Below are 41,058 nucleotides of genomic sequence, written 5' to 3'. Positions count from 1 at the left end.
ATTCTGTAAATATTTTAGTTGGTGTTATGTATCCATTTCTTTTTATATATGCTCCTCCCATCCCAAAATCACCTAGCTCATACTCATTACTCAACCACCATAAATCAGCCAAATGCATTAAATTTCTCTTCTTTATTTCAAAAGCGATGTTTAAAATATATTCAAAGGCAGCCCCTTGACAAGTTGCCATTGGATGACCTGTGCCTACTACAAAAGTTTGTTTTTCCCCTTTTTCCATTTTAGTAAGAGATTTCTGAAATTTACTCCAAGCTTCTGCTGCATGGTCATAAGTACAAACAGACTGTGTGAATTTATGAGGACCTAGACCTTCTGTAGCATCAAAATTTAACTTTGGTCCTGTGGCATTAATTAAATAATCATAAGATACTATTTCTTCTTTACTGTTTTCTTTTTCTGAAACGTATTTAATTTTCACAAATCCTTTAGCATTTTCTAAATCTCCTTCTGGATGAATAGAAAGTGCCATTGCTTGTTTGTAATCAACGCCTAATTTTTTATAAACAGGAGCTAATTTAAATTTAACTTGGTCTATTGTCATTAAACCAACACCTACCCAAATATTTGACGGTAACCATTGAAAGTTGCTATTTGGGGATATCATAACCACTTCATGATTTTTTTTAAGACTCTTACTTAAATAAGACACTGCAGTATGCCCAGATATTCCTGCTCCTAATACAACTACTTTCGCCATTTATTTTTCAATTTTATTATTACTTCTAACCCAATTTATGATTCCTCCTTGTAATTCGTAAACATCTTTAAATCCTAATTGAATCATTTTTTTTACAGCAATTCCAGATCGGTGTCCTGACTTACAATATACATAAATTGGTTCATTTTTATTGTAAGAAGCTATTTCATTCAAAAAATCTTTATCAAAAAAATTAATATTTTTAGATCCTTTAATATAGCCTTGGCTATATTCAAATGGTGTTCTAACATCAATAATGGGATTATTTTGTGCTTTTTCTTTAAATTCAGCAGGAGTTAATACTGAAATTTTACCTGTAATTTGTTGTGTTGTTTGTGAAGCAGAAGAATTAATAGCTATTTTGTTTTTGTTAGCATTGTTGTTTTTACAACTTAGACTAATTAAACTAACTACTAAAACAAAACAAACTAATTTAATAGATTTATTCATTTTATTATGTTTTTGATTTTTTACAAAAGTATATATTTCCTTAAATTTAAGCAGTAACCTAAGTTACTTTAAATAGTAAAAAGGAGTTAAAACTTCCTTCTAAATTAAATAATATATTTTAATTTACTCGTTGTGCATTTTGATTCTTTAAACATACTATTACGTCAATTCGAGCCTGTCTGACGGCAAGGCAGGTAATTTTTTATCAAAAATTGTATCGAGAACGGCTGTTTTTAACTAAAAAACCTATTCTCGATACTAATTTTAAGCCTAAAAAGGCTAAAATTAACTCGAATTGACGAAATTTTATCATAATGCACAACGGGTTTTAATTTATAATAATGTAGTTGGGCAAACATAATCTGTAAGTTCAACTCCACTATCTTTAATATCATTAAAACCTCCTCTAATATCGGTAACATTTTTTACTCCATTTGCCTGAAAAATAGAAGCTGCTATTAGTGATCTATAACCACTTTCACAATGTAAAAAGTATTCTTTATTTGCATTTATTTCTGCAAAATTAGCATTGATAAAGTCTAATGGGAAATTTTCAACGCCTACAACGTGTTCAGATAGATATTCAGTTTCTTTTCTAACATCTAACGGAGCTTCCATAGAACCTTCTTTTAATTTATTTGCAAATTGAATTGCTGATATAGAACCAATTTTTGAAATTGTATGACCTGCAGCTTTCCATGAGTGAATTCCTCCTCTTAAAAACCCTAAAATATTATCATATCCAACACGAGAAAAACGTGTTACAACTTCCTGTTCTCTATCTCCTTCTGCTATAAAAATTATTTTTTGATTAATATTCTTAATTAAAGTACCAACCCAAGGAGCAAAACTTCCATCTACTCCAATATACCAAGCTCCTGGAACTGTTCCTTCTTCAGAATATTCTTCTTTAGAACGTGTATCAATTACTAAAATATCATCTTGCTCACTCATTTCTTTGAATGAATCGGCATCAATTGGGGTTGTACCTCGTTGTAAAACTTCATCAATACTAGTATTGATACCTTTATTCATTCTAACATTATTCCCAAAATACTGTGGTGGTGGTTTTAAACCTGTAGTAACTTCATCAATAAATTCTTCTTTTGTCATATCAGCTCTCAAAGCATAATTTGTTTTCTTTTGATTTCCTAAGGTATCAAACGTTTCAGAACTCATATTTTTACCACAGGCCGAACCTGCACCATGATTTGGATATACGATGATATCATCTGGCAACGGCATTATTTTATTTCGTAATGAATCAAACAAATGGCCTGCCAAATCAGCTTGTGTTAAGTCAGATTTTACTGCTAAATCAGGTCTTCCAACATCACCAATAAATAAACAATCGCCTGTAAATACATACGGTGTATTCCCATTTTTATCGATTAATAAATAAGATGATGATTCCATAGTGTGACCTGGAGTATGCAATAATTTAAGTTTTAAATCTCCTATTTTAAATTCTTCTCCATCTTTTCCTTCATGAATATCATAACTTGGATTAGCACTCGGACCAAAGACAATAGTTGCCCCTGTTTTTTTAGCTAAATCAACCTGACCTGAAACAAAATCGGCATGAAAATGAGTTAAAAACACATATTTAATTTTAACATTATCAGCTTCAGCCATTTTTAAATAAGGCTCTGTTTCTCGTAAAGGATCAATAATTGCAGCTTCTCCATTTGAGTGAATATAGTAAGCCATTTCTGCTAGGCAACCCGTAAATAATTGTTCTACTTTCATGTTCTGATTTTTTAATAGTTAATTAAAGTCCTCCAAAATAATAATTTACAGATTACTTTTTGTGATATACATCACCTTATCAAGAATTTCTTTGCTGTATATATACCTTATTATCAGTAGTGTCAGTTTTATTATGATAATAATCTATAGCTTCTTGAATGCTCATAAAGCAATGTTCTTGTCCAATATTTTGAATAATATTTGATTTATAAATAGTATCTCGTACAGGTCCTTTTAAACCTGTAAAATAAAGTTCAATATTTTTTTCTTTAAAATATTTTAAAATTTCCTCCAAAGCATAAACACCACTGCTATCTAAATTATTTAAACTTTCACCATCTATAACAATTATTTTTAAATCCTTCCCTTTTTTATAGGCTTCATTATAAATAGTATCTTTAAAATAAGTAGTATTTGCAAAGTGAAGTTGTGCATCAAAACGAATTATTAAAACATCTTTTAAAACAATTAATTGGTCGAACCGTTTTATATTTCTATACAAATAACTATTTGGAACATTACCCAAAACAGCTACATGTGGTTTTGTAGATTTATAAATTAACATGACTAGAGATAAAATAACCCCAGTAATAATACCTTCCTTAATTCCAACAGTAGCCGTTACCAATAAAGTAACATTTAATATAATTAAGTCGCGTTTAGTATATTTCCATAGTTGATATGGTACTTTAAAATCTAATAAACTAAAAACTGCTACTAAAATAATTGCTCCTAAAACTGCCTTTGGTAAATAATAAAATAGTGGCGTTAAAAACAATAAGGTCAGTGCTACTACAGAAGCAGAAATTATTGCGGCAAATGGTGTATTTGCTCCACTTTGATTATTAACCGCTGTTCTACCAAATCCTCCTGTAGAAGGATAGCTTTGAAATAGTGAACCAACAATATTTCCAAGTCCTAACGCTATTAATTCTTTATTTGCCTTTACTTTATAATTCATATGTTTAGATTCAATAGCTTTAGCAACAGAAATTGCTTCCATAAAGGCTATTAGAGCAAGTGTTATAGCAAGTGGACCAAGTTCTTTTATAGTTTCTAAACTAAATTGCGGAATTTTAAAATAAGGTAAACCTTTTGGAATATTTCCAACTATTTTAACTCCGTATTGGTGTAAATTAAATAACTTAACAACCACAATTCCTAATATAACAACAACCAAAGCAGCTGGAATTTTTTTAAAATAACGCTTTAAAAACACCAAAATTAAAATAGAAAATAACCCAATTAAAAAGGTAGCCCAATTAATATATTTAATATGGTTTACAGCATCAATAACCAAATTTTGTAAGTGATTATTACGCTGCATATCAACACCTAATAAATGCTTTAATTGATTTAAACCAATTATTAATGCCGCTGCAGATGTAAAACCACTAATTACGGGTTTTGATAAAAAATTAACTAAAAATCCTAATCTAAATAAGCCAAAAGCAAGTTGAATAACACCAATAAATAAAGCTAATAAAATAGCTAATAAAATAAAATTTTCTGAGCCTAATGTAGCTATCGCCCCAATACCCGAAGCTACAATTAAAGAATCCATAGCTGATGGACCAACGGCTAATTGCCTAGATGTTCCAAAAAAAGCATAAACAACTTGTGGAATCATTGCCGTGTACAAACCATAAATTGGAGGTAAACCTGCAATCATAGCATAAGCAATACCTTGTGGTATTAGCATAACTCCTACCGTTAATCCAGCAGTAATATCACCTTTTAACCATGACTTTTTATAACTAGACAACCACTCTAAAAATGGAAATACATTTACTAACTTCATTTGTACTAAAAGTTAATTTTGAATATTAATATTATTTTTTTTGACACTCCAAAAAGGCTTTCACCTCACAAGTTTCACAAACCTTTTTATCTAGCTTTTGATAAATCGACTTAATTGCTATTTTTTTATTTTTATAGAAATGTTCTCTTCCAATTTCATCGAAAAAACCACCTTTAATAAGTACATTTTGACCAACTAATTTCATTCCACTAAAATAAATAACACGGTTAGTAGTTTCCCATTTTTTTACTTCGTGCATCAACCATTCAGCCCCAGCTAAATCAATAAAATTGATGCCTTCAGCTATAACCAATAAATGTTTCCCATCATTATTTTCATACAAATCTGAAAAATAATTAGCAATAGATTCTACCGACCCAAAATATAAAGAACCATCTACTCTAATAATATTTAATTGTGGACATTCCTTAGCATTTTTATCTCTAATAATATTTATAAATCGATTAGTATTATCTAATCCTAAAACGGCAATATTAGGTTTTGAGGTTCTTTCTAAATAGAAAAACAAGGAAAAAAATATACCAATTACCAATGCTTGTTGTAAATCTAAAAATAAAGTTCCTAAAAAAGTAGCACTAAAAACGATAACCTCACGTTTACTACTTTTAAAAATCACCTTAATATGTTTAAAATCTATTAAATTATATCCAACTAATAAAATAATTCCACCCATTGCCGCCTTTGGTAAAAAGGATGCGTATTTAGCAAAAAATAACATCACCAACATTAATCCAAATGATGAAACAAATGCTGAAAAACGTGTTTTTGCTCCAGATTGATAATTGATGCTTGATCTAGTAAAAGAACTTGAACTTGTATAGCACGAGAAAAAACTGGATACCACATTAGATATCCCTTGAGAAACAAATTCTTGATTAAGATTTACTTTTTGGTGTGTATGTAGGGAAATAGATCTTGAGATTGCTGCTACCTCTACCAAACCTAAAGTAGCCAAAATAATAGCTCCTGAATTTAACATTCGCATATTTTCATAATTAAAATCAGGTAATTTAAATGGTGGTAAATTAGAAGGAATACTACCTACAGTTTCAATACCATGTAAACTTCCGCCTAACCAAATTGCTAAAAAACTACCAAACATCATGGCAAATAACATATATAACTTTGATATTTTTTTTATTTTTCTAATTATTAATGCAAGCAATAACGTTCCCATAGCAACGGCAAACACATACCAATTTATTTCGGATAAATGAAACGTAATAAATTCAATAATATGAGAAAAAGAGCTTCCTTGTGGAACTTTTATTCCGAAAATATGTTTGAGTTGTTTAAATGCAATCAAAACACCTGCACCTGCTGAAAACCCAATAATTACAGAGTTTGAAACAAAGTTTACCAATTTAGCCATTCGAGCAATTCCCATTATAAGTTTGATAACACCAGCCATAAATGAAAGTAATACTGCTAATGAAACAAATGCTTGAATATCTGTTGTAGGATTTACATATTTACTAATTATGGAATATAAAACAATGGAACTTGTAGTGGTTGGACCAGACACTAAATGATATGAAGATCCAAATAGGGCTGCAATTACTGGAGTTAACATAGCCGTATAAAAACCATAAACCGGAGGCATACCCGCAATCATGGCAAAGGCAACAGCCTGCGGAATTACAATTATGGTTCCTGTTAATCCTGCAATTAAATCATCCTTCCAAGTTTGCCGAACCATTGGCAACCAAGTTAAAAAAGGAAAAACTTGTTTTAAAGTCATTTTATATTTTAGTAGTAATATTTAAAACAAAAGTACTACGAACATTTATTTGTATTGTGATGTTAATCACTTAGCCTAAAATAGTTCGTTTTGCGAATTATGTTTTGTTTTACCCAAATGTTTATACGCTAATTCGGTAACCTCTCTACCTCTAGGAGTTCTCATAATAAAACCTTCTTGAATTAAAAAAGGTTCATAAACTTCTTCAATAGCTTCTGTGTTTTCACCAACAGCTGTTGCAATAGTAGTAATTCCAACAGGTCCACCTTTAAATTTATCAATTATGGTAGTTAAAATTTTGTTATCCATTTCGTCTAAACCATGTGCATCAACATTTAAGGCGTTTAACGCATATTTTGCAATTTTTATAGTAATATTACCATCTCCTTTTATTTGAGCAAAATCTCTGACTCTGCGTAATAAAGCATTGGCAATACGAGGTGTGCCTCTACTTCTACCAGCAATTTCAATAGCAGATTCCATAGAAATTGGGACTTTTAATATATGAGCACTTCTTTGAACTATGGTAGTCAACAATTCGGCATTATAATATTGTAATCGGCTACTAATTCCAAAACGAGCTCTCATTGGAGCCGTTAACAATCCTGAACGTGTAGTTGCCCCAATTAAAGTAAAAGGCTCTAAATCAATTTGTACCGTGCGTGCATTTGGACCAGATTCAATCATAATATCAATACGATAATCTTCCATAGCCGAATACAAATATTCTTCAACAATTGGACTTAATCGATGAATTTCATCAATAAATAATACATCTCGCTCACTTAAACTAGTTAAAAGTCCAGCTAAATCACCTGGTTTATCAATTACAGGACCTGAAGTAATTTTTAGTCCAACGTTTAATTCATTAGAAAGAATATGTGCCAAGGTAGTTTTACCTAACCCGGGAGGGCCGTGAAACAACGTATGATCTAGGGCTTCATCTCTTTGGTTTGCAGCTTGAACAAATATTTTTAAATTTTCAATAATTTGATCCTGTCCTGTAAAATCATCAAAAGTTAAAGGTCTTAATTTTTTTTCTACTTCTAATTCTTCAGAAGTAAAATTATTTTTTTCAGGATCTAAATTCTCATTCATAAAAACAAAGATAGCAGAAATAAAAAACCTTTCTAAATTTAGAAAGGTTTTAATTAAATTTTTATGATTAAGATTCTTCTTCGCCTTCAAAAAGTGGTGTGTCTTGTGTAACATAGTCTTCAGGCAATCCTGGTTTACTATAATCATACGACCAACGGTGTACCGCTGGAATTTCTCCTGACCAATTCCCATGAATATGTTCAACTGGTGTTGTCCATTCAAGCGTATTAGCGTGCCAAGGATTTTGAGGTGCTTTTTTACCTTTATAAATACTAATAAAGAAATTAGCTAAAAATATTAATTGAGCAGCTCCACCTAAAATAGCAAACATGGTTATTACTTTGTTTATATCAGATAAATCGTCAAATAAAGGAAAAGCCGTATTTGAATAATATCTTCTAGGTAATCCTGCTAAACCAAGGAAATGCATTGGAAAAAACACACCATAAGCTGCAACCACAGTAATCCAAAAATGCCAATAGCCTAATGTTTTATTCATCATTCTACCATACATTTTAGGGAACCAATGATAAATACCTGCAAACATTCCATATATAGCAGAAACACCCATTACCAAATGGAAGTGTGCAATTACAAAATAAGTGTCATGCACGTTAATATCCAAAGCACTATCTCCTAATACAATTCCTGTAAGGCCTCCAGTAATAAACGTAGAAACAAATCCGATGGAAAATAGCATTGCTGGATTCATTTGTAAATTTCCTTTCCAAAGGGTTGTTATCCAGTTAAAAGCTTTTACTGCAGATGGAATAGCAATAAGTAATGTTGTAAATGTAAATACCGAACCTAAAAATGGATTCATTCCCGAAACAAACATATGATGTCCCCAAACTATAGTAGATAAAAATGCAATGGCTATAATGGAGCCAATCATTGCTCTATAACCAAAAATTGGTTTACGAGAATTACACGCCATAACTTCAGATACAATTCCCATAGCTGGCAAAATAACAATATAAACTTCCGGATGTCCTAAAAACCAAAATAAGTGTTCAAATAAAACTGGTGAACCTCCTTGGTAATGTAAAACCTCTCCTTGAATAAATATATCTGATAAATAAAAAGATGTACCAAAACTTCTATCAAAAATCAATAATAAAGCTGCAGATAATAATACTGGAAACGAAACTACTCCAATAATAGCGGTAATAAAAAATGCCCAAATAGTTAATGGTAATCTTGTCATTTTCATACCAACCGTTCTTAAATTTAAAACAGTAACAATATAATTTAAAGCTCCTAATAATGAAGATGCAATAAATATTGCCATAGATATTAACCAAAGTGTCATACCCATTCCTGATCCAGGGATTGCCTGTGGCAAAGCACTTAAAGGAGGGTAAATAGTCCATCCTGCGGATGCTGGACCTGCTTCCAAAAACAAAGAACTAATCATAATAACACTAGATATAAAAAATAACCAATAGGATATCATATTTATTAACCCTGAAGCCATATCACGTGCTCCTATTTGCAATGGAATTAATAAATTACTAAATGTTCCACTTAAACCAGCAGTTAGCACAAAAAATACCATAATAGTACCGTGAATGGTAACTAAAGCTAAATAGATATCTGGAGACATAACTCCTCCATCTTGATGGTGACCTAAAAATGCTTTAAAAATTCCAAATGAATCTTCTGGCCATGCAATTTGTAAACGGAATAACATAGACATCATTACTCCAATAACTCCCATAAAAATTCCTGTTATTAAAAACTGCTTGGAAATCATTTTATGATCAGTACTAAAAACGTATTTGGTTATAAATGTTTGTTTATGATGATTTGACATATTTTATTTTTTTAGTAGTGTAGTAAATTAATTAATGATTTGGCTCATTGTTTTTTGTTTTTGTAGCCATACATTAAATTTAGCAGGTTCTTCTACTACAATTTTCATTTGCATATTGTAATGAGAAGCACCACAAATTTTATTACATAGCAATAGATAATCAAACTCATAAGAATCTTCTCCTTTTTCCTTTCTTATTTTATTAATACCATCAACCTTTGCAATTGTCTTTTTATTCAACCTCATTTCTTTTGTAGTAATTTTTGGAGTAAAAGAAAATTGAGTTACCATACCTGGAACACAGTTCATCTGGGCTCTAAAATGAGGCATATATGCAGAGTGTAATACGTCTTGAGATCTAAATTTAAAAATAATTTTTCTTCCTTTAGGCAAATGTAATTCCCTTGTAGGAATATCATCTTGAGCGTTTTTATCTGTCATATCAACACCCATTGTATTAATGCCTTTTATATTTCGAACATTTGCACGCCCTAATTCATTATCAGCTCCTGCATAACGAGCTTCCCATTGAAATTGTTTTGCATAAACTTCAACTATTAAAGGATTCTTTGCATCAGAGGAGTCCATAACTTCTTGCCAAACTGAAAGGCCATATAATACTAATCCTGATAAAACTACAGCTGGTATAATAGTCCAAATAGCTTCCAATTTAGAACTATCTGCATAAAATAAAGCTTTACGTCCTTTTATTCCTCTATATTTAAATGAAAAGTAGAACAGTAAAAATTGGGTAATTGCTTGAACTACTAGGATTAATATCATAGTAATTGCATACAAAATATCATAATTTTCACCTTCAACTGAAGCTGATTCTGGTAATAATACTACTGAATATTTAGCAAATGAAAATATCATTAGTCCATAGAAAAATACACCAAACAGAGCAAAAAGAATTCCTTGAGTATTGTTATCTTTTTCTGTGGCTATTGTGCCTCTCAGATTAAAAATAATTATAATTTGCCATATAGCAATACATATTACTATGGCTAATAAAACATAAAGTAATGCTGTCATTTTTTTTAGTTAGTTTTGATAGTAGTGCCAAATATAAAAAAAATCCTGAATAATTAGTATTCAGGATTGATTTTATGTGTGTAATTTTATTTTCTAATAATGATAATGCTCGCTTTCTTTTAAGAAAGGATTATTTTTTACTTCCAATGATTGTTTAGCAAGTGCTGAAAACACAACATATATAAATAATCCTAAAAAGAATAAAACCGATGCAATTTCTGGAATACCAATTATCCAATGATTACCGACAGTTGCAGGTGAAATTATAACAAAAACATCAACATAATGTCCTAATAAAATAATAATACCAGTTGTAATTATAAACCAAGGAATACGCTTGTAATCACTATTCATTAACACTAAAATTGGAAATATAAAATTTGGAATCAACATTCCTATAAATAATAATTGGTAAGTACCCAACAATCTTGGCATAAAATATGCTGTTTCTTCTGGCATGTTTGCATACCAAATAAGCATAAATTGAGAAAACCATAAATAGGTCCAAAATATACTAAACCCAAACATAAATTTTGCTAAATCATGTAAATGGCTATCATTTACTTTTGGTAAAAATCCTTTAGCTCTTAAGTAAATAGTTACCATAGCAATTACGGTAATACCAGAAACAAACATAGTTGAAAAAACATACCAACCAAATAGTGAACTTTGCCAATGTGGAGTTAAAGACATTAACCAATCCCAAGACATCAAAGATTCAGTAACTATAAAGAAGATTAAAAAGAATACAGAGGCTTTAAAATTTCTTTTATAAGGAGCTAAATCAGTTGCAGTATCTTGTGCTAATGAATTTTTTTTAGAATAATAGCGATAAAAATTCCATCCTAATAAATAAATAAAAGTTCTTATCATCCAAAACGGAACATTCAACCACCAACTTTTACCCATTAATATTTTGTCATAATGCTCACTATGAATATTATATAAATCTGGATTCATCCAAACATAGTAATAATGTCCATTAGCAGCCATTAAGATTAAAAATGCTAAAATAAATAAAGACCCTGGTAATAAATAAGCCGTAATTCCTTCCATGACTCTAAACAGCACAATAGACCAACCTGCCTGAGAAGCATATTGAATAGCATAAAAGGCTAAAGTTCCTAAAGCTAACATGAAAAAGAAGAACATGGCTATAAATACAGCTGCATAAGGACGATTTTGTAAGGAGTGAAATGCATGAATAAAATGAGCATCTTCAGTAGCAGTTTCATTTGATTCTGCATTTTCATGATTTTCAACATTTGAACCTTCTACATGTGTATTTTCAGCAACAGAATGATTTTCATGAGTGTTTTCATGCTGCATCATTTCTTTTACTTGATCAACATTACTTGGTGTAGTTAAAAACCCATAACCAATACCTAATGCACCCAAAACCATAAATATGATTGCACTAATTTTTAATTTGTTTGAAAAAGTATACATATTTTATTTTCTTTCTTTTGGTAACTATATTTTACTTTAATGCGTCTTCTCTTAATTTTTGAACGTACTGCACTATTTGCCAACGTTCAGTATTTGTTAATTGTGATGCATGGGAGCCCATCATATTTCTTCCATACATAATTACATGATAAATACTTCCTTCTGTAATTTCTCTGTCTTTATAATTAGGTACTCCTAAAAACTTTTCACGCTTAACTAAAATTCCTTGGCCATCACCTTTTGCACCATGGCAAACAGCACAATAAATTGTGTACATTGCTTTACCATTTTTTAAATTTTTATCATTTACTTCAAGTGGTGATTCTAAAGTTTTTTTTGCAAGTTCATATCCTTCATTAGTATTAGGAATTTCATAAGGAACTTCTCCTCTAAAAATGGTTCCTTCAACAGGTTTTTGAGCTTCAATTCCGTTTTTAAAAAAAGGATTTGCTGCATAAGCTTCGTAACCAACAGGTCTGTACATATCAACATCTGCCATATATTGCAACTTTGGTTTACGGTTATTACTACAAGAAGTTATGCTAATAACTATTAACAATACTGCTATTAAGTTAAGTATTCGTTTCATTATTTTGCTAAGCTTTTAATTTTATTTCTTTAGCTCCATTATTTTTAAGGAACTCTTCTAATTTTTCAACATTATCTTCAGTAGAAACCTCAACCATAAAATGGTCATCGGTTGTTCTAACATCTGGATTTTCAGCTTTTTTAAATGGCCATAATTTACTACGCATATAAAAAGTAATTACCATTAAATGTGCAGCAAAAAACACCGTCAACTCAAACATTATTGGTACAAAAGCTGGCATATTTTCGCGAAAACTAAAACTTGGTTTGCCACCAATGTTTTGAGGCCAATCTACAACCATCATATAATTCATCATCCAAATTGCAAATAATAAACCAATAACTCCATAAATAAATGAAGTAATAGCAATTCGCGTATTTTTTAACCCTACTGCTTTCTCTAATCCATGTACTGGAAAAGGTGTAAATACCTCTTCAATATCATAATTTGCAGCTTTTAATTCTTTAACGGCTTTTAAAAGCACGTCATCGTCATCAAAAATGGCTTGTACAGTTTTACTACTCATGATTTTATTCTCTTAATTTTTTATAATTATCTCCTGAAGATTTTAAAATACTTTTTAATTCAGCTTGGGCAATAACTGGGAAAGTCCTAGCGTATAATAAAAATAGTACAAAGAAAAACCCAAGGGTTCCAATAAAAATTGCTATATCAACAAAAGTTGGTGAAAACATTGTCCAAGATGATGGCAAATGCCCACGACTTAAGTCTATTACAATAATGTCGAATCGTTCAAACCACATCCCAACATGTATAACCATTGCTATAAAGAATGACCAAATATAACTAGTTCTTAATTTTTTAAACCATAGCGTTTGTGGCAATATAAAGTTACAAGTTATTAATATCCAAAAAGCCCACCAGTACGGTCCTGTAGCAGCTCCTATTGACATATACGTATAATCTTCATAGCTACTTCCAGAATACCAACCAATAAAAAACTCCGTAATATAAGCTACAGATACAATACCTCCTGTTAGCAAAATTACTTTATTCATATTTTCGATATGAGTTATAGTAATATAATCTTCAAGGTTTGATACTTTCCTCATAATAATCAATAAAGTCTGTACCATTGCAAATCCAGAGAAAATTGCTCCAGCTACAAAATATGGAGGAAATATGGTACTATGCCAACCTGGAATTACCGAAGTAGCAAAATCCATAGATACAATAGTATGTACAGAAAGTACCAAAGGTGTAGCTAAACCAGCTAATACTAAAGAAACTTCTTCAAAACGTTGCCAATCTTTTAATCTTCCAGACCAACCAAAACTTAAAATTCCATATATTTTCTTTTGAAATGGTCTAATTGCTCTATCTCTTAACATTGCAAAATCTGGTAATAAACCAGTGTACCAAAACACTAAGGATACCGATAAATAGGTTGAAATTGCAAAAACATCCCATAATAATGGTGAATTAAAGTTTACCCATAAAGAGCCTAAAGCATTTGGTAGTGGTAATACATAAAATGCATTCCAAACTCTACCCATATGTATTATTGGAAATAACCCTGCTTGAAAAACAGCAAAAATTGTCATAGCTTCTGCAGAACGGTTGATACCCATTCTCCATTTTTGTCGGAATAATAATAATACGGCTGAAATTAACGTACCTGCATGACCAATACCTACCCACCAAACAAAATTGGTAATATCCCAAGCCCAGTTTATACGGTTATTTAATCCCCAAACTCCAATACCTGTTCCAATGGTATAAAGAATGGCTCCAATTCCATATAAAAATGCTACTAATGCTATTGTAAATGCGATCCACCATTTTTTGTTAGCTTTCCCTTCAACAGGTTTTGCCACGTCAACGGAAATATCGTGGTAACTTTTATTACCCAAAATTAATGGTTCTCTAATAGGTGCTTCGTAATGAGACATAATTTAATATCTATCTTAATTTTTATTTATGATTCTTCTGTATTTCTAACTTTTAAATGATACATAACATTTGGTTTTGTGCCTACTTCTGCTAATAAATGAAAAGTTCTATCATCTTTAATTAAATGTATTACTTCACTTTCTTTATCATTTATATCACCAAATACTATAGCTCCTGTTGGACAAGCACTTGAACAAGCTGTTTGAAATTCTTCATCTTTAACTAGTCGTCCTTCTTTTTTAGCTGTTAAAATACTTAATTGTGTTTTTTGTATACACATAGAGCATTTTTCCATAACTCCTCTTGAACGAATTACAACATCTGGATTTAATACCATTCTTCCTAAGTCATTGTTCATATTGAAGTCAAATTCACTGTTTTCAGCATATTTAAACCAATTGAATCTACGTACTTTATAAGGACAGTTATTTGCACAATATCTTGTACCTATACATCTGTTATAAATCATTTGGTTTTGACCTTGACGACCATGAGATGTTGCTGCAACTGGACAAACAGTTTCACAAGGTGCGTGATTACAATGTTGACACATTACTGGCTGAAAAGCTACTTGAGGATTTTCTTGAGGAACCATCATTTCATTAAACATTTCACCTGATCCAAAAATCCCTTCTTCTTTGGCAACTTCATTGGTCATATCAGAGGTGTAATATCTATCAATACGTAACCAGTACATATCTCTACTTACTCTAATTTCATGTTTACCAACCACTGGTACATTATTCTCTGCATGACAGGCAACAATACAAGCTGCACAACCCGTACAAGTCGCTAAATCAATAGATAAATTAAAATGAGGCCCAATAGTATCGTCAAATTTCTCCCATAAATCAACTCGTTCGGCAGGAACTTCTTCATGATTTAAAGAATATTCAGGAGTTTTATTCCAATCTTCTTTTGGTTTATTGATAAAATCATCTAAAGTAGTTTCTTTAATAATTTCATCACGTCCCATAATGGTGTGTTGTAATTGTACACAAGCAAACTCATGCTCGCCTTCTGTTTTTTCAATTTCAACCTTTTGAAAAGGATTAAATTCTTGCATTAAAGAAAATGCATTTAAACCTACCATCATTTCTTTTTGCATGCCTGAAGTTCTTCCATAACCAACAGCCATACCAACACTTCCTTTTGCTTGACCTGGTTGTATAAATACCGGAACATTTTTTATAGTTACATCACCAACTTTTATGTTTGCTCTACTTCCATTTAAGGCTCCATCACTTACATTCCAATTTTCAAAATTTAATACTTTAGCATCTTCTGCTGAAATGGTTAAGTAATTATCCCAAGAAGTTCTTGAGATTGGATCTGGTAATTCTTGTAACCAAGGATTATTTGCTTGTTTACCATCTCCTAAAGTTGTTTTCACGTAAACGTTTAATTCAAAATCAGAAGGATTAACAACTGCTAATAAACTAGATGCTGCTTTATTAACATCAATAGTATTTTCAGAAACTTCAACTTTAGATTCAGTTTTAAAAATACCATCTTCAAGTGCTTTATTCCAAGAAGATCCATTTAAAATTGAAGTAGTCCAATTTTCTCTTATATAATCATAATACGAAATATTTGAATCCATCCAAGTTAACAAGGAGTCTTCAAATTGGCGTGTATTAAATAAAGGTCGAATTGTTGGTTGCATTAAAGCATATTGCCCTGTTTGAAAGGTTGAATCTCCCCAAGCCTCTAAATAATGTGGAGTAATGGCTATAATATTTGTATTTAATGCTGTTTCTGTATTACTTGAATCAAAAGTTACCGAAAGTTTAACTTTTTTAAGTCCTGTATTAAATTCTTTTGCATTTGGTAAAGTATAAGAAGGATTTACGTTGTACATTAATAATGCACCTATTTTGCCTTTATTCATTTCTTTTACCAAATTAGCAACTGCTTTATCATCACCTGCTTTTACAAAACGAGGAGAAGTAGCATCCATTATTTCAGATTGTAATGCTTTATTAATTGCCATTGCAATTAATTGAGCTTCTTTATTTTGAATACCTGTAACAACTACCGCATTTTTACCTACTTTTTTAAGTTGTTCCGCAGCTATTTTAACTGCTTTATCTGCAGCTATTTCTTTTGATTTTACATTATTACCAGTAACTGCATTATATAAATTTAATAATGCATAAACTTGATTTGATGGTTTAACAGGAATTCGTTTATCTGCATTTGCTCCTGTCAAAGACATATTAGACTCAAACTGAATCAATTTTGACATTTTACCATTTACAGGTTTTCTACCTTTTGCATAAGCTGCACTATAATGACCGCCTTGCCAATCGCCTAAAAAATCAGCTCCAACAGAAACAATAACTTCTGCGTTTTCAAATTTATAATCTGGTAAAGCTCTAACGCCATAAACTTCTTGAAAAGCATCTAACGCAGCACTTTCTGAAAGTGCATCATAAACAACATAAGATACATTTCCATAAGCTTTAGTAAAATCTTCAATAACTTTATTTGAAGATGGGCTTGCTGTAGTTCCAGAAAGCACCACTATTTTTTTGTCAGTATCTTTTAAACCTTTTAAAGTTTCAATTACTTTTTTATCTATAGATTTCCAATCAGATTCTTTAGTTTCCATTAATGGATTACGCAATCTATTATTATCATATAAAGATAAAACAGATGCCTGAACTCTTGCAGAAGTAGTTCCCCAATTTCCAGCCATTTTATTTGGCTCAATTTTAATTGGACGACCTTCGCGTACTTTAACTAATATATTTGCAAAATCAGTTCCATCTACCATAGTAGAAGCATAATAATTTGCAACACCAGGAATAATATTATCTGGCTTTACAACATAAGGTATTGATTTTATAACGGGTCCTTCACAAGCAGCTAAAGTTACTGCTGCTGTTGAAAACCCAACATATTTCAAAAAATCTCGTCTGGTGGTTGATGGTTTTGATAAATTTTCTTTATCTCCTAAAAATGCATCCGTTGGAAGTTCTTCTGCAAATTCCTTTTGTTGTAAACTTTCAACAATAGGACTGTCGGCTTTCAATTCCTCAACGCTTCTCCAGTATTTTTTATTTGATGCCATTGTTTATATATGAATTTCTATATGTTTTATTAATAGTGACATTTACCACATTCTTGTCCGCCCATTTGAGCTTCTGTAACTTTTTCTAAGCCATATTTTTTAGAAAGTTGTTCATGGATATTTTTATAATATCCATTATCCTTCATATTTACTTCGGTAGTTTTATGACAGTTTATACACCAACCCATAGTTAATTTAGAAAACTGTTTTACTTCATCCATCGTTTCAACTGGTCCGTGACATTTTTGACAAGCAACACCAGCAACAGTTACATGTTGCGAGTGGTTAAAATAGGCAAAATCTGGTAAATTATGAATTCGAACCCATTTAATAGGTTTTTGTTTGTAATCCTTTTTGTACTGTAAATTTTCTTTATCCCAACCTATAGCGTCGTACATTTTTTGAATTTCACCATCTAATTCAACTTTAGTATATCCACCGAACAATTCTCCATTGTATTCAGAAATAGATTTATGGCAATTCATACAAACATTTACAGAAGGAATACCTGATGTTTTACTGTGTTTTGCTGAAGAGTGGCAATATTGACAATCAATTTTATTAGCTCCCGCATGTACTGCATGTGAAAAATGTATTGGTTGTATAGGTTGATATCCTTCATTAACATCAATTTGCATAAGCCAAGCAAATACTAAATAAGCACTTCCTAGTAATACAAAAATTAATGCTAAAAGTCGTAAAAAAGGATTTTTATACAACGTAAATAGCATACTTGGCTCGTCACTTTTTTCACCTCTTTTTTTAGTTGTAGAAGCTATTATTAAAGATAAAAGCAGGAACGCCAATATGGTTAAAGCTAAAGAAACTTTTACACTAACCATTGGTTTATCAAATCGAGGATCTGATTTTGAAACTGCTACTTGAGTCGCAACTGGTTTTACATCGCCAACATTTAAGTATTTAACAACATCTTCAATATTTTGATCAGATAATTGAGGAAATGCCATCATAGGCATTCCTTTATATTCTTCAAATATTGCTTTAGCATCGGCATCTCCACTTGCCCTTAAAGCATTATTATCTTTAATCCAAAGTTTTAGCCATTCTAACGAACGTATTTCACCAATTTTAAATAATGGTGGACCAATTAATTTTTTATTTAATTTATGACAAGCAGCACAATTGGCTTTAAATATTTTTTTACCACGTGCAACTGCAGGATTAATTTTTTGAACTGTTGAAGCTGTTACTTTAGGTTTCCCTTTGGTATATTCCAAAATATCCACAATATCTTGATCTGATAATTGAGGAAACGGAGTCATTGGCATTCCTTTAAACTCTTCAAATATTGCTTTTGCATCGGCATCTCCACTAGCTCGTAAAGCATTATTATCTTTTATCCAAAGTTTTAACCACGCTAACGAACGTATTTCTGTAACATTGGATAAAGCAGGGCCAATTAATTTTTTATCTAACCTATGGCAAGCTGCACAATTTGCATTGAACAATTTTTTACCGTTAGGATAATCTCCTTGTTGGGCAAAACTTAATAAGCTTGTAAAAATTAAAACGAAAGAAAGCTTAGTCAATTTATTGATTTTAAGGTGTTTAATCACACTTTTCATACTTAAAAATTATTTTCTAATCTGTTTGGTATAATTTTTTCTTATAAATATAATGACATATGTCATTTTTAAAGATTTGACAAAAATAAGATTAAATACGAAAACAGAAAATGTTAGCGTAATGTTAAATGTAATTTATAATCGTTCTAAATAACATTTATATAATTTGTTTTTAAAAGGAATAATTTACTTTTGAAAAAAATTAAAATTATGAGTTTAAATTTAAGAAAAATATTGATAGTGTTGATTATAGCAATTTCAAGTAGTTATTCAACTATATATTCGCAAACTGAAAAAGAAAAAATAAATACTTTAATTACTCAAAAAAGAAGTTTTAATAAAAACAATAAAGTATCAACAGTTTATAAAATTCAATTATTTAATGGAGTTGAAAAAAAGGCCTATGCTAAAAAAAATCAGTTTCAATCTATATTTCCTATGTACAAGGTGAAAATAATTTATATTACTCCTGAATGGAAAACCCAAGTTGGAAATTTTGCTACCCGCTTAGAGGCGGATAGAATTTTAAATATAATTCAACAGAAATTTATAGGTGCTTTTGTTTTAAAAGATAAAATTTAGATTCAATAAAAAAGTCGAGCAATGCTCGACTTTTTTATTGAATTAATTTCTTTTAAGTTTCTTTTTAACTTCAACTTCTTGATAAGCTTCAATTACATCACCAACTTCAATATTATTGTAGTTTTTAATTTGAATTCCACAATCATATCCTTTTGCAACTTCTTTAGCATCATCTTTAAAACGCTTTAAAGAGGTTAATTCACCAGAATGAATTACAACATCTTCTCTAATAATTCTAATTTTAGAATTTCTAAATATTTTACCAGAAGTTACCATACAACCAGCAATATTACCAACTTTAGAAATTTTATACACTTCTCTAATTTCAACATTACCTGTAACTTCTTCTTTTATTTCTGCGGACAACATTCCTTCCATAGCATCACGCAAGTCATCAATTGCATCATAAATAATGGAATAGGTTCTGATATCTATTTCTTCATTTTCGGCTATAGATCTTGCATTTCCTGAAGGTCTAACATTAAATCCAATAATAATTGCATCAGAAGCCGTTGCTAATAAAACATCAGATTCTGTAATTGCACCAACTCCTTTATGGATAATATTTACTTGAATTTCATCTGTAGAAAGTTTTTGGAAAGAATTGGTTAAAGCTTCAACTGAACCATCAACATCACCTTTTAAAATAATATTTAATTCTTTAAAGTCTCCTAATGCTATTCTTCTTCCTATTTCATCTAAAGTTACATGGCGTTGTGTACGAACCGATTGCTCACGTTGTAATTGAGCTCGTTTTGTTGCAATTTGTTTTGCTTCTTTTTCATCTTCAAAAATATGAAATTTATCACCTGCTTGAGGTGCACCATCTAAACCTAATATAGATACTGGTGTTGATGGACCTGCTTCACTCATATTATTTCCCCGCTCATCAAACATAGCTTTAACTTTACCACTATGTTTACCAGCTAACATATAATCTCCAATTTTAAGTGTTCCTTCTTGAACCAAAATAGTGGAAACATATCCACGCCCTTTATCTAATAATGCTTCTACAACTGTACCTATAGCATGTTTATTTGGATTTGCTTTTAAATCTAGCATTTCAGCTTCTAACAATACTTTTTCTAAAAGATCTTCAACTCCTTGTCCTGTTTTAGCTGATATTTCTTGAGATTGAATTTTACCTCCCCAATCTTCCACTAATAAATTCATAGCAGAAAGTTGCTCTTTAATTTTATCTGCATTAGCATTAGGTTTGTCCATCTTATTGATGGCAAAAACCATTGGAACTCCTGCTGCTTGTGAGTGACTAATTGCTTCTTTTGTTTGTGGCATTACATCATCATCTGCTGCAATTACGACAATTACCAAATCGGTAACTTGTGCTCCACGAGCACGCATTGCGGTAAAAGCTTCATGACCTGGAGTGTCTAAAAATGCTATTTGTTGCCCGTTTTTTAATTTAACTCCGTAAGCACCAATATGTTGTGTAATTCCACCTGATTCACCAGCAATTACATTTTCATGACGAATATAATCTAATAATGAAGTTTTACCGTGATCTACATGTCCCATAACGGTAACAATTGGAGGTCTTGGTAATAAATCTTCTTCTTTATCTACATCTTCATGTATGGCTTCTTCAACCTCAGCACCAATAAAGTTTACTTTAAATTCAAATTCTTCGGCAACAATAGTAAGTGTTTCAGCGTCTAAACGTTGATTCATTGTAACCATCATCCCTAAAGTCATACAAGCTGAAATAACATTAGTAACCGGAATATTCATCATGGTTGCCAATTCACTAACCGTTACAAACTCAGTAAGTTTTAAAATTTTACTTTCAGCAGCTTGTATTTCAATGTCTATTTCTGATTGTTGTCTATGTAAATCTCTTTTATCTCTTCTGTGTTTTGCTCCTTTACCTTTTTTAGATTTTCCTTGAAGTTTTTCTAAGGTTTCTCTAACTTGTTTTTGAACTTCTGCCTCGGTTGGTTCTGCTTTAACAATTGGTTTTCTATGTGGTCGTTGATTACCTCTTTGATTACCTCTATTTTGATTATTACCCGTAGTTGGCTTTCTAAAGTTTGAAGTAGGTGTCTTTTTTATTCGTTTCCTTTTCTTTTTATTAGCTTCGTTAGTAGCTTTTTTACCTGTAGTTTCTACTTTTTTCTTTTTAGGACGCTCAAACTGTTTTAAATCAATAGTTTGACCAGTCATTTTTGGACCAGATAATTTTTTATAATGAGTAGCTATGGCTTGAGGTTCAGAAAGCGTTTCCTCTTTTGTATCAATTTTTATTTCTTTTTTACTTTCTTTTTTTTCAGCTATAGTTTTAGATTCTTTTGTTTCAGGTTTCTTCTCTTTTATTTCTTTAGCAACTGTTTTCTTTTTAATTTCAGTAACTACCTCTGGCTTTTTTATTTCTTCTTTATTTGTAGTAACTTCTTTAACAGATTTACTTTTAGCTTCAGAAACTTTCTTTTCAGGAACTACTTCAGTTTCTTTAGTCTTAATTTCTTCTTTTATAGGTTCAACTGTTTCAGCTTTAATTTTTTCTTTAGGTTGTTCTTTTTCAACTTTTTCTTGCTTAACGTTTGAAGGTTTTTTATGATGTTTTGGCTCAATATCAATTTTTCCAACCGTTTTTACTTCTAATTTTTCGGCCTTACCTTTAATAACAATCCTTTTTGCTTCTTCTGCTTCACGTTTTAAACGTTGTTTTTCTTCAGCAACAATTCTTAGTTCTTCTTTTTCTTTACGTTTTTCTTCACTAACTTCTTTTGAGGCTGCTTTTTTAGATCTATCCGTTTGAAAACCATCCAATAATATTTGATATTCTTCATCAGATATTTTAGTTGTAGGACGTGCTTCAACTTCAAATCCGTGGGTTTCTAAATGTTCCACGGCTCTATCCAACGAAATATTTAATTCTCGCAATACCTTATTCAGTCTCAATGTTTTGTTGTTAGCCATATAATTATTTTTAAGCCAATTATTTGTTGAATTTAAAAACTAATCTTCAAATTCTTCTTTTAATATTTTTTGAACTTCCAAAATAGTTTCTTCTTCAAGATCTGTTCTACTTACAAGTTCTTCAACACTTTTATCTAATACGCCTTTGGCTGTGTCAATTCCTATGTTACTAAATTCTTTAATAATCCAACCTTCTATTTCATCAGAAAATTCAGATAATTCAACATCATCTTCCATTTCAATTCCCTCTCGTTGAACATCAATATCAAATCCTGTTAATTGAGATGCTAATCTAATATTAACTCCATTTTTTCCAATGGCTTTAGATACTTCTTCTGGCATTAGAAACACTTCTACTCTTCCTTTTTTACCATCAGCTCTACCTTCTTCTTCATGAATAACCATTGAGGCTACTTTTGCTGGACTTAAAGATCGTGCTATAAACAATTCTGTATTTTTCGTATAATTAAGTACATCAATGTTTTCATTGCCTAATTCTCTAACAATACCATGTATTCTAGATCCTTTCATACCAACACAGGCACCAACAGGATCAATTCTATCATCATATGAATCAACGGCTACTTTTGCTTTTTCACCTGGTATTCTGGCAACCTTTTCAATAGTAATTAAGCCATCAAATACTTCTGGTATTTCTTGCTCAAATAGTTTTTCTAAAAATTCAGGTGCTGTTCTTGACAATATAATTACGGGTTTATTACTACGTAATTCTACCGATTTAATAATGCCACGAACTGAATCTCCTTTTCTAAAATAATCAGATCGTATTTGTTCGCTTTTTGGCAAAATAATTTCAGTACCATCATCATCTAATAAAATAATTGCATTATGACGAATGTGATGCACTTCTGCACTATAAATATCTCCTTCTAATTCTTTAAAATGTTTAAAGGTGTTAGTGCTATCGTGTTCATATATTTTTGAGATTAAGTTTTGACGTAAAGCCAAAATAGCTCTTCTTCCTAAATCCATTAACTTAACTTCTTCAGAAACATCTTCTCCAATTTCAAAATCAGGTTCAATTTTTTGGGCTTCGGATAGTTCTATTTCTTCGTTAGGATCTTCAACTTCACCATCTGCAACAACAATACGATTTCTCCATATTTCTAAATCTCCTTTATCTGGATTTATAATAATATCAAAATTGTCATCAGATCCAAATTTTCTTTTTAAAGCTGCTCTAAATACTTCTTCAAGTATTGCCATAAGCGTAACTCTATCAATATTTTTATCTCCTTTAAACTCAGAAAATGATTCAATTAATGCTAAATTTTCCATGCATTCATTTTATTAAAATAATAATTTCACTTTTGCCTCTAAAATATCTTTAAAAGATATTGTTTTATTTTTTACCACTGTTATTTTACCTTTTCCAACAGGTTTTGGTTCTCTTGCTTTCCATTCTAATTCAATGAAATCTTCATTTACATTGTTCAGATTTCCTTCAACTTTTGAATTATCGATTAATTTAACCTGTAAGGTACGATTTATATTTTTTTTATATTGCCGTTTTACAACTAATGGTTTTGCTATATCTGGCGAGGTTACTTCTAACGAAAAATCTTCTTCTTCTCGATCTAAATTATGTTCAATAGCCCTACTAATTCTAATACATTCTTCAAGAGAAATTCCGTTATCTCCATCCACTTCAACTAAAATTTTATTGTCTGGCAAAAAATTTAACGCTATCAAAAATAAACTTAAATTTTCTTCAAGAGCCTCGTTTAACAAGTTTTTAACTGTAACCTTATCCATTTTTTCTATAGAAAGAGGGGACTTACCGTCCCCTCCTTTCCACTTTAATCTCTTTAATTTCGGTGCAAATATAGTAACATTTTTTTAATTGATAAAAAATCATTCTTCTTTTTAATTTAAAATTGCTATTTTTACCATGTATGCAATAATCTAACCACAATTTTATGAAAAGTATTTTAGTCCCTGTCGATTTTTCTGAACAAGCAAAATATGCCGCAAAAGTAGCTACGGATATTGCAAAAATTTCTAACGCAAAAATTTACTTGTTGCATATGCTTGAACTTCCAACTGGTGTTATTGATCCTTCTAGTTATGGCTCATCAAGTAATGCTCCAACTGCTTTGTTATTTTTAAAAAGGGCTCACGAAAAATTTGAAGAATTTAAAAAACTCTCTTTTTTTAAAGGCTTAGAAGTAGAAGATTCTGTTCAATTTCATAAAGCTTTTGACGGAATTATAGAAGAAAGCGAAAATAAAAAAGTAGATCTAATTGTAATGGGATCCAAAGGAACTTCAGGATTGGAAGAAATGCTTATTGGTTCTAACACTGAAAAAGTGGTGCGAAATTCTAAAATTCCGGTGTTAGTTATAAAAAATGAAATTGACCATTTTAAAATTGAGAATGTTGTATTTGCATCTAATTTTGAGAAAAAAAATAAGGCATCTTTTCAAAAAATATTAGATTTTGTATCTCTGTTTAACGCAAGAATTCATTTATTAAAAATTAATACTATTAGTAATTTTGAAACTACAAAGGAATCGAGCGACGCCATAAGAAATTTTATAAATAATTATGACTTAGGAGATTACACCTTAAATATTTATAATGATACCTCTGTTGAAGCTGGTATTATTAATTTCTCTAGTGTTATTGATGCTGATGTAATTTTAATAAACACAAGTGGTAGAAAAGGATTATCCTATTTATTTACTGGTAGTATTGGAAAAGATATATCTAACCATGCTGAATTACCTGTTATTACATTTAAAGTATAAAAAAAGCTCCAATAAATTGAAGCTTTTTTGTTGACCCACAAGGATTCGAACCTTGACTGACGATACCAAAAACCGGAGTGCTACCATTACACCATGGGTCATTTTTCAGGTTGCAAATTTAACTTAAAGTTTTAATTCAACAAATAATTTTTTTGTTTTTTTTGAAAATATACTATTTTAATATTTTATTAAGACTTCAAAGGTGTTACCTTCTTAATATTTAAGTTTAATTTTGTTAAATTCGCATCAATAAAAAAATATACATGAATTCATTCAACTTTAAAAAGTGGAACAACATTACTGGATGGTTTGTTTTCGCAATTGCTCTTTATACTTTCGCATCAACTATTGAACCTACTGTTAGCTATTGGGATTGCGGCGAATATATTTCAACAGCCGTAAAACTAGAAGTTGGACATCCACCTGGAGCTCCTTTATTTCAAATGCTAGGTGCATTTTTTGCCATGTTTACTTCTAAGGCAACCGAACTTGCAAAAATGGTGAATTTAATGTCTGCTTTATCTAGTGCACTTACTATTTTATTCATGTTTTGGACTATTACTGCCTTAGCAAAAAGACTAATTTCAAAAAAAGAAGTCCTATTAAAAAGTACCGGAATTGCAATTTTAGGAAGTGGTTTAGTAGGTGCTTTAACCTATACGTTTACTGATAGTTTTTGGTTTAGTGCAGTTGAAGGAGAAGTGTATGCAATGTCTTCTTTTTTAATGGCATTACTTTTTTGGTTAGGATTGCGTTGGGAAGCCGACATGGATAAACCGCAAGGTAATAAATGGTTGTTACTCATAAGTTTTATTGTTGGTTTATCTTTCGGAGTTCATATTCTATCCTTATTAGTAATTCCATCAATAGTATTTTTATACATTTTCAAAAAATATAAAAATTTAAATATAAAACAATTTGTTATCGCTAATATAGTTGCAATTTTAGTACTAGCATTTGTTTTTAAAATGTTGTTTCCGTTCACCTTAAAATACTTTAGTGGTTTAGAATTATTTTTTGTGAATTCTATTGGACTTCCTTTCAATTCAGGAAGTATAATCGCTTTAATCCTTTTAATAGCTGCTTTTTATTTTGGTTTGAGCTACACTCATAAAAAACAATTAGTAGGAGCTAATACACTTATTCTTTCTGTTTTATTTATTATGATGGGGTTTTCAACCTGGTTAATGCTTCCTATTCGAGCAAATGCAGATACCACCATTAATGAAAACGATCCGTCTAGTGCAAGAGAGTTATTGGCCTATTACAACAGAGAACAATATGGTGATACCAATGTTTTTTATGATACTTATTATTCTATAATTTATAATAGAGAAACTGATAAAGATCAACCCACAAAGGATGATAAACCTAAATATGAGAAAAATGAGAAACTTGGAGAATATGTTATTGTAAATCATTACAAAAATGCATTACCCAATTGGAGCAGTACTCAAAAAGGATTTATTCCTAGAATGGTTAGTACCGATGCTTCTGTTATTAAAAATTATAAAGCAATTGCTGGTATTCCTCAAAAAAGTAAACGCAGACCAACATTTTTAGAAAATCTAAAATTTATGTTCGATTTTCAATTTGGTTATATGTATGCTCGCTATTTTATGTGGAATTTTGTTGGAAGGCAAAATGATATACAAGGTCAGCTAGATAATTTAAATGGCAATTGGCTAAGCGGAATTAATTTTATTGATACTTGGCATTTAGGTCCACAGTCTAATTTACCAACAGATATGAAAAATAATAAAGGCAGAAACACCTATTATTTTCTTCCTTTTATCTTGGGCTTTATAGGATTATTTTTTCAACTTAATAAAAACAAAAAAGATTTTTACATTTTATTACTATTTTTCCTTTTTACTGGATTAGCAATTATTTTTTATACAAATCCTAAACCTTTTGAACCTCGAGAAAGAGATTATGCCGTAGTTGGTTCCTTTTACATTTTTGCAATTTGGGTTGGCTTTGGAGTTTTAGCCATTTATGAAAAACTGAAAAAATATGCTAATAAAAATGCGGTTGCAATTGCCACAACCGTAATTTCGTTATTAGCTGTACCAACCATTATGGCTTCTCAAAATTGGAATGACCACGACAGATCCAACAGATATACAGCTCGCCTAAATGCAAAAGCATATTTAGATTCGTGTGATAAAGATGCCATACTATTTACTATTGGTGATAATGACACGTTCCCACTTTGGTATATGCAAGAAGCTGAAAATTATAGAACCGATATAAAAACCATAAATACAAGTTTATTTCAAACGGATTGGTATATCGACCAAATGAAACGCAAAACTTATGATGCCGACCCAATTCCGTCACAATTAAAACATGATGATTATAAATGGGGATCCTTAGATATTGCTTATTATTTTGAAGAACTTTTCCCAAAATACAAAGATTCCGTGATGGATATCAACTATTTTATGAAATGGATTCAAAGTAAAAACAAAATAACTTTTTATGATTTAGATGATGATGGAATACCCGATAAAGTTTTACCTACCAATAAAATACGAATTCCTGTTGATAAAGAAGCTGTATTAAAAAACGGTATTGTTGCAAAAAAAGATTCTGCTTTAATTGTTCCTTATATCGATATTAACATTGGAAGCACTTTGACTAAAAACAGAATTTTAATGTTAGATATTATGGCTAATAACCATTGGAAACGTCCAATATATTTTACTGGAGGTGCACAAGCTCCTGAAGAATATATCTGGATGAAAGATTACCTTGAATTAGATGGCTTAGCCTACAAATTAGTACCTATTAGAACCCCAGATAAAGGAAGCTTTTTTGATATGGGAAGGATTGACGCAGATGTAATGTATAAAAAAGTCAAAAATTGGGATTGGGGAACCATTACCGATGACAATGTTTATTTAGATCCTGAAACTCGTAAAAACGCAGTTACTTATCGTAATAATATGGAGCGTTTAGTCAGAGCCTTAATCAAAGAAAACAAAATGAAAAAGGCAGAAGAAATTTTAGATATTTCTTTAGAAAAAATGCCTGTGCACAAATTTGGACATTATAGCATGTTAATTCCGTATGTAGAACTGTATTATAAACTAGGTAAAAAAGAGAAAGCACGACATTTGGCCAAACAGTTAAAAGAAGTTTTCCAAGAAGATTTAACTTATTTTAGTCAATATCCAGAAAATGAAATACCATCGGTTTATGATGAAATTGAACGTAATTTATTAATGTATGACCAATTGGTTAAAACAGCTTCAAAATATGACGATAAAGATTATATAAATTCTATTAAAGATGAATACATTAGTTATCTAAAATTGTATGATTTTTTAATTAAGGATCAATAATGAAAAAGTATATTGTAAAAACACCAAAGGTCGTAAAACATATATTTAGTAATTGGAAATGGAAATTTTCTACATTAGAAAAAGTAATTTATTTAACTTTTGATGATGGTCCAACACCAAAAATAACTACTTGGGTTTTAAATGAACTTAAAAAACACAAAGCAAAAGCTACTTTTTTTTGTGTTGGAAAAAATGTAGTTAATCATCCTAAAATAGTTTCTACCGTTATTAATGAAGGTCATACTATTGGAAACCATACTCACAACCATGCAAAAGGTTTAAATATGACCACTGATAAATACTTATTAGAAGTAGCTTCTGGTGAAAAAGCTATACTAAAAACAACAAAAATAAAACCCAATTTGTTTAGACCTCCTTATGGTAAATTTAAAATTTCACAAGCCAAACAGATACGAAAAAAAGGCTATAAAATTATTATGTGGGATGTATTAAGTGCTGATTTTGACACTTCAATTACTAAAGAACAATGTTTACATAACGTTATAAAAAATACTGAAAACGGCAGTGTTGTTACCTTTCATGACAGCAAAAAAGCAATTGAAAATTTAAAATATGTTTTACCTAAAATTTTAAAGTATTATTCTGAAAAAGGATTTGCTTTTAAAGCAATCTACTAAACATACTGTTCCACTAAACTAATTAAGGTATTAGCATCTTGGTCTCCAGATTGACGCCATTTCATTTCACCATTTTTATAGATGATAAATGTAGGATTTCCTTTAATTCTCAAAGCATTTGCTAATATTTCATTCTTTTCCATATCAATTTTTATCACTTTTGCTCTATCACCTAAAGCTGCTGCAACATCACGTAAAATACTGTGTAAACTATTTTCTTCATCATCCCATTCAGCAAAAAAATCTATTAAAACAGGAATATCTGAACTAATTAACTCTCCAAATTTTGCCATATTATTATTCTTAAAAACTTGCTTTTATCAAAATGCCTTATACAAATGTAACATTTTAATTTAAAAAATTAGTATTTACTTCTTTTTCAAGGTAATTCCGGTAATTTCTGGCCAAATACCAACTCTACCAGGAAATGCTAAAAAACCAAAACCACGATTTACATTTATATATCGATTAAACTCTTTATAAATTCCCGCCCACTGTTTATAAATATATTGAATTGGGCTCCACTTAAACCCAGGAATTTCAATACCAAACTGCATGCCGTGAGTATGACCGCTTAAAGTTAACTGATAATTATTTGGATGATTTTTAACTTCGGTATTCCAATGAGATGGATCATGACTCATTAAAATTTTGAAATCTTCTTTATTAATTTTTTCAGAAGCTTTTATTAAATCTCCTGCTTTTTTAAATCGAGTTCCCCAGTTTTCAACACCAATTAAAGCAATTTTCTGATTGTTATTTTCTAAATAAACACTATCATTTAACAATAAATTAAATCCTATTTTTGGGTGAATAGCTTTTATCGCTTTAAAATTTTGATCTTTTTCTTCGGAAGAATTCCAACGAACATATTCTCCATAATCATGATTACCTAAAACTGAATATTTCCCGAAAGGTGCTTTTAATTTTTTGAAATACGAAATCCAGCTATCCATTTCATCTGCGGTATTATTCACAATATCACCAGTAAATAAAATTACATCAGATTTTTGTTCATTAATTAAATCAATTCCATAATTAATTTTTTCGGCATCGTCAAAACTTCCACTATGAATATCAGAAATATGAGTAATTGTAAATCCATCAAAAGCCTCAGGTAAATCATTAAAAAATAAGGTGTGTTTTATCACTTTAAAATTATATTTCCCTTTAGTCATTCCATAAATTATAGACGCAAAAGGAATAGCTGCTAAACCTAACGCAACCTTGCTCACAAAAACTCTCCGTTCAAGAAAATGAGTTGTTGTTGAGGAATTAAAAAAGTAAGAAAATCCAGTATTGAAAACTCTAAAAATATCTTCAGAAAACAAAACTAGAATAGCTGTTATTTTAGGAATTATTGATAAAATTAATAATCCAATGGCTAACATTAAAGAATGATTAAATCCGTGACTTCCTCTAAAATTTGACAAATGATAAATTACATTTACCAAAATTGCTAATGAAATAAGCCAATAAATTACTAAAATTAACCTGTTTTTAGTCAGTAATTTTACACTTTGGTAAGCGTAAAAATCGATTAATAAAATAAAAACTATAAAAAGTAGCCATCTAACCATAAAAACAAATTCAATTTAAAGTAAATATAATCTATATTTTAAATAATAGTTTTCCAAATGAATTAAGGATTTGTTAAAATTGATTTTATTACTTTTACTCCAATTAAAAATGCTTAATTAAAATACATGTCAAAACAAAAACGCCTTTTTCTATTAGATGCATTCGCTTTAATTTTCCGCGGTTATTATGCTTTAATTAAAAACCCAAGAATCAACTCAAAAGGAATGGATACTTCCGCTATTTTAGGGTTTACAAATTCACTTTTAGATGTTATTAAACGTGAAAAACCGGATCATTTAGCGGTTGCTTTTGACAAGGGCGGTTCTCATAGCAGAACCAAAGCATTGCCAAGTTATAAAGCAAACAGATTAGAAACTCCAGAAGCTATAAAAATTGCAATTCCTTATATTCATAAAATATTAGAGGCTATGCACATTCCAATTATTGAAAAAGAAGGTTTTGAAGCCGATGATTTAATTGGAACGCTTTCAAAACAAGCGGAAAAAGCAGGTTTTCAAACTTTTATGGTAACTCCTGATAAAGATTTTGCACAGTTGGTTTCTGAAAATATTTTCATGTATAAACCCGCAAGAATGGGAAATGGAATTGAAATTTGGGGAATTCCTGAAGTTCAAAAACGCTTTGAAATTGAACGTCCTGAACAAGTAATTGATTATTTAGGAATGATGGGCGATGCGGTTGATAATATTCCCGGATTACCTGGTGTTGGTGATAAAACAGCTAAAAAGTTTTTAAAAGAATATGGAAGTATGGAAAATCTTTTAGCTAATACTCATGAGCTTAAAGGTAAAATGAAGGAAAAAATTGAAGCCAACAAAGATTTGGGACTTCTTTCCAAAAAATTAGCAACTATAATGCTTGATTGCCCAGTTACTTTTAATGAAAGTGATTTTGAATTAAATCATCCCGATTTTGAAAAAACAAATGAAATTTTTAAAGAATTAGAATTTAGACGAATTAATGAAAGTCTTCCAAAAATATTTAAAAACCACCCTGAAATTAATTCATCAGAAAAAAAAGAAGAAAACACTTCAAAAATACAAAATACAACCACTCAACAATTTGATTTATTTTCAAATGCTCCTGAAAATAGCTCAATAAAAAATGCTACTTCTGAAAAAGTTTACCAATACATAACAACTTCTTTAGCCAGAAAATTAGTTTTATCAAAATTAAACAATCAAACAAAAGTTAGTTTTCATATTGAAACTTTAGAAGCCGATTTTTTAACTTGTAATTGGCTTGGAATAGCTTTTTCTTATCAAGAAAATTCAGGATATTACATTCCGTTTATTCAAAATGAAATTCCAAATATTTTAGAAGAATTCAAACCTTTTTTTGAAAACGATAACATTGAAAAAATTGGACAACATTTAAAATTTTACAGTAAACTTTTAAGCAATTATCAAATAAAACTTAAGGGAAAACTATTTGACACTCGGTTGGCACATTATTTATTACAACCCGACATGCGTCATAACTTAAATGTTTTGTCCGAAACTTATTTAGATTTCAGTCCTAATTCATTGGAATCTATCATTGGGAAAAAAGGAAAAAATCAACTAAATTTTAAGGGAATAGATTTAGATAAACAAGCAAATTTTGTTTGCGAACAAGCTGATATTGCGTTTCAATTACAACCCCTTTTTGAAAAGAAATTAGAAGAATTAAATTTAACCAAACTTTATAATGAAATAGAAATTCCTTTACTTTCAGTTTTAGCTTCTATGGAAATGGAAGGAATAAAGTTAGATGAACCTTTTTTAAATTCGCTATCAAAAAACCTTACTGAAGATATCTTAGATTTAGAAACTAAAATTTATAAGGAAGCTGATGTTGAATTTAACTTAGCTTCGCCAAAACAATTGGGTGATGTTTTATTTGAACATTTAAAACTAGTTGAAAAACCAAAAAAAACTAAAACGGGACAATATGCAACTGGAGAAGAAATTTTATCAAAATTAGCATCAAAACATACTATTGTACAAAATATTTTAGAGTGGCGTGGATTAGTAAAATTAAAAAATACTTATGTTGATGCGTTACCGAATGAAGTAAATCCAAAAACAGGACGAATACACACAACTTACAGTCAAACCGTTGCAGCAACGGGTAGATTAAGTTCTTTAAATCCAAATCTCCAAAACATTCCAATTAGAACAGAACGAGGCAAACAAGTGCGAAAAGCATTTGTTCCACGTGATAAAAATTATACGCTGGTAGCTGCAGATTATTCCCAAATTGAACTTCGTATTATCGCTGCCTTAAGCGAAGATGAAAGTATGATAGCATCTTTTCAAAGAGGAGAAGATATCCATAAAGCAACTGCTTCAAAAGTATTTAACGTTCCTTTATCAGAAGTTACACGTGCTCAACGAAGCGATGCCAAAGCAGTTAATTTTGGTATTATTTATGGTCAGGGAGCTTTTACATTGGCACAACAATTAAACAAATCACGAGCTGAAGCTAAAGAACTGATTGATAACTATTATGCAACTTTTCCAACTTTAAAAAATTACATTTCTAATCAAATAGAAATTGCTCAAGAAAACGGTTTTGTAGAAACCATTTTAGGTCGCCGTAGATATTTAAAAAATATAAATTCTCAAAATGCCATTGTTCGAAAAGCCGATGAGCGAAATGCAGTAAACGCACCCATACAAGGAAGTGCAGCCGATATTATTAAAATGGCAATGATTAAAATAAATCAATTATTAAAAAAAGGAAATTATAAAACAAAAATGTTATTACAAGTTCATGATGAGTTGGTTTTCGATATGCATTTATCAGAAAAAAACAAGTTAAAACCACTACTAAAACAAACTATGGAAAACGCTTTTAAACTTTCAGTTCCGTTAACCGTTGATGTTGGAGAAGGAAATAACTGGTTAGAAGCCCATTAAATAATTAATAATGAGCAATTATGAATTAAAAATGGTAATTCAAAACTTGTAATTCATAATTAATTTTCTATTTATACAAAGTGCTATTTCCTTTAAACAAATAGCTATTTTTTTACCACAAAAAATCTGTAATTCTCAGTTTGTTATCTAAATAATAGTTTGTACATTTGCACTCCCTTTTTAGGGAACAAAAATAAATATTTAACTATAACAAAGAATTTAATTGTGAATACATTAAGTTACAAAACAGTGTCAGCTAACAAAGCAACCGTTACTAAAGAATGGTTAGTAGTTGATGCCGACGGCCAAACGTTGGGTCGTCTAGCTTCTAAAATAGCAATGCTTATTAGAGGTAAAAACAAACCAAACTATACTCCTCACGTAGATTGCGGAGACAATGTAGTGGTTATCAACGCAGAAAAAATAAATTTAACTGGTAAAAAATGGAGTGACAAAACTTACATTCGTCACACTGGTTATCCAGGGGGTCAAAGATCATTAACTGCTATTGAAGTTTTTCAAAAAAATCCAATTAAATTGGTGGAAAAAGCAGTAAAAGGAATGTTACCTAAAAATAAATTAGGTAGTGCATTATACAGAAATTTATATGTATATGCAGGTGCTGAACACAAACAAGAAGCTCAATCACCAAAAGCTATTAACCTTAACGATCTTAAATAATGGAAACCATACACAAAATAGGTAGAAGAAAAACAGCCGTTGCTCGTATTTATGTTTCTGACGGAAAAGGAAATATTATCGTAAACAAAAAAGATTATAAAGATTACTTTACTACAGCAACTTTACAATATAAAATAATGCAAGCCCTTAACTTAACTGATAATGCAAAAGCATTTGACATTAAAGTTAATGTTTATGGTGGCGGTATAACAGGACAAGCAGAGGCTATTAGATTAGCCATTTCAAGAGTTTTAATAGAAATTGATCCTGAAAACAGAATAATTCTTAAACCAGAAGGATTACTTACAAGAGACCCAAGAATGGTTGAACGTAAAAAATTCGGTCAAAAGAAAGCAAGAAAAAAATTCCAATTCTCAAAACGTTAATCGTTTTATTGAATTATTTTGCCAATATAATTGGCAGTTCATTGAAATTAAAATTAAACAAGTTGTCGTTGAATCAGTCAATGACTGTAAAAAGTTTAGCATCCAAATAGGGAAGATCGGATTTCCGCTACTTCCCTATTGCTAACTCAACGGAACGTAAACTAAATACAAATGACAAATATTGAAATTAAAGAATTATTAGACGCAGGTGTACACTTCGGTCACCTAACTCGCAAATGGGATCCAAATATGGCTCCTTACATTTATGGAGAACGCAATGGTGTTCACATCATTGACCTTTATAAAACTGTTGCAAAAATTGAAGAAGCTTCTGAAGCATTAAAAAAAATTGCAGCCTCAGGCAGAAAAATACTTTTTGTAGCTACCAAAAAACAAGCAAAAGAAATTATCTCAGAAAAATCTAAAAGTGTTAATATGCCTTTCATTACAGAAAGATGGCCAGGCGGAATGTTAACTAACTTTGTGACTATCAGAAAAGCTGTTAAAAAAATGTCAGTAATTGATAGGATGAAACAAGATGGTTCTTTTGATGCTCTTTCAAAAAGAGAAAAATTACAAATTAACCGCCAAAGAGCAAAATTAGAAAAAAACTTAGGTTCTATTACTGATATGACACGTTTACCAGGTGCTGTTTTTGTAATTGATGTTAAAAAAGAACACATTGCAATAGCAGAAGCTAAAAAATTAAATATTCCAATTTTTGCTATGGTTGATACCAATTCAGATCCAAGAGGAATTGATTATGTAATTCCTTCTAATGATGATGCTTCTAAATCTATTGACAAAGTTTTAGGCTATGTTACTGAAAATATTGCTGAAGGATTATCTGAAAGAAAATCGGCAAAAGAAGCAAAAGACAAAGTGGCTGCAGAAAAAGCTAATGCTGCTAAAGAAGCAAAAGAAAAATTAGCTGCTGAAAAAGCTAGTGCTGCTAAAGCTCAAGAAACTAAATAATAAACGTTTAATAATTGAAAATTATTTTCAATAAAAATTAATAGAATATGGCAAAAATTACAGCCGCAGAAGTTAATAAATTAAGGAAATCTACCGGAGCAGGTATGATGGACTGTAAAAATGCTCTTGTTGAAGCCGAAGGTGATTTTGACAAAGCGGTATCAATTTTACGTAAAAAAGGACAAAAAGTTGCAGCAAAAAGAGCAGATAGAGATAGCTCTGAAGGTGCTGTTATTGCAAAAGTAAATGATGACAATACACAAGGCGTTATTATTTCATTAAATTGTGAAACTGATTTTGTTGCTAAAAATGAAAGTTTTGTTGCATTGGCAAAAGAATTTGCTGCTGTTGCATTAAACACTAATTCTAAAGAAGAATTTCTAAATGCTGATTTTGGAGAAATGACCGTTGCTGAAAAATTAATTGAGCAAACTGGTATTATTGGTGAAAAATTAGAAATTGGCGGTTTTGAAAAAGTATCAGGAGCATTTGTAGGTTTATACATTCACGCAGGAAATAAAATTGCTGCCGTAACTGTATTATCTGCAAATATTGATAATGCAGACGTAGTTGCAAAAGATGTTTCAATGCAAGCTGCAGCTATGGGTGCAACTACTTTATCTTATAAAGATCTTGACCCTACATTTGTTGCTTCTGAAACTGAAGCAAGAATTGCTGTTATTGAAAAAGAAAATATTGAACTTGGACGATTAGGTAAAACATTAAAACATGTTCCAACTTATATTTCAAGATTACAATTGACTGATGAAATTATTGCAAAAGCTAAAGAAACTATAAAAGCAGAACTTAAAGCCGAAGGTAAACCTGAACAAATTTGGGATAGAATTTTACCTGGAAAATTAGAACGCTTTATTTCTGACAATACAACTTTAGATCAAGAATTATGTCTTTTAGACCAAAACTTTATAAAAGATGAAAAACAAACAGTTGCCAATTACGTTAAATCAAAAGGTGTTGAAGTAACCGATTTTAAACGTGTATCTTTAGTGTAAATAATAACACATAAAATTATAAAAAGGCTTCACTTTCAGTGAAGCCTTTTTTATAATCAAATTTTTATAAATATTTTCTTTTTATATAGAACATATGCAAATAGCCAAAAGAAAATAATATGACTAACAGCAAATAATAAAGATCCATTCATATTTCCTGCAATTGGCACAAAAATATCTTTATATAAATAGCCATAACCAGAAATAATATTACCATTTGTAGTCGTTATTTTTATAATATATATCAAAACTTTAATATAAAGTATTGATAGCATAAAAATAAATAATGGATTTGATCCAAAATGAATAAATGGATTTGCCCATTTTTTTATTTCTTTCACATCAATAATCCATAATAATAAAGCTAAAACTAACATTGCCCAACCTGCTGTGTACACAACATAAGAACTTGTCCATAACGGTTTATTAATTGGAAATAAATATCCCCAAAACCATCCAATTATTACACCTAAAATACCAAAAATTATTAATTTTTTAATAGCTTGTAAAATACCATCTGAAATCTCAATTAATCGACCAGAAAAATACCCCAATAATACAGTTGCAATAGAAGGGATTGAAGATAATAATCCTTCTGGGTCAAAGGAAATTCCAAAGCCATGATAGATATGATTTTCACCTAAAATAAATAAATCTAATTTCCGTGCAATATTAGATTCTAGTGAATATACATTTCCATGTCCACCAAAATATAAAATCATCCAATATCCAACTAGAATCATAAAGCATATTACTAATAATTGTTTAAAATTAAATTTCATACACAAAATAGCAGCAAACAAATATGCAATTGCAATACGTTGTAACACCCCAAAAACGCGTAAATGTTCAAAATTAAATTTCGGAAAAGCATTCAAAAAAAGTCCTAATAAAAATATAACTGAAAATCTTTTTAAAACTTTTAAAAGTCCTTTTTTAGTAATCCCTGTACCATATTTTTTAAAAGAATACCACATAGATACCCCTACTATAAATAAGAAAAAAGGAAATACCATATCAGTTGGTGTACATCCATTCCATTTTGAATGTCGTAACGGAGCATAAACATAATTCCAACTTCCTGGGGTATTTACTAAAATCATTAAAGAAATTGTTAATCCTCTTAAAACATCAAGTGCTATTAATCTTTTTGTTTTCATATTTAAAATTTAGTCTTTTTTCAATCCTAATTTATGCCCAGCAATTGCATAATATAAAATGATGATATAACAAGGCAGTAAAATCCAATATCCAGAAGTTGCAGCTTGTGCTGTTGCAGCCACTTCACTAAGTCCTTTAGCTATTAAATTAACTTTATTATTATCTACAAATAAGCCATATAATGGAGGGATTATAGCTCCGCCAGATATTGCCATTATTAATAATGCAGATGCAGTTTTTGTAAATTTACCAAGTCCTTTAAGAGTTAAAGGCCAAACCGCTGGCCAGACCAATGCGTTAGCAATTCCTAATGCTGCTACAAAAAGAATTGAAGTAAATCCAGTGGTAAAAACAATACAAAATGTAAATATAATACCCAAAATAGCACTTATTCTTAAAGCTTTAGCTTGACTAATATATTTAGGAATTAAAAATACTCCTAGAGCGTAAGTGGCAACCATTGCCATTAGTGTGAAAGTTGTAAAAAACCTAGCATCTGCAGCAGGAAATCCTAAAGAAATTCCATATGCAATAATGGTATCTCCAGCTACTACTTCTGCTCCAACATACATAAACAATGTTAAAACACCCAGCCATAAATGTGGAAATTGAAAAATACTTGTTTTTGAAGTTTCTCCTTCTTTTGGAGGTTGAATTGGTTCGGCCTCTACATGAGGTAATGGTGCTTTTAAAATTAAAAGTCCTAATACCGCCAAAACAACAGCCATAATAATATATGGGAGAACTACACTATTTGCCATTTCGTCTAATAAAATAGCCTTTTCACTTGTTGAAACTTGTAAAAGTTTTTCTTTTATTCCATCAATTCCAGACAATAATATTGTACCAAAAATTAAAGATCCTAATGCCCCTGCTACTTTATTTGCAATACCCATAATGGCTATACGTTTTGCACCACTTTCTATAGGTCCTAAAATTGTAATGTATGGATTTGCAGCTGTTTGCAATAAAGTCATTCCAATTCCTTGTATGAATATACCTGACAAAAACACCCAATACGTTCTTGCTTCTGCAGCGGGAATAAAAACGAGAGCTCCAACAGCCATTACTAACAATCCTAATGACATTCCTTTTCTATATCCTATTTTATTTAGAATATATGATGCTGGTAAAGCCATTACCACAAATGAAATATAAGATGCTGAAGCTACTAAAAATGACTGTGCAGAAGTTAGTTCATTAATGGTTTTCATAAATGGAATTAACGCTCCGTTAATCCACGTTACAAATCCGAATACAAAAAACAACCCTGCTATTATTAAAATTGGAATAGTATAATTAGTTTTATTATTGGTTGGAGTTGTTTGGTCTTTCATATTAAAATTCTTTAAAGTAATTTCTGTTTAATAAAAATTTAATTGCCAAGGTACAAAATTTTCAAAAGCTTGATTTCTATATTATCTTTAATTATAAACTTGCTGTTATTAATAGATCCTAATCCTTAAAAATCTATAAAAGTAATAGCTATAAATACTAACAACTATTTATTATATTTGCATAACTTTCAAATTAATTATGGCTTATAAAAGAATATTATTAAAATTAAGTGGCGAAGCATTAATGGGTGATCGCCAATATGGTATTGACCCAGCAAGATTAGCTGAATATGCTAAAGAAATAAAAAAAATTGTAACTAAAGGAATTGAAGTAGCCATAGTAATTGGTGGTGGAAATATTTTTAGAGGTGTTGCAGGGGCAAGTAACGGAATTGATAGAGTTCAAGCAGATTATATGGGAATGTTAGCCACTGTAATTAATGGCTTAGCTTTACAAAGTGCCTTAGAAGATGAAGGGATTTATACACGGCTTTTAACAGCTATTAAAATGGAACAAGTTGCTGAACCGTTTATTAAAAGAAGGGCAGTTCGTCATTTAGAAAAAGGTCGGGTTGTAATTTTTGGAGGAGGAACTGGAAACCCATATTTTACAACAGATACTGCGGCAGTTTTAAGAGCAATTGAAATTGGTGCTGATGTAATTTTAAAAGGAACTAGAGTTGATGGAATTTACTCATCAGATCCTGAAACAAATAAAAATGCAACAAAATTTGAATCTATTACTTACAAAGATGTTATGAATAAAGGTTTAAAAGTAATGGATTTGACCGCATTTGCACTTAGTCAAGAAAATAACTTACCTATTGTTGTATTTGATATGAACACCAAAGGAAATCTTGAAAAGGTTATTTCCGGTGAAAATATTGGCACAAAGGTTGATAAATAATTTCCGATAATTAAACTTTTTGATTATGAATGAAGAACTAGAATTTATTGTTGATAGCACAAAAGAACTTATGCAAAATGCTATTTTGCACTTAGCAGATGAATTTAGAAACATTAGAGCTAGTAAAGCCACACCATCAATGTTAGGCGGAGTAACGGTTGAATATTATGGTTCACAAACGCCACTAACTCAAGTTGCAAATGTTAGCACTTTAGATGCACACACCATTACCGTTCAACCTTGGGAAAAACATTTATTGCATGATATTGAAAAGGCTATTATGATTGCCAATTTAGGTTTTAACCCAATGAATAATGGGGAAGTTATTATTATAAATGTTCCCATTTTAACTGAAGAACGAAGAAAAGAACTCTCTAAACAAGCAAAATCTGAAGCTGAAAAAGCAAAAGTAAGTATTAGAAATAGTAGAAAAGATGCTATGAATGAAATTAAAAAAACTGAAGCATCAGAAGATATGCAAGGAAATACAGAAATTGATGTTCAAAAATTAACGGATAAATATATAGCTGAAGTAGATGAAATTTACAAGATAAAAGATGTAGAAATTATGAAAGTTTAATTTTTGAAAACTTAACTTTAAAAAAATTGAAAGCACTCTAAGGCTATGGAGTGTTTTTTTATTAACTTAACCCGTTGTGCATTATGATAAAATTTCGTCAATTCGAGTGAATTTTAGCCTTTTTAGGCTTAAAATTAGTATCGAGAATAGGTTTTTTATTTAAAAACAGCCGTTCTCGATACAATTTTTTATCAA

General features: G+C 30.4%; 32 protein-coding genes and 1 tRNA gene. 11 read left to right on the top strand and 22 right to left on the bottom strand.

From position 1 onward, the window contains the following. The 14 genes from L3J60_RS08020 to L3J60_RS07955 all read right to left on the bottom strand — a co-directional run. Positions 1-715: FAD-dependent oxidoreductase (locus tag L3J60_RS08020; RefSeq protein ID WP_291974979.1), on the bottom strand; the 715-nt coding region annotated here is incomplete at its 3' end. Next, entirely contained in the window at positions 716-1,165 is a 450-nt protein-coding gene (locus L3J60_RS08015; protein WP_291974978.1) for a rhodanese-like domain-containing protein, read from the bottom strand. It lies immediately after the preceding gene. 333 nt (positions 1,166-1,498) lie between these two features. After that, on the bottom strand, positions 1,499-2,914 hold the full coding sequence (locus tag L3J60_RS08010) for an MBL fold metallo-hydrolase (RefSeq protein ID WP_291974977.1): 1,416 nt from the start codon (positions 2,912-2,914) through the stop codon (positions 1,499-1,501). 79 nt (positions 2,915-2,993) lie between these two features. Then, positions 2,994-4,715, bottom strand: a complete 1,722-nt coding sequence (locus L3J60_RS08005) for a SulP family inorganic anion transporter (protein WP_291974976.1) — start codon at positions 4,713-4,715, stop codon at positions 2,994-2,996. Positions 4,716-4,746: 31 nt separating this feature from the next. After that, on the bottom strand, positions 4,747-6,477 hold the full coding sequence (locus L3J60_RS08000) for a SulP family inorganic anion transporter (protein WP_291974975.1): 1,731 nt from the start codon (positions 6,475-6,477) through the stop codon (positions 4,747-4,749). A 75-nt stretch (positions 6,478-6,552) separates the two neighbouring features. Further along, on the bottom strand, positions 6,553-7,575 hold the full coding sequence (ruvB, locus tag L3J60_RS07995) for a Holliday junction branch migration DNA helicase RuvB (protein ID WP_291974974.1): 1,023 nt from the start codon (positions 7,573-7,575) through the stop codon (positions 6,553-6,555). A gap of 67 nt (positions 7,576-7,642) precedes the next feature. Beyond that, a complete protein-coding gene (locus L3J60_RS07990) occupies positions 7,643-9,391 on the bottom strand; it encodes a cbb3-type cytochrome c oxidase subunit I (RefSeq protein ID WP_291974973.1) in 1,749 nt (582 codons plus the stop codon). 27 nt (positions 9,392-9,418) lie between these two features. Further along, positions 9,419-10,426: a cytochrome c oxidase subunit II gene (locus L3J60_RS07985; protein WP_291974972.1), complete on the bottom strand. Its 1,008-nt coding sequence runs from the start codon at positions 10,424-10,426 to the stop codon at positions 9,419-9,421. A gap of 93 nt (positions 10,427-10,519) precedes the next feature. Continuing rightward, positions 10,520-11,875, bottom strand: a complete 1,356-nt coding sequence (locus L3J60_RS07980; RefSeq protein ID WP_291974971.1) for a quinol:cytochrome C oxidoreductase — start codon at positions 11,873-11,875, stop codon at positions 10,520-10,522. A 31-nt stretch (positions 11,876-11,906) separates the two neighbouring features. Beyond that, positions 11,907-12,464, bottom strand: coding sequence for a cytochrome c (locus L3J60_RS07975; protein ID WP_291974970.1), 558 nt, complete (start codon positions 12,462-12,464; stop codon positions 11,907-11,909). A gap of 7 nt (positions 12,465-12,471) precedes the next feature. Next, positions 12,472-12,990, bottom strand: a complete 519-nt coding sequence (locus tag L3J60_RS07970) for a DUF3341 domain-containing protein (RefSeq protein WP_291974969.1) — start codon at positions 12,988-12,990, stop codon at positions 12,472-12,474. A 4-nt stretch (positions 12,991-12,994) separates the two neighbouring features. Next, positions 12,995-14,377, bottom strand: coding sequence for an NrfD/PsrC family molybdoenzyme membrane anchor subunit (gene nrfD, locus L3J60_RS07965; protein ID WP_291974968.1), 1,383 nt, complete (start codon positions 14,375-14,377; stop codon positions 12,995-12,997). 26 nt (positions 14,378-14,403) lie between these two features. Then, on the bottom strand, positions 14,404-17,454 hold the full coding sequence (locus L3J60_RS07960) for a TAT-variant-translocated molybdopterin oxidoreductase (RefSeq protein WP_291974967.1): 3,051 nt from the start codon (positions 17,452-17,454) through the stop codon (positions 14,404-14,406). Between the two features lie 29 nt (positions 17,455-17,483). Further along, entirely contained in the window at positions 17,484-19,004 is a 1,521-nt protein-coding gene (locus tag L3J60_RS07955; protein WP_291974966.1) for a c-type cytochrome, read from the bottom strand. 246 nt (positions 19,005-19,250) lie between these two features. Here L3J60_RS07955 and L3J60_RS07950 point away from each other — a divergent pair, with 246 nt between their 5' ends. Continuing rightward, positions 19,251-19,622 carry an SPOR domain-containing protein gene (locus tag L3J60_RS07950; RefSeq protein ID WP_291974965.1) on the top strand — a complete coding sequence of 124 codons (372 nt, stop codon included), beginning with the start codon at positions 19,251-19,253 and terminating at the stop codon, positions 19,620-19,622. Positions 19,623-19,664: 42 nt separating this feature from the next. Here L3J60_RS07950 and infB read toward each other — a convergent pair whose 3' ends face one another. The 3 genes from infB to rimP are packed head-to-tail and all read right to left on the bottom strand — an operon-like array spanning position 19,665 to position 24,335. Continuing rightward, positions 19,665-22,559 carry a translation initiation factor IF-2 gene (gene infB, locus L3J60_RS07945; RefSeq protein ID WP_291974964.1) on the bottom strand — a complete coding sequence of 965 codons (2,895 nt, stop codon included), beginning with the start codon at positions 22,557-22,559 and terminating at the stop codon, positions 19,665-19,667. Positions 22,560-22,598: 39 nt separating this feature from the next. Further along, positions 22,599-23,858, bottom strand: a complete 1,260-nt coding sequence (gene nusA / locus L3J60_RS07940) for a transcription termination factor NusA (protein ID WP_291974963.1) — start codon at positions 23,856-23,858, stop codon at positions 22,599-22,601. A 12-nt stretch (positions 23,859-23,870) separates the two neighbouring features. Continuing rightward, complete coding sequence (gene rimP / locus L3J60_RS07935) at positions 23,871-24,335, bottom strand: ribosome assembly cofactor RimP (RefSeq protein WP_291974962.1); 465 nt, start codon at positions 24,333-24,335, stop codon at positions 23,871-23,873. A gap of 164 nt (positions 24,336-24,499) precedes the next feature. Here rimP and L3J60_RS07930 point away from each other — a divergent pair, with 164 nt between their 5' ends. Beyond that, complete coding sequence (locus L3J60_RS07930) at positions 24,500-25,330, top strand: universal stress protein (protein ID WP_291974961.1); 831 nt, start codon at positions 24,500-24,502, stop codon at positions 25,328-25,330. Positions 25,331-25,360: 30 nt separating this feature from the next. On the opposite strand, the gene L3J60_RS07925 is transcribed toward L3J60_RS07930, so the two are convergent. Beyond that, positions 25,361-25,431 (bottom strand) — tRNA-Gln (locus L3J60_RS07925). 162 nt (positions 25,432-25,593) lie between these two features. On the opposite strand from L3J60_RS07925, the gene L3J60_RS07920 reads away from it, so the two are divergent. Continuing rightward, on the top strand, positions 25,594-28,680 hold the full coding sequence (locus L3J60_RS07920; RefSeq protein WP_291974960.1) for a DUF2723 domain-containing protein: 3,087 nt from the start codon (positions 25,594-25,596) through the stop codon (positions 28,678-28,680). Further along, the gene (locus L3J60_RS07915) at positions 28,680-29,318 is read left to right on the top strand and encodes a polysaccharide deacetylase family protein (protein ID WP_291974959.1); all 639 of its coding nucleotides are present in this window, start codon (positions 28,680-28,682) and stop codon (positions 29,316-29,318) included. The genes L3J60_RS07920 and L3J60_RS07915 overlap by 1 nt, the downstream gene beginning before the upstream one ends. Here L3J60_RS07915 and L3J60_RS07910 read toward each other — a convergent pair. Both L3J60_RS07910 and L3J60_RS07905 read right to left on the bottom strand, forming a co-directional pair. After that, complete coding sequence (locus L3J60_RS07910; protein WP_291974958.1) at positions 29,315-29,611, bottom strand: thioredoxin domain-containing protein; 297 nt, start codon at positions 29,609-29,611, stop codon at positions 29,315-29,317. The genes L3J60_RS07915 and L3J60_RS07910 overlap by 4 nt on opposite strands. Positions 29,612-29,686: 75 nt before the next feature. Next, positions 29,687-30,898, bottom strand: a complete 1,212-nt coding sequence (locus L3J60_RS07905) for a metallophosphoesterase (protein WP_291974957.1) — start codon at positions 30,896-30,898, stop codon at positions 29,687-29,689. A gap of 126 nt (positions 30,899-31,024) precedes the next feature. On the opposite strand from L3J60_RS07905, the gene polA reads away from it, so the two are divergent. The 5 genes from polA to tsf all read left to right on the top strand — a co-directional run bounded on the left by polA (position 31,025) and on the right by tsf (position 36,878). Continuing rightward, a complete protein-coding gene (polA, locus tag L3J60_RS07900; RefSeq protein WP_291974956.1) occupies positions 31,025-33,823 on the top strand; it encodes a DNA polymerase I in 2,799 nt (932 codons plus the stop codon). Between the two features lie 225 nt (positions 33,824-34,048). Continuing rightward, on the top strand, positions 34,049-34,504 hold the full coding sequence (gene rplM, locus L3J60_RS07895) for a 50S ribosomal protein L13 (protein ID WP_291974955.1): 456 nt from the start codon (positions 34,049-34,051) through the stop codon (positions 34,502-34,504). After that, a complete protein-coding gene (rpsI, locus tag L3J60_RS07890; RefSeq protein WP_291974954.1) occupies positions 34,504-34,890 on the top strand; it encodes a 30S ribosomal protein S9 in 387 nt (128 codons plus the stop codon). The genes rplM and rpsI overlap by 1 nt, the downstream gene beginning before the upstream one ends. 171 nt (positions 34,891-35,061) lie before the next feature. Continuing rightward, positions 35,062-35,865, top strand: coding sequence for a 30S ribosomal protein S2 (gene rpsB, locus L3J60_RS07885; protein WP_291974953.1), 804 nt, complete (start codon positions 35,062-35,064; stop codon positions 35,863-35,865). A 47-nt stretch (positions 35,866-35,912) separates the two neighbouring features. Beyond that, a complete protein-coding gene (tsf, locus tag L3J60_RS07880) occupies positions 35,913-36,878 on the top strand; it encodes a translation elongation factor Ts (RefSeq protein ID WP_291974952.1) in 966 nt (321 codons plus the stop codon). A 56-nt stretch (positions 36,879-36,934) separates the two neighbouring features. Here the strand turns inward: tsf and L3J60_RS07875 are convergent, their stop codons facing one another. Together L3J60_RS07875 and L3J60_RS07870 are read right to left on the bottom strand one after the other, a co-directional pair. After that, positions 36,935-38,038 (bottom strand): DUF5009 domain-containing protein, encoded by a 1,104-nt coding sequence (locus L3J60_RS07875; RefSeq protein ID WP_291974951.1) that lies wholly within the window; start codon positions 38,036-38,038, stop codon positions 36,935-36,937. Positions 38,039-38,047: 9 nt separating this feature from the next. Then, on the bottom strand, positions 38,048-39,376 hold the full coding sequence (locus L3J60_RS07870; RefSeq protein WP_291974950.1) for a sugar MFS transporter: 1,329 nt from the start codon (positions 39,374-39,376) through the stop codon (positions 38,048-38,050). A 199-nt stretch (positions 39,377-39,575) separates the two neighbouring features. On the opposite strand from L3J60_RS07870, the gene pyrH reads away from it, so the two are divergent. Together pyrH and frr are read left to right on the top strand one after the other, a co-directional pair. Further along, on the top strand, positions 39,576-40,283 hold the full coding sequence (gene pyrH / locus L3J60_RS07865; protein ID WP_291974949.1) for a UMP kinase: 708 nt from the start codon (positions 39,576-39,578) through the stop codon (positions 40,281-40,283). Positions 40,284-40,308: 25 nt separating this feature from the next. Beyond that, on the top strand, positions 40,309-40,863 hold the full coding sequence (gene frr / locus L3J60_RS07860) for a ribosome recycling factor (protein WP_291974948.1): 555 nt from the start codon (positions 40,309-40,311) through the stop codon (positions 40,861-40,863). Positions 40,864-41,058 lie beyond the last annotated feature (195 nt).

It is taken from the genome of Lutibacter sp. (assembly GCF_021647475.1).
Lineage (GTDB): Bacteria > Bacteroidota > Bacteroidia > Flavobacteriales > Flavobacteriaceae > Lutibacter.
Note: the sequence above shows the minus strand (reverse complement) of the source record. Positions and strands in the feature narration are given on the sequence as shown.

Excerpts from the sequence above, each read along its gene's own strand:
- L3J60_RS07915 (WP_291974959.1), top strand. The coding sequence starts at position 28,680 with ATGAAAAAGTATATTGTAAAAACACCAAAGGTCGTAAAACATATATTT.
- L3J60_RS07975 (WP_291974970.1), bottom strand. The coding sequence starts at position 12,464 with ATGAAACGAATACTTAACTTAATAGCAGTATTGTTAATAGTTATTAGC.
- L3J60_RS07960 (WP_291974967.1), bottom strand. The coding sequence starts at position 17,454 with ATGGCATCAAATAAAAAATACTGGAGAAGCGTTGAGGAATTGAAAGCC.
- rimP (WP_291974962.1), bottom strand. The coding sequence starts at position 24,335 with ATGGATAAGGTTACAGTTAAAAACTTGTTAAACGAGGCTCTTGAAGAA.
- L3J60_RS07875 (WP_291974951.1), bottom strand. The coding sequence starts at position 38,038 with ATGAAAACAAAAAGATTAATAGCACTTGATGTTTTAAGAGGATTAACA.
- nrfD (WP_291974968.1), bottom strand. The coding sequence starts at position 14,377 with ATGTCTCATTACGAAGCACCTATTAGAGAACCATTAATTTTGGGTAAT.
- rpsB (WP_291974953.1), top strand. The coding sequence starts at position 35,062 with ATGACAAATATTGAAATTAAAGAATTATTAGACGCAGGTGTACACTTC.
- L3J60_RS08010 (WP_291974977.1), bottom strand. The coding sequence starts at position 2,914 with ATGAAAGTAGAACAATTATTTACGGGTTGCCTAGCAGAAATGGCTTAC.
- rpsI (WP_291974954.1), top strand. The coding sequence starts at position 34,504 with ATGGAAACCATACACAAAATAGGTAGAAGAAAAACAGCCGTTGCTCGT.
- L3J60_RS07910 (WP_291974958.1), bottom strand. The coding sequence starts at position 29,611 with ATGGCAAAATTTGGAGAGTTAATTAGTTCAGATATTCCTGTTTTAATA.
- polA (WP_291974956.1), top strand. The coding sequence starts at position 31,025 with ATGTCAAAACAAAAACGCCTTTTTCTATTAGATGCATTCGCTTTAATT.
- L3J60_RS07950 (WP_291974965.1), top strand. The coding sequence starts at position 19,251 with ATGAGTTTAAATTTAAGAAAAATATTGATAGTGTTGATTATAGCAATT.
- L3J60_RS07870 (WP_291974950.1), bottom strand. The coding sequence starts at position 39,376 with ATGAAAGACCAAACAACTCCAACCAATAATAAAACTAATTATACTATT.
- tsf (WP_291974952.1), top strand. The coding sequence starts at position 35,913 with ATGGCAAAAATTACAGCCGCAGAAGTTAATAAATTAAGGAAATCTACC.
- L3J60_RS07970 (WP_291974969.1), bottom strand. The coding sequence starts at position 12,990 with ATGAGTAGTAAAACTGTACAAGCCATTTTTGATGACGATGACGTGCTT.
- L3J60_RS07990 (WP_291974973.1), bottom strand. The coding sequence starts at position 9,391 with ATGTCAAATCATCATAAACAAACATTTATAACCAAATACGTTTTTAGT.
- pyrH (WP_291974949.1), top strand. The coding sequence starts at position 39,576 with ATGGCTTATAAAAGAATATTATTAAAATTAAGTGGCGAAGCATTAATG.
- L3J60_RS08005 (WP_291974976.1), bottom strand. The coding sequence starts at position 4,715 with ATGAAGTTAGTAAATGTATTTCCATTTTTAGAGTGGTTGTCTAGTTAT.
- frr (WP_291974948.1), top strand. The coding sequence starts at position 40,309 with ATGAATGAAGAACTAGAATTTATTGTTGATAGCACAAAAGAACTTATG.
- L3J60_RS07920 (WP_291974960.1), top strand. The coding sequence starts at position 25,594 with ATGAATTCATTCAACTTTAAAAAGTGGAACAACATTACTGGATGGTTT.
- ruvB (WP_291974974.1), bottom strand. The coding sequence starts at position 7,575 with ATGAATGAGAATTTAGATCCTGAAAAAAATAATTTTACTTCTGAAGAA.
- infB (WP_291974964.1), bottom strand. The coding sequence starts at position 22,559 with ATGGCTAACAACAAAACATTGAGACTGAATAAGGTATTGCGAGAATTA.
- nusA (WP_291974963.1), bottom strand. The coding sequence starts at position 23,858 with ATGGAAAATTTAGCATTAATTGAATCATTTTCTGAGTTTAAAGGAGAT.
- L3J60_RS07930 (WP_291974961.1), top strand. The coding sequence starts at position 24,500 with ATGAAAAGTATTTTAGTCCCTGTCGATTTTTCTGAACAAGCAAAATAT.
- L3J60_RS07980 (WP_291974971.1), bottom strand. The coding sequence starts at position 11,875 with ATGTATACTTTTTCAAACAAATTAAAAATTAGTGCAATCATATTTATG.
- L3J60_RS08000 (WP_291974975.1), bottom strand. The coding sequence starts at position 6,477 with ATGACTTTAAAACAAGTTTTTCCTTTTTTAACTTGGTTGCCAATGGTT.
- L3J60_RS07985 (WP_291974972.1), bottom strand. The coding sequence starts at position 10,426 with ATGACAGCATTACTTTATGTTTTATTAGCCATAGTAATATGTATTGCT.
- L3J60_RS07905 (WP_291974957.1), bottom strand. The coding sequence starts at position 30,898 with ATGGTTAGATGGCTACTTTTTATAGTTTTTATTTTATTAATCGATTTT.
- L3J60_RS08015 (WP_291974978.1), bottom strand. The coding sequence starts at position 1,165 with ATGAATAAATCTATTAAATTAGTTTGTTTTGTTTTAGTAGTTAGTTTA.